Annotated in this window: 60 protein-coding genes (2 of these 60 running past the window's edge); 41 read left to right on the forward strand and 19 right to left on the reverse strand. The window is 50.7% G+C overall.

Translation table 11 applies throughout. From position 1 onward, the window contains the following. The 13 genes from C2U68_RS21150 to C2U68_RS07760 all read left to right on the forward strand — a co-directional run. A protein-coding gene (locus tag C2U68_RS21150; RefSeq protein ID WP_186289535.1) for a transposase crosses the window boundary here: on the forward strand, positions 1 to 74 show its 3' end. The gene continues 223 nt to the left of window position 1, outside the view; only the last 74 of its 297 coding nucleotides appear in the window; the start codon falls outside the window, past its left edge; it ends in the stop codon at positions 72 to 74. A 145-nt stretch (positions 75 to 219) separates the two neighbouring features. Then, positions 220 to 441, forward strand: a complete 222-nt coding sequence (locus C2U68_RS21155; protein WP_186289536.1) for an IS3 family transposase — start codon at positions 220 to 222, stop codon at positions 439 to 441. Positions 442 to 626: 185 nt separating this feature from the next. Continuing rightward, positions 627 to 1022, forward strand: a complete 396-nt coding sequence (locus C2U68_RS07710) for a hypothetical protein (RefSeq protein ID WP_140911902.1) — start codon at positions 627 to 629, stop codon at positions 1020 to 1022. A 12-nt stretch (positions 1023 to 1034) separates the two neighbouring features. Then, a complete protein-coding gene (locus C2U68_RS07715) occupies positions 1035 to 1562 on the forward strand; it encodes a hypothetical protein (RefSeq protein WP_140911903.1) in 528 nt (175 codons plus the stop codon). 36 nt (positions 1563 to 1598) lie between these two features. Further along, positions 1599 to 2735: an ABC transporter permease gene (locus C2U68_RS07720; protein WP_140911904.1), complete on the forward strand. Its 1137-nt coding sequence runs from the start codon at positions 1599 to 1601 to the stop codon at positions 2733 to 2735. Position 2736: 1 nt separating this feature from the next. Continuing rightward, positions 2737 to 3438: an ABC transporter ATP-binding protein gene (locus C2U68_RS07725; RefSeq protein WP_140911905.1), complete on the forward strand. Its 702-nt coding sequence runs from the start codon at positions 2737 to 2739 to the stop codon at positions 3436 to 3438. Then, positions 3435 to 4523: an HlyD family secretion protein gene (locus C2U68_RS07730; RefSeq protein WP_140911906.1), complete on the forward strand. Its 1089-nt coding sequence runs from the start codon at positions 3435 to 3437 to the stop codon at positions 4521 to 4523. The genes C2U68_RS07725 and C2U68_RS07730 overlap by 4 nt, the downstream gene beginning before the upstream one ends. After that, positions 4520 to 6046 (forward strand): efflux transporter outer membrane subunit, encoded by a 1527-nt coding sequence (locus tag C2U68_RS07735; protein ID WP_140911907.1) that lies wholly within the window; start codon positions 4520 to 4522, stop codon positions 6044 to 6046. Before C2U68_RS07730 ends, C2U68_RS07735 begins: the two co-directional genes overlap by 4 nt. Then, entirely contained in the window at positions 6039 to 6977 is a 939-nt protein-coding gene (locus tag C2U68_RS07740) for a YfdX family protein (RefSeq protein ID WP_140911908.1), read from the forward strand. The genes C2U68_RS07735 and C2U68_RS07740 overlap by 8 nt, the downstream gene beginning before the upstream one ends. Positions 6978 to 7089: 112 nt before the next feature. Continuing rightward, positions 7090 to 7308, forward strand: coding sequence for a hypothetical protein (locus C2U68_RS07745; protein WP_140911909.1), 219 nt, complete (start codon positions 7090 to 7092; stop codon positions 7306 to 7308). Positions 7309 to 7536: 228 nt separating this feature from the next. After that, positions 7537 to 7758 (forward strand): hypothetical protein, encoded by a 222-nt coding sequence (locus C2U68_RS07750; protein WP_140911910.1) that lies wholly within the window; start codon positions 7537 to 7539, stop codon positions 7756 to 7758. A 218-nt stretch (positions 7759 to 7976) separates the two neighbouring features. Then, entirely contained in the window at positions 7977 to 8918 is a 942-nt protein-coding gene (locus C2U68_RS07755) for a PIG-L deacetylase family protein (protein WP_186289537.1), read from the forward strand. Positions 8919 to 8943: 25 nt separating this feature from the next. Continuing rightward, entirely contained in the window at positions 8944 to 10083 is a 1140-nt protein-coding gene (locus C2U68_RS07760) for an acyltransferase (RefSeq protein ID WP_186289538.1), read from the forward strand. 293 nt (positions 10084 to 10376) lie between these two features. On the opposite strand, the gene C2U68_RS07765 is transcribed toward C2U68_RS07760, so the two are convergent. Next, a complete protein-coding gene (locus C2U68_RS07765) occupies positions 10377 to 10676 on the reverse strand; it encodes a hypothetical protein (RefSeq protein WP_140911913.1) in 300 nt (99 codons plus the stop codon). A gap of 30 nt (positions 10677 to 10706) precedes the next feature. Beyond that, positions 10707 to 11363 carry an SOS response-associated peptidase gene (locus C2U68_RS07770; protein ID WP_140911914.1) on the reverse strand — a complete coding sequence of 219 codons (657 nt, stop codon included), beginning with the start codon at positions 11361 to 11363 and terminating at the stop codon, positions 10707 to 10709. A gap of 138 nt (positions 11364 to 11501) precedes the next feature. On the opposite strand from C2U68_RS07770, the gene C2U68_RS07775 reads away from it, so the two are divergent. Next, a complete protein-coding gene (locus tag C2U68_RS07775; protein ID WP_260839267.1) occupies positions 11502 to 11936 on the forward strand; it encodes a LexA family transcriptional regulator in 435 nt (144 codons plus the stop codon). Then, on the forward strand, positions 11933 to 13234 hold the full coding sequence (locus C2U68_RS07780) for a Y-family DNA polymerase (protein ID WP_140911915.1): 1302 nt from the start codon (positions 11933 to 11935) through the stop codon (positions 13232 to 13234). The genes C2U68_RS07775 and C2U68_RS07780 overlap by 4 nt, the downstream gene beginning before the upstream one ends. A gap of 120 nt (positions 13235 to 13354) precedes the next feature. Here the strand turns inward: C2U68_RS07780 and C2U68_RS07785 are convergent, their stop codons facing one another. After that, positions 13355 to 13879, reverse strand: coding sequence for a DUF6933 domain-containing protein (locus C2U68_RS07785; RefSeq protein WP_064023767.1), 525 nt, complete (start codon positions 13877 to 13879; stop codon positions 13355 to 13357). Continuing rightward, positions 13879 to 14505, reverse strand: a complete 627-nt coding sequence (locus C2U68_RS07790; RefSeq protein WP_064023766.1) for a plasmid pRiA4b ORF-3 family protein — start codon at positions 14503 to 14505, stop codon at positions 13879 to 13881. The genes C2U68_RS07785 and C2U68_RS07790 overlap by 1 nt, the downstream gene beginning before the upstream one ends. A gap of 136 nt (positions 14506 to 14641) precedes the next feature. Here C2U68_RS07790 and C2U68_RS07795 point away from each other — a divergent pair, with 136 nt between their 5' ends. Together C2U68_RS07795 and C2U68_RS07800 are read left to right on the forward strand one after the other, a co-directional pair. Next, on the forward strand, positions 14642 to 15151 hold the full coding sequence (locus C2U68_RS07795) for a DUF1993 family protein (protein ID WP_064023765.1): 510 nt from the start codon (positions 14642 to 14644) through the stop codon (positions 15149 to 15151). 381 nt (positions 15152 to 15532) lie between these two features. Next, positions 15533 to 16537 (forward strand): retropepsin-like aspartic protease, encoded by a 1005-nt coding sequence (locus C2U68_RS07800; protein WP_140911916.1) that lies wholly within the window; start codon positions 15533 to 15535, stop codon positions 16535 to 16537. A gap of 223 nt (positions 16538 to 16760) precedes the next feature. Here the strand turns inward: C2U68_RS07800 and C2U68_RS07805 are convergent, their stop codons facing one another. The 3 genes from C2U68_RS07805 to C2U68_RS07815 all read right to left on the reverse strand — a co-directional run bounded on the left by C2U68_RS07805 (position 16761) and on the right by C2U68_RS07815 (position 19387). Beyond that, positions 16761 to 17537 carry an RES family NAD+ phosphorylase gene (locus C2U68_RS07805; RefSeq protein WP_140911917.1) on the reverse strand — a complete coding sequence of 259 codons (777 nt, stop codon included), beginning with the start codon at positions 17535 to 17537 and terminating at the stop codon, positions 16761 to 16763. Positions 17538 to 17558: 21 nt separating this feature from the next. Beyond that, positions 17559 to 18365: a hypothetical protein gene (locus C2U68_RS07810; protein WP_186289539.1), complete on the reverse strand. Its 807-nt coding sequence runs from the start codon at positions 18363 to 18365 to the stop codon at positions 17559 to 17561. A gap of 398 nt (positions 18366 to 18763) precedes the next feature. Continuing rightward, positions 18764 to 19387 (reverse strand): hypothetical protein, encoded by a 624-nt coding sequence (locus C2U68_RS07815; RefSeq protein WP_140911919.1) that lies wholly within the window; start codon positions 19385 to 19387, stop codon positions 18764 to 18766. Between the two features lie 256 nt (positions 19388 to 19643). On the opposite strand from C2U68_RS07815, the gene traL reads away from it, so the two are divergent. The 16 genes from traL (at position 19644) to C2U68_RS07895 (ending at position 35025) form a co-directional block, all read left to right on the forward strand. Further along, on the forward strand, positions 19644 to 19925 hold the full coding sequence (gene traL / locus C2U68_RS07820) for a type IV conjugative transfer system protein TraL (protein WP_054759564.1): 282 nt from the start codon (positions 19644 to 19646) through the stop codon (positions 19923 to 19925). Next, positions 19922 to 20539, forward strand: a complete 618-nt coding sequence (locus C2U68_RS07825; RefSeq protein WP_054759565.1) for a TraE/TraK family type IV conjugative transfer system protein — start codon at positions 19922 to 19924, stop codon at positions 20537 to 20539. The genes traL and C2U68_RS07825 overlap by 4 nt, the downstream gene beginning before the upstream one ends. Further along, complete coding sequence (locus C2U68_RS07830) at positions 20526 to 21404, forward strand: type-F conjugative transfer system secretin TraK (protein ID WP_082881135.1); 879 nt, start codon at positions 20526 to 20528, stop codon at positions 21402 to 21404. Before C2U68_RS07825 ends, C2U68_RS07830 begins: the two co-directional genes overlap by 14 nt. A gap of 9 nt (positions 21405 to 21413) precedes the next feature. After that, positions 21414 to 22742 (forward strand): TraB/VirB10 family protein, encoded by a 1329-nt coding sequence (locus C2U68_RS07835; RefSeq protein WP_064023757.1) that lies wholly within the window; start codon positions 21414 to 21416, stop codon positions 22740 to 22742. An 18-nt stretch (positions 22743 to 22760) separates the two neighbouring features. Beyond that, positions 22761 to 23525, forward strand: coding sequence for a DsbC family protein (locus C2U68_RS07840; RefSeq protein WP_186289540.1), 765 nt, complete (start codon positions 22761 to 22763; stop codon positions 23523 to 23525). Positions 23526 to 23535: 10 nt separating this feature from the next. Next, on the forward strand, positions 23536 to 24090 hold the full coding sequence (locus tag C2U68_RS07845; RefSeq protein ID WP_140912016.1) for a TraV family lipoprotein: 555 nt from the start codon (positions 23536 to 23538) through the stop codon (positions 24088 to 24090). 113 nt (positions 24091 to 24203) lie between these two features. Continuing rightward, positions 24204 to 24515 (forward strand): TraA family conjugative transfer protein, encoded by a 312-nt coding sequence (traA, locus tag C2U68_RS07850; protein ID WP_232529480.1) that lies wholly within the window; start codon positions 24204 to 24206, stop codon positions 24513 to 24515. Positions 24516 to 24641: 126 nt separating this feature from the next. Next, positions 24642 to 24830: an RRXRR domain-containing protein gene (locus tag C2U68_RS21775; protein WP_140911921.1), complete on the forward strand. Its 189-nt coding sequence runs from the start codon at positions 24642 to 24644 to the stop codon at positions 24828 to 24830. Then, positions 24823 to 27222 (forward strand): type IV secretion system protein TraC, encoded by a 2400-nt coding sequence (gene traC, locus C2U68_RS07860; RefSeq protein ID WP_140911922.1) that lies wholly within the window; start codon positions 24823 to 24825, stop codon positions 27220 to 27222. The genes C2U68_RS21775 and traC overlap by 8 nt, the downstream gene beginning before the upstream one ends. Continuing rightward, positions 27212 to 27517 (forward strand): hypothetical protein, encoded by a 306-nt coding sequence (locus C2U68_RS07865; protein ID WP_140911923.1) that lies wholly within the window; start codon positions 27212 to 27214, stop codon positions 27515 to 27517. Before traC ends, C2U68_RS07865 begins: the two co-directional genes overlap by 11 nt. Beyond that, entirely contained in the window at positions 27510 to 28031 is a 522-nt protein-coding gene (locus tag C2U68_RS07870) for a S26 family signal peptidase (protein WP_260839260.1), read from the forward strand. The genes C2U68_RS07865 and C2U68_RS07870 overlap by 8 nt, the downstream gene beginning before the upstream one ends. Beyond that, positions 28015 to 29181 (forward strand): TrbC family F-type conjugative pilus assembly protein, encoded by a 1167-nt coding sequence (locus C2U68_RS07875; RefSeq protein WP_140911925.1) that lies wholly within the window; start codon positions 28015 to 28017, stop codon positions 29179 to 29181. The genes C2U68_RS07870 and C2U68_RS07875 overlap by 17 nt, the downstream gene beginning before the upstream one ends. Then, complete coding sequence (locus tag C2U68_RS07880) at positions 29174 to 30238, forward strand: TraU family protein (RefSeq protein ID WP_140911926.1); 1065 nt, start codon at positions 29174 to 29176, stop codon at positions 30236 to 30238. Before C2U68_RS07875 ends, C2U68_RS07880 begins: the two co-directional genes overlap by 8 nt. 1 nt (position 30239) lies before the next feature. Then, a complete protein-coding gene (traN, locus tag C2U68_RS07885; RefSeq protein WP_140911927.1) occupies positions 30240 to 33038 on the forward strand; it encodes a conjugal transfer mating pair stabilization protein TraN in 2799 nt (932 codons plus the stop codon). 11 nt (positions 33039 to 33049) lie between these two features. Then, positions 33050 to 34069 carry a hypothetical protein gene (locus C2U68_RS07890; protein ID WP_140911928.1) on the forward strand — a complete coding sequence of 340 codons (1020 nt, stop codon included), beginning with the start codon at positions 33050 to 33052 and terminating at the stop codon, positions 34067 to 34069. A gap of 5 nt (positions 34070 to 34074) precedes the next feature. Beyond that, complete coding sequence (locus C2U68_RS07895; RefSeq protein WP_140911929.1) at positions 34075 to 35025, forward strand: S49 family peptidase; 951 nt, start codon at positions 34075 to 34077, stop codon at positions 35023 to 35025. A gap of 133 nt (positions 35026 to 35158) precedes the next feature. Here C2U68_RS07895 and C2U68_RS07900 read toward each other — a convergent pair whose 3' ends face one another. Continuing rightward, positions 35159 to 35686: a hypothetical protein gene (locus tag C2U68_RS07900; RefSeq protein WP_140911930.1), complete on the reverse strand. Its 528-nt coding sequence runs from the start codon at positions 35684 to 35686 to the stop codon at positions 35159 to 35161. A 108-nt stretch (positions 35687 to 35794) separates the two neighbouring features. On the opposite strand from C2U68_RS07900, the gene traF reads away from it, so the two are divergent. From traF to C2U68_RS07915, 3 genes are read left to right on the forward strand one after another with little or no spacing between them, the layout of a single operon-like run. Continuing rightward, positions 35795 to 36742 (forward strand): conjugal transfer protein TraF, encoded by a 948-nt coding sequence (traF, locus tag C2U68_RS07905; protein WP_140911931.1) that lies wholly within the window; start codon positions 35795 to 35797, stop codon positions 36740 to 36742. Between the two features lie 33 nt (positions 36743 to 36775). Then, the gene (locus C2U68_RS07910) at positions 36776 to 38224 is read left to right on the forward strand and encodes a conjugal transfer protein TraH (protein WP_140911932.1); all 1449 of its coding nucleotides are present in this window, start codon (positions 36776 to 36778) and stop codon (positions 38222 to 38224) included. Next, positions 38221 to 41898 (forward strand): conjugal transfer protein TraG N-terminal domain-containing protein, encoded by a 3678-nt coding sequence (locus C2U68_RS07915; RefSeq protein WP_140911933.1) that lies wholly within the window; start codon positions 38221 to 38223, stop codon positions 41896 to 41898. Before C2U68_RS07910 ends, C2U68_RS07915 begins: the two co-directional genes overlap by 4 nt. Before the next feature lie 431 nt (positions 41899 to 42329). On the opposite strand, the gene C2U68_RS07920 is transcribed toward C2U68_RS07915, so the two are convergent. From C2U68_RS07920 to C2U68_RS07940, 5 genes are read right to left on the reverse strand one after another with little or no spacing between them, the layout of a single operon-like run. Then, on the reverse strand, positions 42330 to 42833 hold the full coding sequence (locus C2U68_RS07920; RefSeq protein WP_140911934.1) for a FlhC family transcriptional regulator: 504 nt from the start codon (positions 42831 to 42833) through the stop codon (positions 42330 to 42332). A 6-nt stretch (positions 42834 to 42839) separates the two neighbouring features. After that, complete coding sequence (locus C2U68_RS07925; protein WP_140911935.1) at positions 42840 to 43118, reverse strand: flagellar transcriptional regulator FlhD; 279 nt, start codon at positions 43116 to 43118, stop codon at positions 42840 to 42842. 2 nt (positions 43119 to 43120) lie between these two features. Beyond that, positions 43121 to 43672, reverse strand: coding sequence for a transglycosylase SLT domain-containing protein (locus C2U68_RS07930; protein WP_140911936.1), 552 nt, complete (start codon positions 43670 to 43672; stop codon positions 43121 to 43123). 58 nt (positions 43673 to 43730) lie between these two features. Then, positions 43731 to 43964 carry a hypothetical protein gene (locus tag C2U68_RS07935; RefSeq protein ID WP_140911937.1) on the reverse strand — a complete coding sequence of 78 codons (234 nt, stop codon included), beginning with the start codon at positions 43962 to 43964 and terminating at the stop codon, positions 43731 to 43733. 2 nt (positions 43965 to 43966) lie between these two features. Further along, positions 43967 to 44935 carry a ParM/StbA family protein gene (locus C2U68_RS07940; protein ID WP_140911938.1) on the reverse strand — a complete coding sequence of 323 codons (969 nt, stop codon included), beginning with the start codon at positions 44933 to 44935 and terminating at the stop codon, positions 43967 to 43969. A 147-nt stretch (positions 44936 to 45082) separates the two neighbouring features. Between C2U68_RS07940 and mobI the strand changes: the two genes are divergently transcribed. Further along, the gene (mobI, locus tag C2U68_RS07945; RefSeq protein WP_140911939.1) at positions 45083 to 46090 is read left to right on the forward strand and encodes a conjugative transfer protein MobI(A/C); all 1008 of its coding nucleotides are present in this window, start codon (positions 45083 to 45085) and stop codon (positions 46088 to 46090) included. Positions 46091 to 46163: 73 nt separating this feature from the next. Continuing rightward, positions 46164 to 47390: an IS256 family transposase gene (locus C2U68_RS07950; protein WP_140911940.1), complete on the forward strand. Its 1227-nt coding sequence runs from the start codon at positions 46164 to 46166 to the stop codon at positions 47388 to 47390. Between the two features lie 69 nt (positions 47391 to 47459). Here the strand turns inward: C2U68_RS07950 and C2U68_RS07955 are convergent, their stop codons facing one another. Then, positions 47460 to 47753: a hypothetical protein gene (locus tag C2U68_RS07955; RefSeq protein WP_186289541.1), complete on the reverse strand. Its 294-nt coding sequence runs from the start codon at positions 47751 to 47753 to the stop codon at positions 47460 to 47462. 114 nt (positions 47754 to 47867) lie between these two features. On the opposite strand from C2U68_RS07955, the gene C2U68_RS07960 reads away from it, so the two are divergent. Further along, a complete protein-coding gene (locus C2U68_RS07960) occupies positions 47868 to 48965 on the forward strand; it encodes an IS5 family transposase (RefSeq protein WP_140911941.1) in 1098 nt (365 codons plus the stop codon). Between the two features lie 165 nt (positions 48966 to 49130). Here C2U68_RS07960 and C2U68_RS07965 read toward each other — a convergent pair whose 3' ends face one another. The 5 genes from C2U68_RS07965 to C2U68_RS07985 form a co-directional block, all read right to left on the reverse strand. After that, the gene (locus C2U68_RS07965) at positions 49131 to 51428 is read right to left on the reverse strand and encodes a phage/plasmid primase, P4 family (protein WP_140911942.1); all 2298 of its coding nucleotides are present in this window, start codon (positions 51426 to 51428) and stop codon (positions 49131 to 49133) included. Beyond that, on the reverse strand, positions 51425 to 51760 hold the full coding sequence (locus C2U68_RS07970) for a hypothetical protein (RefSeq protein WP_140911943.1): 336 nt from the start codon (positions 51758 to 51760) through the stop codon (positions 51425 to 51427). Before C2U68_RS07970 ends, C2U68_RS07965 begins: the two co-directional genes overlap by 4 nt. 2 nt (positions 51761 to 51762) lie before the next feature. Further along, on the reverse strand, positions 51763 to 51978 hold the full coding sequence (locus C2U68_RS07975; RefSeq protein WP_140911944.1) for a hypothetical protein: 216 nt from the start codon (positions 51976 to 51978) through the stop codon (positions 51763 to 51765). A 117-nt stretch (positions 51979 to 52095) separates the two neighbouring features. Continuing rightward, positions 52096 to 52833 carry a hypothetical protein gene (locus tag C2U68_RS07980; RefSeq protein WP_140911945.1) on the reverse strand — a complete coding sequence of 246 codons (738 nt, stop codon included), beginning with the start codon at positions 52831 to 52833 and terminating at the stop codon, positions 52096 to 52098. Next, the gene (locus C2U68_RS07985; protein WP_140911946.1) at positions 52833 to 53945 is read right to left on the reverse strand and encodes a tyrosine-type recombinase/integrase; all 1113 of its coding nucleotides are present in this window, start codon (positions 53943 to 53945) and stop codon (positions 52833 to 52835) included. Before C2U68_RS07985 ends, C2U68_RS07980 begins: the two co-directional genes overlap by 1 nt. Before the next feature lie 456 nt (positions 53946 to 54401). Here C2U68_RS07985 and C2U68_RS07995 point away from each other — a divergent pair, with 456 nt between their 5' ends. Both C2U68_RS07995 and rhuM read left to right on the forward strand, forming a co-directional pair. Continuing rightward, positions 54402 to 56570 carry a class I SAM-dependent DNA methyltransferase gene (locus tag C2U68_RS07995; RefSeq protein WP_140911947.1) on the forward strand — a complete coding sequence of 723 codons (2169 nt, stop codon included), beginning with the start codon at positions 54402 to 54404 and terminating at the stop codon, positions 56568 to 56570. Between the two features lie 5 nt (positions 56571 to 56575). Then, a protein-coding gene (gene rhuM / locus C2U68_RS08000; RefSeq protein ID WP_140912017.1) for a RhuM family protein crosses the window boundary here: on the forward strand, positions 56576 to 56650 show its 5' portion. Its footprint extends 339 nt past the window's final position; only the first 75 of its 414 coding nucleotides appear in the window; it begins with the start codon at positions 56576 to 56578; its stop codon lies off the right edge, out of view.

Here is a 56650-nt window from a genome sequence, read left to right on the forward strand (position 1 = left end):
AAAATCGGCAACTGCGGGCGGATAACGAATTGCTAAAAAAGGTTTCGGCCTTCTTTGCCAAGGAACTGCGCTGAAGCACCAAGTGCTTCGCCAGTTAACGGAGGAGAAGGCCGTGACGGTACAGCAGGGTTGCCAATTGCTGGTGTCAGTCGTTCAGGGCTTTATGCGGCCCGGCAACGAGCTCGGCAGCCTCAAGGCCATTGCGACACGCGGGTTCGGTTGCGTCATCTGTTCGACGCGACGGGCCAATGCTATGGCAGCCGTCGCCTGCGCAAAGAGCTGGCGGCGGCAGGTATCGAGATCGGCCGGTACCGCGTGCGCCGCCTGATGAAGGAACTTCAGCTCAAGCCGATCTGGAAACCCAAGTTCGTCCATACCACCGACAGTAACCGTGTCTTCTTTGTCCATGCCAATCGGACGATAAAAGTTCAAACTTTATAGGGCCCTATCTGTAATCGACAATTGCTCAGTGCGAGTATCGACGTGAATTAGTATTTAACGTATAAAAATTGAGTGAATACCTTGAACGGAGTAATCATTTTCATGTCTACCGGATCGAATTGCGTGTAGCTTACTGAATCAAAGTTTCGTAACCCTTGCTAAATCTGGAATAAACGGAGGAAGTTATGAAAACGCCAGCCCTATCCACATTTATCCTACTGATCGGAATATTAAGCAGTAGCGCCGTTTTCGGCCGGGGACATGGCGGCGGTTTTGGTCACTACGGTGGTGGAGGCGGTCATTATGGCCATGGTGGCGGCATCTACTTCGGGTTGGGTTATCCCTACTATGGATATTATGGCTACGGTTACCCCTATTATTATCCACCGGCATATTATCCCCCCGCCGTGGTGACCGTCCCCAGCAGTCCGCCGGTATATATCCAGCAGCAACCGGCACCAAGCAATCAAGCCGATACCTCGGGCTATTGGCATTATTGCGGTAACCCGGAAGGTTATTACCCTTACGTGCAGGAATGTCCCGGTGGCTGGCAATTGGTCGAGCCCACGCCGCCGCGTTAAAGGAGAATTGATATGTCATATTTAGTCAGGTTAATGCCGGTTTCACTGTTGGCCTTGGCCGCCGGCTGCGCCAGCTTACCCAACGGTCCCAGCGTCATGGTTTTGCCGGGAAGTGGGCTATCGTTCGAACAATTTCGTGCCGACGACGCACTTTGCCAACAATACGCTTATGGCCAAATCGGCGGCACTTCACCCAATCAGGCCGCGGTCGCTAGTGGCGTCTCCACGGCCGCAGTCGGGACTGCGGTGGGCGCTGCGGCGGGAGCAACCATCGCTGGCGGTGGTGGCGCCGCAGTTGGCGCCGGGGCCGGCCTGGCCGCCGGCAGTATGGTAGGTGCGGACGCTGCCAGCAGTTCCCGATACGGCACGCAACAGCGTTTTGACGTCGCCTACATTCAATGCATGTACGCTAAAGGCCATCAAGTTCCGGTTTCCGGGCAGTTTTCCAACCCGGCGCCGCAACCGACCGTGATCAAACCCAATGCTGCCGCGATTCCACCTCCCCCCCCTGGTTCACCACCCCCGCCGCCACCTCGTTAAGCCCTGAGTGCTGAGGCGAGGAAGAGCTGGACCGATATGAAAGGCATACTGAAGATTGCATTTAAATTGTTGGTCAACGACAAGAGCAAATTTGCAGCCTTGTTGATCGGCATCACCTTCGCCGTGTTTCTGATGGTGCAGATGACCTCCATCTTCGCCGGAGTGTTGAAAAACGCCTCCGCCACGGTGATCAACATTGGGGCCAAAATCTGGGTGATGGATCCGGCGGTCACCACGGTGGCCAGCAGCATTCCGATGCCGGATTACGTGCTAGATGCGGTGCGCAGCATCGACGGCGTCAAATTTGCGGTGCCGTTGTTTTCCGGCGGTGCCACGGTCAAACTGCGTAGCGGCGCTTACCAGGCCGTTACGGTTCTGGGCCTGGACGATACCAGTTTGTTCGGAAGACCGGAATTGTTGGAAGGGCAGATCGAAGATGTGTTTGCGGAAAACGGCTTTATCGTCGTCAAGGACGTGGAATTTCAGAAGCTGGAGAATCCGGTGATCGGCACTGAGTTCGAACTGAACCAGCATCGCGGCGTCATCGTCGGCATCGCCAAGGTGGCATCCAACGGCTTGTTCGGAACGCCGACCCTTTACACCACCTACAACCGCGCCATTCAATATATTCCTTCCGCCCGCTTCACCATGTCCTATGTGCTGGTCGAGCCCAAGACCGTCCAGGGCGTCGAGGTGATCAAACAGTCCGTTACGCAAATGGGCTATCGGGCTGTAACCAGCGACGAGTTTCGCGACAGTATTTCGACCTATTACAAATACAAAACCGGCCTGGGCACCAATATCCTGTTCATGACGGTGATTAGCTTCGTGGTGGGGCTGTCGATTTCCGGCCAAACCTTTTATACCTTCATCCTGGAAAATCTCGACAAATTCGGCGCTTTGAAAGCCATCGGCGCCAAAAGCCATGAACTGATTGCGATGATCGTGTTTCAGGCCGGATTCACCGCCTTGACCGGTTATGGCCTCGGGGTGGGGTTATGCGCGCTGATGATTGCGCTGGCCAAGCTGCGGCTACCCAACTACGCCAGCCTAATCACCTACAGCAACCTGGGCGTCGCCTTTGTCATGGTGCTGATCATCGCCGTGATTTCCAGTTATATTGGCGTGCGCAAGGTGTTGAAGATCGAACCCTTCGACGTGTTCCGGGGTTGAGATGTCGAGGATCGCGATTAGCGCCCGACAATTGGTGAAAACCTTCGGCGAGGGCGATGCCAAAACGTATGCAGTCCGGGGCGTCGATTTTGATACCTGTTTTGGCGAGATTTTTTTTCTGGTTGGCCCGTCGGGAAGCGGCAAAACCACTTTGTTGAGCATGATTTCCGGCATTCTGAAACCCGATAGCGGTAGCGTCTCGATCGACAACACCGAGATCTGGAATCTGGAAAAAGACCACTTGGCGGACTTTCGCCTGAATCGCATCGGTTTCGTATTTCAGGATTATCACCTGTTTCCACGCCTGACCACCGTGGAAAACGTTGCCATTCCGTTGATTCTGAAACGGTGGGATTGGGATCAAGCCATCGCCGAAGCAATGGCTTATCTGGAGGTCGTCGGCCTCAAATCGCGCGCCGATCTACCGCCGTTCAAACTCAGTGGTGGCGAGCAACAACGGGTCGCTATCGCTCGCGCCATGGTCAGCCAGCCGGATCTTCTGATCTTCGACGAACCGACCGCATCGCTGGATGGCGATTCCGGCCGAAAAATCATGGCTTTTATCAAGAGTCAGATCGTCAGCGACCAACGCTGTATTTTAGTGGTGACGCACGACAACCGGATTTTCGAGTACGCGGATCGCATCATGCAAATGGAAGACGGCCGGGTTACTGCCATTGATGCCAATGGGGCTCTCAGATGAACAATAAAATAATCTTTATCCTCTCTGCCATCGGCGTTTCGGTAGGCCTGGCCAGCGCTTATTGGTATGGCAGCGAGAAGAAAACGCCGCCGCCGGTGTTCAATCCGGCGCCAAATCCTTATGCCAAGGGCATTTACGCCAACGGTATCGTCGAAAGTTTTCAACTCAACGGCGAAAACGTCAGCCTCTATCCCGAGGTTAACGGCGTCGTTAGCCAGATTCTGGTCAGCGAAGGGCAATCCGTGAACAAAGGCGATCCCTTGCTGATCTTGAACGATGCCGTGCAAAAAGCCACCACCGAACAACTCAAGGCGCAGGCCGACGCCGCCCTCGTGGTGCTGGAAGAACTCAAGGCCCAACCGCGCAAGGAAGTTCTGGCCGTGACCAAGGCGCAAATGCAGGCCGCCGAGGCTGGTTTGAACAGCGCCAGGGTGCAAATGGAAAAACAGCAAAAGTCTTTCGATTTGAACCCGCAATCGGTCAGCCGCGATGTACTTGATAACGCCATCAACGCCGCCAAGGTGGCGCAAGCCAACTTCGACGTGGCGCGCAACCAGTACGAACTGACCAAGGCCGGCGCCTGGATGTACGACATTGAAAATCAGGACCAGCAACACCAAACCCTGTATCAATCCTATCTGGCCGCCAATGCCTTGCTGGCCAAATACACCATCAAAGCTCCCACCGACGGCGTGGTGCTATCGATCAAGGCAGCGGTCGGCAGTTACGTCTCGCCGCAAGGGATTTACGGGGCTTACACCCAGGACTCGAATAATCCGGTATTGATCATGGGTGCGACGCAAAATCAGCTGGCGGTCCGTTGCTATATCGACGAAATTTTGATTCCCAAATTGCCCAGCCCGGAACGCATGACCGCGAAAATGTTCATTCGCGGCACCAATACCAGCATTCCGCTGGAGTTCGTCCGGATTCAGCCCTACGTTTCGCCGAAAGTCCAGTTGTCGGACCAGCGCAGTGAACGGGTCGATGTGAGGGTGTTGCCGGTGATCTTCCGCTTCGACAAAAGCCCTGACATGGCGGTTTACCCGGGGCAACTGGTCGATGTCTATGTGGGGGAAAAATGAAGGCTCGCTACGGCTTGCCCCTGTTGTTGCTAATTGGCGGTTGCATGTTGGGGCCGGATTTCGAACGGCCGCAGCCGCCTGACGTTGCCGGTTATCTGGCCGGTGAGAATCCGGCGAGCACGATTGCCGCCGGCGGCGTGGCGCAACGATTTGAGCTGGGTAGCGGGTTAGCCGGCGATTGGTGGCAATTGTTCAAGTCTGCGAAACTCGACGGCATTGTCGAAGCGGCGATTGCCAATAATCTCAGTTTGCAGGCCGCGGAAGCCAATTTACGCCAAAGTCAGGCAACGTTGCAGGCCGGACACGGCATCTTCTATCCGCAACTGGACGCCAGCTTTTCTCCCAGTCGGCAAAAGTTTTCGTCGGCACGATTTGGCGGCTCACAGCCGGGAACTATCTTCAACCTGTTCACCATTTCCTCGACGGTCAGTTATACGCTGGACGTATTTGGCGGCGAGCGCCGCAGTGTGGAAAGTCTGGAGGCGCAGAAGGAGTTACAACGCTATACCGCGCTGGCGACCTATCTGAGCCTGACCGGCAATATCGTCAACACGGTGATTGCCAGCGCTGCTTATCAGGCCGAAATCGAAGCCACCCAACAACTCATCGAGTTGTTGCACAAGCAAATCGCCGTCGCCGAAGCCCAAGTCAGCGCTGGCATCAGCCCCTATCTGAATCTGTTGAGTCTACGTACCCAATTGGCCAGCGTTGAAGCGAGTTTGGCGCCGCTAAAGCAAAAGCGCAGTCAAACTGAGCATTTGCAAGCCAGTCTTTCCGGTGTGCCGCCAGGCAATTGGAACGCACCGGATATCAAACTGGAAGACTTGACGTTGCCTGCCGACATTCCACTTAGTTTGCCTTCGGAACTGGTACGGCAACGTCCGGACATTTTGTCCGCCGAAGCGCAACTACACAGCGACAGTGCCAAAATCGGCGTTGCGACGGCGTCGTTGTTTCCGACCATCAGTCTCAGCGGTTCCTATGGCTACAATAATCATTCGCTGGCGGAATTATTTATCAGCAACGGCAACATGTGGGCGATGGCCGCCAACTTTGCACAACCCTTGTTCCACGGCGGCACGCTGTGGTTCAACCGCAAGGCCGCCATCGAGGCCTATCAGGGGGCGCTGGCCAACTACAAGCAGACCATCATTACTGCCTTCGCGCAAGTGGCAGATGTCTTGAATGCCTTGCAACACGACGCTGAAACACAGGTCGCGCAAGCTGAAGCGGTCAGCAACGCCGAAGCCTTGATGCGCCTGATCGACGCCAATTACCAGGCCGGTTTGGTCAATTATCTGCAAGTGCTTACCGTGAATAGCCAATACCAACAAGCCAGGATTGCCTATCTGCAAAGTTTGGGGCAACGCCTGCAGGATACCGTGGCGTTGTTTTTGGCTCTGGGCGGCGGTTGGCAGCATGGTGCAATTCATATTCAGGATATGGAAACGGATCAGGCAATACTTGAGGATCGTGCGATGAACACTCAAACCGCCAAACCTTTGGAGAACGGTCATGAATAAAATTTTCAACAAAATCCCGGTTGTAATGTTGGTGCTGACAGTCTGCATGAGTACCGTTAACGCTGACGCCAGCATCAAGCCTGGAGCAACAGCGTCACCGGTCGATAGATTGTCGACCGCTATCAAGCATAAAACCATCCAGGAAAAAACGCCGCCGATCGCGCCTGAAGCCTTAGAAATAAAGACTTACATAGAAAAGGCCATCATTGCTTTGAATAATCAAACCCCGGAAAACGCCAGTTCTATTTTGCGGGCGGTCAGCAGCAAACTCGAAGCGATCAAAACCAAAAATCCAGACCTGGCTTTGTTGCCGGTTCGTGTTGACGTCAAGGTGCTGGATTTCGATGGTTCCAGCGCGGAAATCAAACAGACCATCAATAGAGTGGAAAACTTGCTTAAACAAAACCGGCTGCAAGATGCCAGACGATTCATGGCGGTTATGGCGAGCGAAATTCGCGTTGATACCCTCAGCATTCCACTGGATAGCTTTGCCGCCGAGGTTAAACAGGTTTTACCGTTGATCGAATCCGGAAAAATCGATCAGGCCGCGGCTGATCTCAATCAGGCGCTGGATACTTTGGTAGTTTCGACCGAGGTGATTCCGTTGCCACTGCTGCGGGCCGAGGAGTTATTGACCGTTGCCGCCCAACTGGAACACAGGGATGATTTAACAAAAGAAATGAACCGGGAACAGATAGAACAATTCACCGATGCCGCGAAAAACCAATTGGAACTGGCTCAGCTGTTGGGTTACGGCGACAAGGATAACTACAAAGCGCTTTATAAAGAAATTGATTCGATTCGTAAGGTATTATTTTCAGAGAAATCAGCGGCGGCCTGGCAAACAATGAAGGATACCTTCGCGGATTTGAAGTATGAATTAAAAGATCTATACCAGACCGAGGTGCATTCCGGGCTGACCAGGAAATAAAGACCGATCGAATCCAAATCATTCCAATCAAAGAATTTAAAAAATCATTCATAGATTGAATGTCGCATTGGTTTATTAGATGCCACAAAATCAACTCTAGGGAGTTCCGATCATGAAATCACCGATCGCCATGTTTTTTTCGGCTTTTATTTTATCGGGCTGCGTCGTGGCGCCACCTCCTGTCGTGCAAGTGGCGCCAGTTCCCGCTGGAGTGACTTACATCGGGCCGAACTATCCATTACCGGGGCCGGGTTATGCCTGGCAATACCATCCGCAGAATGGTTGGGGCTGGTTCCATCCCCGTTTTGGGTGGCATCGTGGCTGGAGATGATTGTTTGCATTCTTTCATTCAAATGGGGATCAGAAGTTATGCATATCAATGATTTACGCATTTCCACGCGTCGTAGTGGACAAAGTCGTCGTGTTGCGGACTGGAGGATAACCACTTGTCCGTTTGGATCGCTTGAATGGCAGGAAAATATCAAAAGGGAACCTCTAAAAATTCAAATTTCCGACTTTTCCGCAGATGTAAGTCATTGGAATTACTTGAAATGATTCTTTGAAAAATCAATTTTTAGATGTCCCCAAAATGCATTATCTGGCTTGGTCAGCATCGGATCGCCGGCAGACGGATAGGCGAGATCACGATAGGCGCGAATTTGACCGGCGTCAGCAACAGACGATCGAACATACTTACGCTCAAAGCAAACATCCAAAACTGGTGCTGACTCGAGAAGAAAAAATGCTGATCGAAGACCTGTTTCTTTGCGACTTCGAATAACCGATTTATTATCCAGTTGGTTTGCAGTAAGGACAAAATATCTATGAAAACCGGTTTATTCCTGTTGAGTTGCAAGCGTATCGATAAGACGGAGTCACCCAGGCTTTTTCAGTCTAGGATTTCTTAACTTTCACTAAAAATCGGCTATGCAATTTAGTTTTGTTATTTGGTTTTGCATGTTGCTCTCAATGTCCCGGGCATGGGCACAGGAGCAGCCATTGGAAGTCGGCCGGGGCGAGCGCTTGTTAGTGCTCGCCCCGCATCCAGACGACGAGGCGTTGAGCTCGGCCGGATTGATTCAGCGGGTATTTGCCAATGGCGGTTCGATTCGAGTCGCGGTTGTTACCTCAGGCGATGCTTACGTCGATGCGGTGAAAATGGACACCGGCAAAAAGAAGTTGTCGCCGGGGGATTATCTGGCGTTTGGCGAAAAGCGCTTGGAGGAGTCGCGTCGGGCGGCGCAAATTTTGGGCAAAGGTTTCCTTCACCTGGATCTACTGGGTTTTTCTGACGGTGCCCTTTACGACTCATTGGTTTCGCACTGGCGACGCACTAGCCCTTTTCGCTCGAATTTTACTGGCTTTGATCACGTACCCTATCGCGACAGTACAGACTGGGGTTATGCCCAAGATGGTAAGGACTTGCTGAATGAACTGGTCGCAATATTGAAAGAAACTCAACCGACGATCATCAGTTTTCCGGATGTAATGGAAGACGACTCCGATCATGCCGGCTTGGGGATGTTTGCTTTATTGGCCGTACATGAATGGTTGGAACAATCACCCACCGTGCGAATCCATCCCAAATTGTTGGCTTATTTGGTGCATTGGCCGCATTGGCCCAAAGGTTCGGACTGGGGAATCGCTCAAGACTGGACTAACGAGCCGATGCATCTGCCGGAAAACTTGCCGCTGCGGGGACACAAAAGGGTTTGTCTCGGCTTAACCAAACGGGAAATTGGCGTCAAGCACGATGCCATTGCGCAATACGCCACTCAACAGCGCATCATGGCGGATTTTCTGTCGTCGTTCGTGCGCAGCAGTGAGTGCTTTACTCAGCTGGCGCCTAATAACACCAATCGGATAGAGGCCGTGGTTGAACATTGGCAGCATGCCCGCAAAGTGTTTAACAACCACCCGTTGGACCGGCGCAAAATTTAGATTTTGGATCTCAGAGCTGATTGCCGTGACTCACAAACATCATGTCGCTTATTTAGACAGCATGCGCGGATTGGCCGCAATGGCCGTCATCAGTGAACATTACGTGATTGCGTATGGTCTGCCGTGCCAGGCACAACGTTGTCAGCAAATTTTAGACACGCCTCCCTTCAACTTTTGGTGGGATGGTGGCGCAGCGGTATCGATGTTTTTTGTGTTGAGCGGCATGGTGTTGTCTTTGAAATACTTTCGTTCAGGCCTTCACCCCGATTTGACGCATTTCAATTTGCTGAATTACATCTTGGCGCGCCTTTCTCGACTTTGGCCGCCTTACTTGGCGGTGTTGGCGCTTAGCGGGTTGCTCTATCTCAAAGCGAGCGATATTCCGTTTGATTCGATAATACTGCCCGCGAACGCATGGTTAACCGAGATGTGGAGGGCCAATCCATTGACCCCACAACAAATGATTAGCGAAGCGATGTTGTTAAAAATGCCGGATAACATCATCTTGTTGCCTCAGGCTTGGACTTTGACTATTGAGTTAGTGTTATCCTTGCTGCTGCCATTGGGCTTGCTTTTAGCCGAGCGGGGTATTGTATGGTTACTGTTTTTCTCTGGATTAGCAGTAACCTTGCTGGGCGTATCGCCCTTTCTGTGGCATTTTCTGATTGGTCTAATGATTGCTAAACACTATACCGCGCTTACAGGCTATTTGGGCATGAAACGCTGGCGACGCTGGTTGGTTTTACTGATAGCGATCGTTTTTTATACATCAGGTGGGCTATTCCAACATTTGGACATCAGGGAAAGCATTGTCTGGGCAAGCTCAGGGTTTGGGGCTGCGTTGATCCTTTTATTTGCGTCAAGCTCCGAAAACACGCAAGCAGTTCTAACACATCCCATCCTTAGGCAGATTGGCAGGGTGTCATACAGCGCCTATTTGATTCACATGCTGATCTTGCTATGTGTTACTCCGCGAATCTTGCATTGGTTGGAGCCAATACTGGTTGGCCATTTGGCATTATGGTTGGGCGGTTATCTGATGTCTGTGATAGTGATTCTGGGGCTTTCGGTGATTGGATACTATTTCTTGGAAATTCCCAGCATTTCATTGGGGCGCCGTATAACCAACTTCAAGGATTGGTTGAAGACCAATACGGTTTTTTGATACCAATCCTTTCGGTAGTCATTTTCGGATTGGATTTTGCCTCCCTTTTAATAAAGCCAATTAACAGTTCTCGATTGACCGGTTTATGTCATCTTATGATCGTCCGGGAGCTAACTGAGTATGACTGCCGTTGGATGCGGTCGTCAAAGACTGCTTTGTAGACTCCCGTTTCAAAAATCTGGATTTGGCCGACTGGCGGCTCTGGAGAAACACGACAGGCAAAAATGGGTCGGTTTTGCTCGTTCGTTTCTGTCAGAGCAAGTTCGGCCAATTTGAGCCCTTAGGTAGGATGGCTAAAGAACGTTCCTCACCTGCGGAAGGAAGTTGTAGAGGTCGGACTTGCGGTGTCTTTCAGCATCGAAAATATCGATGGCAGTATTCATCGGAACGATGTTTTTTAATACCAGATTAGATAAAACAGAACGCAAGGCTAAAAGTTTCACCAATCGCTCATCCTCAGGATGCGCTTTAGCTAAATTTTCGTTTTTGGTCTCCAAGGAAGGATCGAGACAAAAGTATTTTGGTTTGTCTTCAGGCCAAAGCTTTTCATCACCCTCTGCAAAGGCCACACTGGAAAAGATCCACAGTGCCAACTGTGATTGACGCCAAGATTGCGCGTTAGCCTAAATCGGGGCAATACAACGCCCATCATCATGCCGTGGATTATTGACCCAATCGCCAATCGGTGTCGCAACCATGTTGGAGTAGGCGGGGTCATTGAGCAACCGATAGGCATCAGCCGCATCCGCAGCTTTGTTGAGCCAGTCGTGATAATGCTCAGGCGCAATGATTATCGGCATCCGCTCATGAATCGGTTGCATCAATGCGTTGGCAGCGGTGGTGATGATGGTGCAGGAATACAGGGTTTCGGTTTCGGCCTGCCACTGTTCCCAAAGTCCGGCAAAGGCGAAGGGCTGGCGATCATCGCGGTGGATGTGGAAAGCTTGTTTGCCGTTACGGCGTTCCCATTCGTAAAACCCGTCTGCGGGTATCAAGCAGCGTCGATGTTTAAACGCACTGCGAAACGAGGGCTTTTCCCGTAGGGTTTCCAGGCGGGCATTGATCAAGTGCGAACTGTTTTTACTGTCTTTCGCCCAGGACGGCACCAATCCCCAGAACAGATTCACCGCCTTGCGTGAGCCATCATCGAGTTCGACGATGTTCAAAATCTTCCGGCTCGGCGCGATGTTGTAGCTGGGCTGGAATCGAATCGGCCTCAACACCTGGAAATGCTCGGCCAGCGTTGCCCCGTCAGTGGTCAGGCTGTAGCGACCGCACATGGCTGGCACCCTAATAAAGAACAAATGTAGAACAAATGCATTTTCGACGGTAGACTATGCAGCCCTAGAAGTTGCCATGGAGCGATGATGTCGAATCTGCCGTTACAGTTCAAGTTGAAGCATCGTGCGTTTGCTGGATTGAATCTGGACCACCCTGCCATCTTGACGCCCAAGTGGCCACTGTCTGCATGCCGCTTGCCATTATTCGCCAGCAAAGTCTCGGCGGGCTTTCCGTCGCCGGCAGCGGATTATGTCGACAAAACCCTTGATCTGAACGAACTGCTGGTGCAAAAACCGGCAGCCACTTTTTTTGTCCGTGCTCAAGGCGATTCAATGTTGGGGGCCGGCATCCATCCCAACGACATTCTGGTGGTGGATCGCTCGATAGAGCCGGTTTCAGGCAAAATCGTGATCTGCGCGTTGAATGGCGAGCTGACGGTTAAACGCTTGGTATTGGAAGACGAGCAATGGAAACTCCGTGCTGAAAATCCGGCCTATCCCGATTTCCCACTCCACGACGAGCTGGAACTGGTGGTTTGGGGTGTGGTCACCAACGTCATTCATGCCGTGTGACGGAGATCGTTACCCAGTCAGCCAAGCTGATCGGCCTGGTCGATTGCAACAATTTTTACGTCAGCTGTGAACGGGTGTTTCGGCCAGACCTGATCGGTAAGCCGGTGGCCGTACTCAGCAACAATGACGGCTGCATTGTCGCCCGCAGCAATGAAGTCAAAGCGCTGGGCATCAAAATGGGCGTGCCGCTGTTTCAGGTGCGGCAGTTGGTGGATCAACATCAGATCCAGCTATTCTCGTCCAATTACACGCTGTATGCCGATATGTCGGCACGGGTGATGTCGATTCTGGAAACCTTCGCGCCGACAGTGGAAGTCTATTCCATCGACGAAGCCTTTCTCGATTTCACCGATCTGTATCCTTGTCGCCGAGACCCGATCGCTTATGCCAATCAGATTAAACAAGCCGTGCAGCGTCAGGTCGGGATTCCAGTCTGCGTCGGCCTGGGTCCGACTAAGACCTTGGCCAAACTCGCCAACTTTGCCGCCAAAAAATGGCCGCAAACCCGCGGGATACTGAATCTGTCCGATCCGCTCAGACGGGAAAAACTGATGAAGATCGTGCCGGTCGATGAAGTGTGGGGCATTGGTCGCCGGCTATCCAAGCAGCTTGATCAGCTGGGCATAAGCACGGTTTGGGATTTAGCCCGACAATCGCCGCAGAAAATGCAGCAGCAATTCAGCATCGTCATGGCACGAACTATCATGGAGCTGAATGGCATTGCCTGTCTGGACCTGGAAGAAATTGCCTCCGACAAGCAGCAAATCGTTTGCTCGCGCAGTTTCAGCCGCAAACTGACCACGCTGCAAGAACTCAGTCCGGCGATGGCCGAATTTGCTTGCCGTGCCACCGAAAAACTCCGCCAGCAACACTCGGTGACTGGCTGCGTCACCGTCTTTATCCGCACAAATCCTTTCTCCGAACACGAACCGCAATACCAGCGTGCCGCCAGTCAAAAACTCCAATTCCCCAGCCAGGACAGCCGCATCATTACCGGTATCGTCCAACAACTGCTCAAGGAAATTTATCGCCCCGGCTATAGCTATCAAAAATGCGGGGTACAGCTCAGCCAGATTCAACCGCAAACCGCGCCGGAACAATTTGATTTATTCGGCAACAACCAAACCCAGGAAAGCCCTCAGCTGATGCAAGCCGTAGATCAAATCAATCGCCGGTTTCCCAAAGGCATTGCTATTGCCAGTACCAAAATCGACCAGACCTGGAAGCCTAAGGCGGAGAGGATTTCACAGCGCTATACGACGAATTGGCGGGATTTAGCTACGGTGAATTGCCGCTAGCAAATCAATTTAACCTGAATGGGTGATACTGTATTGCCAACTCCCCGCTATAAGGTGTTTGATCGAACTGTATACCCGCGCGACGTTCAAAGCGGCTAAGAGGTCGCGGCTCGGACTGATTCACCACTGATGTTGCGGACGCTCTAGGCCGAACAAATCATGAACTTCGTTGATGGCGCTGGAGGAAATCATGCCCATAACGACGCGATTCATTTTTTTGATAATTTCCGGCAAACGGGGGCTGTGAATGCCTTCATCTTCCAGGTGGCACAGGTAGAAAAAAGCCAGCTCGTTTAACGAGCCCAGCACTCGTCTGCTGTTGGTGTTGGCAAACCTGACTTCGGCAAAGTCGGTCATCAGATTTTGAATAAAGGTCTGCTCGAAACCTTCCGCGGCCAATACGCAATGCAGATAGGATTTAAACAGTTGGATCAGTTGGGTAGCGTCAAGCTGGGGTACATCGGCAATCAAGAAATTGAAAAGCGTTTGGTCGTTGGCTACCAACAGACAGGGGCGACCGTCGATCTCGATTAGATTGAGGTGCCACGAGCAGAAATTAGAGGTTTCGACACTCGCATCGACCAGGTCGGTTTTTTTCAGCTTGAGTGCAGTTTGCAGCTTTTTGGTACAGCGTAAAACCAGCATTATTTGCCGCCCCAACGGTTAAACAAGATACGCATGATCGCTGCGTTGGCCAATCGCCGGTCAAATCTCTCAGGGTCGAAATCGCCGTCTGCCCATTCGAGCAAATGGGCGGCTTCTTCAGAATTCGGTTCCTCCTGCAGGACTTCCAGAAAATCGGCATAACCCTCCGGGCCGCCGACATCTTCCGGAGGACCAGAGCGTGCGCCATCCAATACCCAGGCGCCGCCTTTGGGATCGTTGTCTAAGTCGTTGCGAATCTCCTCGACGGTCACCAGGTGTTCCCAGTTATCACCCAAATCGTAGCGATAGAGCATAGTGTCACCGGTAGCCAGCAAGCGATTCAAATAGGCTTTGCGCTCGTCCAGCATATCGAGCTCATCGCCTGGGTCCGGCAGGGCATAAATCTTGTCTCGAATTTTAAACTGATGCAGGTGATAGTCGCTCCAGCCAAAGGCGGCCTGAATAAAGTGGTGTAACTTCGCCAAACTGATACGGCCATCGACTTCCAACCTTCGCCAGATCGGTGGGCGAATTTCATTAGGCCTAAGCTCGATATGCAGCGTGTACAAGCATGGTTGACTGGTACTGTTGGTGTGTTTCTTACGAACGGGCTTTTGCTCGACCATGTCGAATCTCGATATATTAATGCGCTGTAGTTTAACCCTACGGCAACCGAATTCGAATCGACAATATTGATCGCGCGTTTTGATAAAGCGGCTTACACTACCCACACGACTGATTCACCCGTGCAGGAGTTATCAGATGTCTTTATCCATGTTTGCCATTTCGGTTCCGCCCCTCGTCCGCAGTCTGACGCAATTACGATCCATTCTGGAAAAAGCGACTGATTTCGCAGAGACCAAAAGGTTTGATCCGTCGGTATTGGTCAACGCACGCCTATATCCCGACATGTACCCGTTGAAGCGTCAGGTGCAAATTGCTAGTGACGTTTCCAAGGGTGCTGTTTCCCGTTTAGCCGGACAGGAGCCTCCGAAGTTCGACGATGTTGAAAACTCGTTTGCCGAGTTGATCGAGCGAGTTGATAAAACATTGGCGCATATCAACTCGTTTACCGCTGAACAAATCGATGGATCGGAAGCCACGACGATTTTGCTGCCCTTGCATGACCGTACATTGACCTTTACCGGCTTAACCTACGTGACACACTTCGTGCTACCCAATGTATATTTTCACGTGACTACTACTTACGCCATTCTGCGGCACAATGGGTTGGAAATCGGCAAGAAGGATTACCTGGGTGAGTTCGGTTGATTGTGAATTAATTAGAAAGCTGACATCCATTTTGTTTGGCTGACGGTGACATTTCGACCCCATTTCTGCCGGTTGATATTCTACATTGCGGCCAGTCTGGGAAATCCAGATTTTGGAAACTGGCGGACTGCAAAGCAGCCGCTGGCGACCTCAACCAACCGGCCAAAAGGCGACAGACGCAACAAAAGCGCCAACGACAAATGTCCATCCCAAAGCAGGCGTAGGGCGTGGTGAGTTTACGAACCGCACTTATCTTGAACGATACATTACCTCATCCACAGACTTTAAACACTCTCATAATTAATTAAAACCATATAAAATGGGTTTAATTCTTGACTAGCAACCACCTCACCCGTTAGTACAACCAAAATCATAAAAGACATGAGAAGGATTAAAATAATTCTACTAGTTTTAATTTTATTTAATACTGGATGTTCATCACTAAAAAAATTAACTCCAGAGATGGAAACATCTTATTTTGAAACATTTGCTAGAGGTGAAATTAGGTTAGACTGTAACTTAAGCTGTGCCGGTTTGTGGGGGAGAAATCGGAGTACAGAAAAAAGTTTATATGATTCTGCAAAGTGGAAAGAATTAGCACTATTAGTAACCAAAGTGGGACATAACTCAGATCAAGCCTATTTTTATCTAGGCCGTTCAGCAGAAGGCCTCGGAATGCCAGATATTGCCCTCATCTATTACAAATTAGCCGCAGAATCAAGAACCCCGTGTAACGGCATAATTAATAACTGTGATGGTTTATCATTTCCCCAAGATATTCGGGTGCGCGTAAGCTCAATTTTATCGGCAAAAAAAAATCAAGAAACAACCCCAATAATTCCTGCTGGAGCTGAAACAGTTGTTAGCGATAAAGAACCAATTTCAGATAAAAAAACAGATGAATACAATGAAGTTGCTATAGCTAAATCAGGTGGTGTTTATACAATTCCTGTGTTAATAAACGAAGTCCTAACTATGAGCTTCATTATTGATAGCGGAGCTGCCGATGTATCAATGTCCCCTGATGTTGTATTGACACTTATAAAAACAAAAACTGTTTCTAAAAATGATTGGCTTCCAGGTCAAAAATATAAATTAGCTGATGGTTCTGTCACACAAAGCAATAGGTTTGTAATTCGCACTTTGAAAATCGGAACTCGAACTTTGAAAAATATTCCTTGTAGCATTTCAAGTTCAATTGATGCTCCATTGCTTCTAGGGCAAAGCGCGTTGGAAGAATTGGGTAACTTCAGTTTCGATTATGACTCTGGACTTGTTCGGTTTAAAGAAAAATCGGAAAATGAGACAAGGTGCAAAACCAATTTAGACTGTGGAAAAGGTTTAAAATGTCGAAGTAAAAAAAATGGCGGCACAGAATGTCGATAGAAAATTAGAATGCCTAATTGTTAGGAATAATCTTGTGTTTTATGGGGCAAGCTCAGATTCGATAAAGTTGTGTTAAGAACCATAACATTACATAGCTATCAGACGGAACCGAAATGCCAACAATGAATGTCTTGCCCGAAGCAGACGTAACACTTTTAATACTCGTAAACGATGCTGCGTGAGTTGTTTATCGGTATATAAGGACTTGATGACCCTTCCAGATTTAACCTAAATTAATTGATCGTACTTCTTCAAATTCAAAATTTAAATCCTTAACCTCAAATACATAGCGTTTCAATAGCTCAGTATCCTGTGCATTAAATAGCGCAATATTACAACCCTTGCCAAGTCTACTTTTATATGCTATTCCATCATAACCACAGCTTTTAAATACTTCAGCGATTACTTGTGTCGGTGCGTACTGAGCTTTGTCTTCGTTTGGGTTTACTGGAATAGAAAACGCTTTATCTATATCCGTCCACACTGCTTTTTCACGTTCAGCTTCGTCTGGCTCATACCAGCCTGTATCTATATTGTAAAAAATCTGGTCTTCAGAAGCGTGATTCATCGAGCAATCAACAATATTTAATGATCGGATTATCTTAAACTTACCGACTGAGATTTTTGTTCCTATATTTGGGCGACATTCACTCATAGCTGTTTCCCGATCAGTTGCGAGGTACAAATATGGAATACCCTTAGGATTAACTCTTCCTTCCGTCGCTAAGTTTGAGCGAGGATACATGCGTACTGGTAGATATGGTTCCGACTCTATGCTGATTGGATTGTCATCATCGTCGTAAATAACTCTTGCTTCATTTTCAGCTCCAATTTGAGCACGCCATAAGATTTTACCTTCTAAAAGCTTTGCAATCCTATATTTGCTTGTATCAATAATCTCATCAATAAAGCTCATGGTTTCATCATCGTAAACAAATCTAGTTTTAGAGTATATTTTTTCTCTAAATTGCCTAAAGCTTTGCCAAGACTTAAATGACATTTATTGCGCCTAGTTTGATAATTAAAAAATATTACTATGATGTTTCAGGCGATACAAACCAATTATCCCAAATCCAAACAACCATATTGAGCTAGGCAATGGCACTGTCACCAGAAGATTACCAGGACTTACTGCCCACACATAGAGTTCTGAAATGTTTTTATATGTGTCACGCTGACCACCATCAACTGTATTTAGATACCAAGAAACATCAGACCAAGTTGTCTCCGTAGACCAATATGCTTTCGCTTGCACATTTACAAACGGATCAATATCTCTCTGCTGACCCGCACTCAGAATTCCATTGCCAAAAATGCCACCTGTACCAAAAACAGCACCTGCACTCAAATGCAATTCGTCGTAATATAAATGTCCCAAATAACTGTCGGTTTGATAATAATCGTTTCTAAATTGGTATGTGCCGTCACTTGAGATAGTAATAGGTAAAATCCACTGACTCGAACCAGCATAGTTGACAGTATTCAGATAATTCACAAAAGCTTGAGCACCAAACCAACTTACATAGCCACCGGGCGCAAAATCACCAAAAGAAACGGTATGGCTACCACTCAAAGGCGGCGAGTCAAACTGATTTGGCAAGGAGTTGACAACAGGACTTTTTGCGATTATTTCATTAACAACAAAGTCGTAGCCTCGGTTAGTCTGCATTGTATTCAATAGGTTCGCATCACTTGTCCATGTAATATTTGTATCGACGTCATAAACGACATTTATTCCACTGGAAGTTCCGGCTATTAATGCTGCCTGAGCTGGTAAAATATTAAAACTTAGTATTAAGCTGGTTACCATAAATATTTTGATCCACATTTCCTTCTCCATTTAAAAAAATTAATCCGTTTCGCACAAAATTATGGACGCAGACTGCGTAAGGCTATGCGAGCCAAAGCAGGTGCATTGACATAATCAGGCTTCGTTGCACACAAATTGTTTTCAAACTCCAGAATTATCGGTTTTAAAGCTGGATTTTATTATCTTTGAAGCCAGCTTACTTCAGCAAATCCAGAATCGGCTTATATCAACTTGCGGACATTGGCAAAGCCAGAGCGACTGTCGCCTTAGGGTCGCCTTGTGACTGCCAGCTATTCAGATTGATCGGTCGAAAGCCGTCATTGAATTCCATTACCCGGAGGTTCCCTTTAGCGAAATTCCTAGCCTAGAATGCAAAAAGCCATTTTTTCCAAAGATATCGGAATTAACACTCCGAATCATTTTGGCGTGATTGAGATCGATATTTTCTCGAATTGGACCGGTAGCTTTTTACCCACTTCCTTACCAAGTTCAATAACAAGAAGTGGAATGTTGGGAAATCGATTCCGAAATCGGTTGATTGAGTATTCCGTGCAAGTCGAACAACAATTGATCTCCGTTACTAAGGTGACAGAAGCGAGGTCGTCAGGGCGCTTTACGTGTTGCGAATGCCAAATAGCTCGTTCGCGCTGACTTTCGAGAACCGATTTATAGAAAGTGTTTATAGGGAGATTACCGCTAAATGCATTCTGGCGGATGCCGGGAGTTGCAAAGAGATAATTGAGCAGCTTCGGTTCGGTATGGAACTGCGCCATTCCATCGCAGCCAAAAAACTCTGTTTTCGGCATGAAAGCATACAAATTCGGTATCAAGTTCAATCCGAGCCTGATCGATTCTGGCATTGCGCTGTCATTAGAATATGCTGTAAGCACATATATGGTATTGTCTTTGAAACGTATTAGCGCTAGGCAGATGTTATGTCCCTCGGCGTCATAATTGACTTTATAGCTCAACGCGCGATTTAACTCGGCGCGTTTCAAAGCAATTGCCATCTCGGCATCTTTTCGACCCCATTCCGCCATTGCCAATTTTCCCCGTCCAAATTTCCGCTACTCTAGCATTATTGTCTCTGGTGCCGTTGACTTTGGCAAAATAAAGATGGTATGACCTTACAGGTGGAGGGAGTGCTTAAAATCATGGGCGACCTCTTCAAACAAAAAACCTGTTTATCACAAGCCTGATCCTCAAACCCGCTGGCAAAGTGCATTTTAAAAGCATTTAGCCAGCGGGTTTTAATTTGCGTTTTGTGCACAATAGCCACCAACACAGGAGGCTAGCATGGAACCTACCAAGATCCCCCGCTTTATCGATGATCCACCTATTCTGTTGATTTGGACCGCCCACGACTTGGTCATTGTGGTGGCCATGATGTTGCTTGGCATCTTCATCGATCATCTGTTGTATTGCTTGATCGCATCGTACTTCGTGATCAAGTTCATCCGCCGATTCACCGATAACCGGCCGAACGGCTTTTTGGTACACGCAGCTTATTGGGTCGGTTTACTCCCAACCAACGCGATATCGGTCCCTAACCCCTATATCAGGAAGTACTACCAATGAAGCTGAGTGTATTTTTACAGTCGTGGGGTTTTGTCCAAGCGGAAAACCGCCTGCACAGAATTTTATTGATCGGTTTGCTCGCAACCAACGTCATCACAGCGTTCGCCGCGTTACGAACGGAACGGACAGTGATCATGATCCCACCCAATCTGACTGAGAAGGTCGAGATTTCCCGGCAGGAGGCGTCTGCCCAAACCAAGGAAGCGTGGGGTCTATTTCTAGCGCAATTACTTGGCAATGTAACCCCCAACACACTGGATTTCGTAGGCAACGCGATATCCCCATTACTGTCATCGGAGATCCATCGCGAAATCATCAATGCAATGAACGATCAGATCAGTGCGTTGAAGATTGACAAAATATCGACTTCTTTTACGCCGAATCAAGTGTATTTCGAACAAGAAACCAACAAAGTGTTCGTGACTGGCCAGCTCATAACCAAAGGTCCAAACGATAAACCCGAATCATCCTTTCGCACCTACGAGTTTCAAATCGCGATTGTTAACTACAACCCGGTGGTGAGCGACCTCAACGTCTATCAAGGGGAACCGAAAACCAAAGAGTTTTTAGAAATGCAAAAGCAAATGGAGGCGTCCACACATGCAAATCCGTAAATGCGCGTTAATGATTGGCCTGTTTGGGGTAGCTTGCTGTGCCGTCGCCGAACCTCAGTCGTTAGACTTGTTAGCGGTTCCAGCCGATGTATTGAAAACCGTTCAATCCGCGGAAACGGCGCCCGCCGGCGGCATCGCCCCGCAAACCATCAAAGTCTCGGCCGGGATCAATGAGATTATCACGGTGGCGCAAAACCATCTGAATCGAATTGTGACGCCGTTTCCCAGTCCTCGCGTCAGAACGGTCAGTCGCGCCGAAACGCAAGTGGAGGGCAATGTGGTCTATGTCGCCAGCAATAGCGAAGATCCGGTCACTCTATACATAACGCCGGGCGAGAACGAATCGCTTGCCATATCGCTGACGCTGGCGCCGAAACTGATTCCGCCCCGTGAGATTCGGCTTGAACTCGCCGGCGTCGAATATTCTCGCCTGACTCAGACGCAACCGGCAGCCAAAAAAAGCGGTAACGTCGACGATACGGTTCAACAAGAGCATGTCGCGCAACTGAAAGCCACCCTGAGAGAACTGGCGTTAATGCAAAGTCCCAATGGATTCAGTGGCCGCCCGGTATCGGCGAACGAAACCGTTTATTGCGACCAGCAGGGCATTCAAACTACCGTCGGCCAAGCCTTTGATGGACGCAATACGACGATCTTAATTGCAAAAACGGTCAATACCACCCCTCAGCGCATCGAACTCGACGAGCGTTCTTGTATTGGTCAGGGAACCGGGCTTAGCGACATTGTGGCGGTGGCGGCCTGGCCGGATGTGTGGCTGGAACCCGGACAATCGACCGAGTTGTTTGTGATAGTGAAGCAACGAGGCCTAGCCGAAGAACAGATCAGACCGTCGGTCTTGCGATAAGGGCGGATTATGAAGAACACGCTACTTGAAAAATGGGACGCGCTCAATCCTTCTTATCAACGAGTAATTGTCGTCACTACGATTGTTGCGACGCTGATGGTGGCAATCAGTTTGATGTTGGGCGACGCCCCGCCGCCGGTACAAAATGCCTCGAAAAAGGACGTTGCTCGGCATATTTTCACCGATGCAGATCCCAGGTCTTTAGGAATCGACGGTCTTGGGGCACAAATTCGCAAACTCCAGGAGGATCAACATGCAATACGCTCGCTGCTAGACGGCGTAGTCGCCCAAAATAATCAATATCAAGCGTCAGATCAGCAACGGATCAAACAATTGGCCGATCAAACTGGTCAAACCGCTCAAACACAAATCGAAGCGCTGAAAGCGGAAATCGATCGCTTGAAAACCGAAAACAAAGCGGAACCTTCGGGGGCTCAGACAGTGTTGCCTCCCGATGCCGGCGCAAAGTCTCACCAAGCCAAGGAGCGAGTCACCAACGCCGACAATTTGTTTAATCCGCGGGCCTATCAAGACCCGGCGGCGATGCCTGTTGATCCGATTGCATCGAACCCGGCGCGGGACTCGGAGCGAAATGCTCTGCAAATCCGAGTGATCAAGCAAGCTGCCAGCACCGATCCTGAAACCAAGAAAAAGGTCGAAGTCGCGGAGACCAAAAAAGCCGAACAAGAAAGCGTCCTCATCCCGGCAGGCAGTATTTTATCGGGCAACCTGTTGAACGGTATGGACGCTCCAACCGGGAGTAGTGCACAGAAAAACCCATTTCCGGTGTTAGTGCGCTTAAAAGCCGACGCCATCCTGCCGAATCGGTATACGGCTGACGTCAAAGAATGTTTTGTGGTCAGCTCCGGATTCGGCGACTTGAGTTCGGAACGCGCCTACATTCGGGCGGAATCCATTTCCTGTGTACGCCAGGATGGCGGTGTTATCGAAGTTCCCTTGGATGCGTATGCGGTGGGCGAAGACGGCAAGGTTGGTATTCGCGGACGCTTCGTCAGCAAACAAGGCGCTTTACTGCGCAATGCACTGTTGGCCGGCTTTCTGCGCGGATTCTCGGATATGTTTGGTCGAACGCAAACCCAGGTGCTGGCGTTGGCCGGACCCGCTGGCGTGGCCACAACCCCGTTTCAACGCTCCTTTAGCCAGGATTCGATAGAGGGAGGGGCCTTACGGGGAACCGGGTACGCCATGGAGCGCTTGGCAAATTATTACATCGATTATGCGGAGAACCTGTTCCCGGTGATCGAGATCGATGTGACCCGCAAGATCAATTTAGTCGTGCAACGCGGCACCAAGTTGCGGTTGCTTGAAAAAAGTTAATCAATGAATGGAGACCCCATGAAATTACTCCCTGCAATTTTCCTCTTAGTGGTGTCCAGTCTGGCTGTCGCCGGTCAGCCACCCGTGGCAAGTCCTGAAGTCTCGACACCGACCGAGGCCGCATTGTTTGCGAAAGGGGCCATTAACGCGATGAAGGCCTTGCCGATTGATGGCTTCAATATGGTAGAGGCGGGCGGCGAGACCTACTTCATATCCCGCAACGGCCGATTTGCCTTCAAGGGCCAATTAATGGATACCTGGTCGAAAACACCGATTACCCGGATCGAACAAGTCGATTCCGTGATGAATCGGATTCCGCTAGCCGATATGAAACTCAACATCGACGAACTCGGCCCGGTGCTGGTGGGCAAGGGCAAAACCCCGGTTGTGGTATTCGTCGATCCGCAATGCCGCTACTGCAAAAAGTTGCAACAGCAGCTGCCGGCACTCGCCGATCGTTACACCTTCAAGATTATCCCGATCGCGGTATTGGGACAGGAGTCGACGATTCTGGTCAACAAAATCGAATGCTTGCTCCAAACCAAGGACAAGGAAAAGGCGACTACCGCACTGCTCAATCAGGAGTACGCCGGGTTGCCGGAACAGCTTCCAGGCAACTGCGACAAGGAGCCCATGCAGAAAGCGGTGATTACTTCGGCCATCTTGGGATTGGCCGCGGTGCCGTTTGTAATTGCCCAGGACGGTCGTACCCACAAAGGCGCCCCGGACGATTTAGCCGGTTGGCTGAATAGCACTCAAAGCGTCTCAACTGCAAAACAATAAGGTGAAACGCATGTTCAGATCAGTTTTGTTGATCGTGTTGGTACCGCTACTCGGTGCTTGTACGCTGATTCCGGATTCGTATGGTTGTAAAGGGATGCCGAATGATCCGATTTGTATGTCCACCGAACGCGCCTATCAAGTTACCGATAATGCGTTGCCTGCCGGTGAGGGAACTGCACCCAGCGAAGCGACCAAGCCGCAACCCGTGACCCTGACCGGCAGTGGCCGGGAACAATCGCCAGTGCCGCATATCGAGGATCCCACCCCGATACGCACGCCATCCGAAGTCATGAGAATCTGGATCGCGCCCTGGGAGGACAAAGACGGCGACTTGAATGTGTCCGGTTATGTGTTTACCGAGATAGAGCCTAGACGTTGGATGATCGGCAAGAAATCTGTAACGCAAAATCCGCAATTGCGTGCCCTGCAAGTGGAACAACGTGAACCGCCTAAAAAGGACAAATTCGATCTCGATGGACTGGTGGACGGTAAAAAAATGGGGGGAGGGGGCGGCAAAATGCCGGAAGGATTCGAGTCGCTGTTAAAAGCAAAATCGCCGTTTTAGCAATCGGATAAACCACCAGAAGGTGAGTTAGGCGTTAGATCGCCAACCGGGCGTTGCCGCGCCCGAGATTTGGGTTTAACGCCTATTTACTCACTTTTCTGAAAGGTATAACCATGAAAAAAATGCAAAATCGGGTGATGGTCAAAATGTTGGTCGCCCTTGTCGCCGTGGCGGGAATGTTTCTGTTTTCCTCCGAATCGTTTGCCGGTACCGGTAGTACCGAATTCAACGCCGTGTACACCTTGTTGACCAACTGGATGCAAGGATCGTTGGGCAAATTGATTGCGGCGGCGTTTATCGTCGTCGGGCTGATTGCCGGCGTATTGCGCAATTCCCTGATGGGTTTTGCGGTCGGTGTCGCCGCCGGTCTGGGTTTGTTTACCGCCCCTGGCATCATCAACGCCGTCGTTACCGCGACATGGTAATCCTATCGATTCCGTAATCGATAGACCGTGATCTGGGTTTGGAATTGCAATCCTTTAAGTGATTGTGATCACACCTTGGATAACGAGGTCCGGCGGGAAACCGCCATCTGACTTTCAGGATGGGTCATGAAAGTGAGTCCTCGGAATAACCAGAATGGCCGGTTAAAGGTCCCGGTTTTTAGCAGCGATGGTACCGAGCTGGTGCCTTGTAATGCGGCAAGAGCCAGAAGGCTTGTCAAAAGCAAGCAAGCGAAGGTCCGTACCGTTAACCCTTACTCGATAGAGTTAAACAGAAGCGTAAACCCCGATGCCTAAACAAAGTTACCACAGAATCGACAATTTATTCGCCGTGTTGGCGTTCGATCCCGATACCAATCTGTTTTTGGGAGAAGACGCCAGCTTGGGATTCGGTTTTTTGTGCGAGCCGCTCTTCGGAAACGATCCGTCGATCGCCGATCGCATCAACGTCTTGTTGAATCAGGAATGGCCGATCGACACCTTGCTCCAGGTGGGTTTGTGGGCGTCGCCCGATATCGACACGGTGATGGCCACCTTGAAGACGCGCCGAATGGAGCAACAAAATCCGTTGTATCAAGCCTTGGTGGCTTCCAATGTGGACTATCTGCGTGGGGCGACTCAGCATCCGATCGATAAAGCCTTGCCGACACGGGTTAGGCGGTTTCATGTGCTGGTGACTGCAAAGATACCGTTGTCGGGGGCAAAACCCACTCAGAAAGAATTGAGACATGCGTCGGAATTGCTCTTGGCCGCTTTTCAAGCGTTAGCGACGAGTGGATTAAGGCCAAAGACATTGACGGCCGACGTGTATGTACGTCTGTTGAACACGATGTTGAATTGGCACCCCGAAGCCAGCTGGCACGATCTGGTGGTGCCCGAGTGCGATCCGCGTAAATTGATCCGCGAACAATTATTCGATTTCGATAACGAACTGGCGGTCGATCAGACCGGCGTGACTCTTAGCAACAAACGGGTGAAAACCTTATCGGTCAAACGGCTGCCGGATCAAGTGTATTTTGGCTCGGCCCTGAGCTATTTGGGGGATCTACTGAGCGGAGCCCGTGGTATTCGCGACAATGTGTTGATCTCCGTCACACTGCATTACCCGGATTCGGAAGCCACACGGATGAAATTGGAGACCAAGCGTCAATTCACCGCCAATCAGGCGGTGGGACCGCTATTAAATATCGTTCCGCAGTTAGCGATCCGAAAACACAATTTCGACTTACTCTTCGATGCGCTGAACGATGGCGATCGCCCCATCCGCACTTATTTCGGCATGGTGTTGTTCTGCGATCCTCATGAAGAATCCCAAGCCGTGTCCAATGCGCGCACCTATTACCGGGAGCTGGGTTTTCAGCTGCTCGAAGACCGGTATTTTAGTTTGCCATATTTTCTGAATTGCCTGCCCTTGGGCGCGGAACTCAGCCAAGTGCAAGTGAGTAACCGCTATATCACGATGGCAACCCGTCACACCATTCCGCTGTTGCCGATGTTTGCCGATTGGTCGGGGACTGGTTCGCCGGTACTCAACTTTATTTCGCGCTCAGGACAACTGGTCAATGTCTCGTTATTTGATTCCGGATCGAATTTCAATTGCTGCATCGCCGCGCAATCGGGGTCCGGTAAATCGTTTCTGACCAATGAAATTATCGTCAATTATCTCACCGAAGGGGCGCAGATCTGGGTAATTGACGTCGGCCGCTCCTATCAGAATCTGGCCGACACGCTGGACGGCGAATTCATGGAATTTACGGCGGACAAACAGATTTGCCTGAATCCCTTCGAGTTGGTGCAAAACTGGGAAGACGAAGCCGATGTGGTGGCCGGATTGGTTACCGCGATGGCGGCGCCCACCGAAAAACTCAGCGACTTTCAGACCGCCGGATTAAAGCGGATCTTAAAAGGGCTATGGGATGAAATGGCGCAAAAGATGACCGTCGACGATATCGCTCAGCGGTTGCGGGCTGAATCCGACCAAAGACTGAAGGATGTCGGCGAACAGCTTTTTCCCTTCACGTCGACCGGCGAATATGGCCGGTTCTTCAATGGCGTCAACAATGTTCGGTTTCAGAATAGTTTTACCGTGTTGGAATTGGAGGAATTGAAGGGGCGCAAACACTTACAACAAGTCGTGTTGCTGCAATTGATCTATCAGATCCAACAGGAAATGTATCTCGGAGAGCGCGATCGGCGCAAGATCGTGATCATCGACGAATCCTGGGATTTATTGAGTATGGGGGACGCAGCGACCTTCATTGAACATGGTTATCGACGGTTCCGAAAATACGGAGGTGCCGCGGTGACGATTACCCAGTCGGTCAACGATTTGTATCGCTCGCCTACCGGCCGAGCCATCGTCGAGAACTCGGCCAATATGTATCTGTTAGGTCAAAAACCGGAAGCGATCGACACCATTAAAAACGAGAATCGTCTGCCGCTCTCCGATGGCGGAATCCAATTGCTCAAATCGGTTCACACTATCCCCGGCGTCTACTCGGAAATTTTCTTTATCACCGAATACGGTCAAGGCATCGCCCGTCTGGTGGTCGATCCCTACAAACGCTTGCTGTATTCCACCAAGGCCGAACACGTCAACGCGATCAAAAATCTGAAACGGCAAGGCTATTCGACCGATGCCGCCATCCGCCATTTATTGCTACAACAGGAAACACGCCATGTCGCTTAAATCATTGATTGCCGTTGTTTTGGCCGCCATTGCCGTCAGTGTGTCGTCCAGCTATTGGCTGGTAAGGCATTCGCTATCGACCGAGTTGGAAAAACTGAACTTATTGACGCCGGTGTTCGTGATAGACCGGACCGGGTGGACCCGAAATCTGTCGAAAGACGCCAGTCAAGATGCCATCAAGCAGGCCATGAATGAATGGCAGGCCAAAATCTCGCATTTGGTGGATTCCGGTTTCGTGGTGGTCGATGCGAACATGGTGGTCGGTGCGCCGGAGGATGTCTATGTCGGTGAGTAACCCCCTCGATCAAAAAGTATTTTGGTTTAAAAAAGCCCTCCCGACGCTGATCGCGATTGTGATTGGCGGTGCTTATCTCGAAAATCGGTTTCGCATTGGTATCGACGATCAGAAAGATCGGTGTTTGCCCGGCAATCACCGCTGGTTCGTGGTCGACACCTACGCCAAAGACATTCGCCGAGACGATCTGGTGGCGTTTGCCGCGGATCAACGCATGGCCATGGCGCCCTGGTTTTCGTTTACCCACATCGTGATCAAGACCGCGACCGGTGTGGGTGGCGACACCGTAACGGTCGATACTCAAACCGCGCGAGTGAACGGTAGCGTGGTCTCCGAAGGGTTGGCGTTGGCGTGTAAATTAAAGCAACCGGCCGCCGCGTTTATTCGGACCGAGATTGTCACAGACGGCGAATTGTGGGTGACAGGCACAACCGAGAATAGCTTCGACTCCCGCTATTGGGGCGTGGTGCATCCCGATCAGATTATAGGCAAAGTCTATGCGTTGCCATTTTAAGCCCATAGCGGTGGCGGCGGTATTGATCGGTGGGTCGGTACCAATGGCCGGCGCCGATACCGATTGGCTCGAGCGTTCGAAGGCGTTGATGCAGCACGCTCAACAAGGACCGCGTCCGGCCTGGTTGGATGCCAATCCGCACGCGGCGAATGCCAAGGCGCTGGCCTTGGAAACCTTAAAGCATGCGCCTTCACCGCAACCCTTCGCCAAGCCTAAGCGTGATCAACGCCGGCATTATGTCCTGTACGCTTCGACGTCCTTGGGTCGGACCGGCCTGCTCAATCTATTCGAAGCGGCCGCCGGCCGAGACGATGTGTTAGTGGTTTTCAGGGGTATTCGCGACGGTCAGCGGGTGCAGGAATTTATTCGCGAAATTCATGGTTTGGCGCAAACGCTGGATGCTCAGAGGGTTCCGTCTATCGAACTGGATCCGACCCGTTTTCAGAATGCCCACATTCAGGTGGTGCCGAGTTTGACGGTGGAGGAGGGCGACCGTGTTGTGGCCAAGGTGGAAGGGGTTACCGATACCGCCTGGTTGGAGGCACAGTTAAAATCGCGTCCGGCGCCGGATGATCGAGTCGTGGATCTGGGCGTACACGGCGATACTCAGGCTATCGCCGAGCTGGACTTGATCAAGGTGATGAAGACGCGAATGGCCGGCATCGATTGGACCGCCAAGAAACGTGAAGCACAGGCCCATTTCTGGCAAAAAGCCGAACTATTATCGCTCGCAGCGGCACAGCAAGATCGCGAGCGGTTGATTGATATCACCGTGACAGCGCCAAGAGACGTTGTCACCCCGGCAGGACAGATCATCGTCCGACAAGGGCAGCGCATCAATCCGCTGAGTCAACTGCCGTTTACCCAGCGTCTGGTGGTCTTCGATGCCACGCAACCCGATCAAGTCGCGGCGGCTGAGCGCGAGGGGAAGGCGATGACAGGTCGTCCGGTGACGTATTTGATTACCAGTCTGGAACGGGACAAAGGATGGCAGGCGTTTAATGCGCTCGAAGAGCGGTTGGGACAATCGGTGTTCTTACTCACCGCCGACGTGCGGCAACGTTTTAATCTCGAAGCGGTTCCCAGCGTCGTCGAACAAGACGGCATGCACATCAAAGTTAGAGAAATCGCGGTGGCAGGCCATGACTAAACCAGCGACGTGGTTGCAACTTGTATTGCTGTGTGCGTGTTTGTGTTCGGGCCAGTCAAGTGCTGCGGACGCCCTATGTCCGGACGCGGAACTCTGGTCGGGGAAATTGATTACCGATATTTGCTGGGGATGTTTGTTTCCGATTCGGCTGGCCGGCGGTGTGCTGGATTTTCGCGCACCGCAAACAAAAGGTAGCGGCGATTCGTCCGTGGGCGACGATTTGGTTCCGTCGTCCGCCGCCAGTAATGTCTACTGCGTTTGCGACGGCAAAGAGCTTATCCCGGAAGTGGGTATGACCATGGGCTATTGGGGTCCGGCCAGGGTCGTGGAGTTGGTGCCGAATCCTTGGTGCGCGCCGACGCTTGGCGGCACAAAAATCAATCAGTCGAATGTGCGATTGTGGGGCGGTTCGTCGCCTGTTGTGTACGACACTGATGAAATAGTCTTCCTGAATTATCACTATTACGCATTCCCGATATACGTCATGCTCGATCTATTCTGGGAAGATCGGTGCTTTGCCGACGGATACAAAGATTTCGATTTGCTGTATGTCTCGGAACTGGATCCGACCTGGAACAACGATGAATTGGCATTCTTCACCAATCCGGAGGTCGTATTATTTGCGAATCCGGTGGCATTGGCGGCGTGTTCGTTCGATGCTGTTGCGGCGTCCGCCGGCCGGCCGATTGACGAAATGTTCTGGTGCGCCGGGGCCTGGGGTGGCATCTATCCGTTGTCCGGTCACGCCCATCCCGGTGAAGGCATTGCGCCGCGTCAAAGCAGTTTATTGATGACAAGAGCTACGGCCGCACTGCATCGGCGCGGCCTAGCCCATAGAACCGTTGGCGATGATCACGTCTGCGGCGGGACGATTTCCCCGTTTATTCCGAAATCCCAATACGCTACCACCATGTTTTACCCAGTGGCCGATACCCAGAGCAAACATGCGATTGGCGAAAGTGATTTGCTATGGGGAGCAGGCCATTCTTATCCCGGTTCCGGCGAATACCACGTCTACATATTGTGGCGATGGACTGACTGCTGTCTAGGATTTTAAGATGGCTATCGAATTTTCCGAGCGCACATCTACCCGAGCCATTTGCCATTTCTTGATGGTGTTGTTGATTTGGGTGCCGACCCATGCGGTGGTCGCTGACACTATGAGCGAATCAGCCAAAATTGGACAACAAACCGGTGAAAGCGCCGTCAGCGGGTTTGTAATGCCAACACTCAGCGCCGATCAAAAAAGCTTGGTCCTTTTTCCCAATACCGGTAAGGACGTATCGGTCCCGATCAGCGAATTGTATCCGGATTCAGAAACGGGTAACGCCACGACCTTCACCCAGTTGTACGGCAAAAACGCAGCGACCATCAAAGCCGGCAACGACATGCAAACGAGTATGGAAAGCCAAACTAGCCATACCGGCGAAGCGTACCGGACTCTAATCAAGTCGGCGAATCGGGCGCATCCCAATCTATTCGATGATCCCATCTGGGGATCGACGGATTATGTCATGCAGAACCATGATCTGTTCTCGCAATATTTCACCGACTGTAATAAGGAGGTCAAGGCGACACTCACCCCCGGTAAAGGCACGCAACCGGATTACAAAACCTGTCGGCGTAACCCTCCCATTACCAATACCTGCGTCGCCAGTCACGATGTACTGCTAGAGCCGGTCATTCTACCGGCCCAAGGCGAAACCAAAATTGCATCCTGTGGGGACGGATGCGTGGATCTTTGGGTGGGCATCGTGGGTGACAACTACTGGTGCGACGGCGGCTGCGCCCATCCCACTGTGTCCAGCCAATACATCGTGAAGCATCCGGAAGCGATCATTTCCGCGACCATCCTGTATGCCCAATGGGATGACTATATGCGGGTTCATATCAATGACCAGCTGGTCTGGACGGGTTACAACGGCTGGGCACCGTCGCCCAAGTGCGAAATGTCGACCAGTTGGCAGGCCTATCCCAACATCAATGTGACAGAACCTTTTGTCAACGCCCGGAAGAATTCCATCCTGAAGTTCAATGCGGAGGCGTTGGTCTCAGGATGCGGCGAAGCCTTTGCGCAAATCCGACTGAAATACGATCCGCTGAAAATTATTATTCGGGACGAATGGACCATGAACGACAAGTCCTGCCAGAACCTAATTAAGGCGGCGGACGACGGAATTTGCAAAAACGTGAAAACCACATGTGATATCAACGCCGGGATCAAGATCGGCGACAAATATTGCATGGCCATCACCACTTCGGTGGGGCAAATGTGGGTGTGCGAACCGAATTTCAAAGACGCACCTTTCAAAAATATTCCGGAAACCTGCACCAAAGCGACCATGACCGCGACGTGCAATTCCAACGATATTCCGTGTTGGACAAAGCCGGACGGAACTAAACAGTGCGTCAGCGATATTGAAGCTCAGGTGCCGGAGACCTGCGCAACCCTGGAAGCGCGCGGCTGTGCCTTCGTCCGATCCGAGTGCGTCGACGGGACGATTGGCGCTAGCGGAAAGTGCTGGCTGTATCAGGATACCTATGATTGCGGAAAGGAATTCGGCGTGATAAAGGCGACGGCGTCCGTGAAACCGGACTGCGGCGAAACGGTACGCTGTATGGGCGAAGATTGTGTTGATATTACCCGTACACAAAGCCAGGATTTTACCAATGCCTTGGCCGCGTTGAATTCGGCACAACAAGCGGCGATGGATAAAACCTGTAGCGATCCGAAAGATGTGACCACCTGCAAGGTCTTCGAGGGCAAGGGAGGGTCATGCAAAGTAGTCAATCTGACCAGTGAAATCGATTGCTGTAAATCGCCGACCTCCATCGGCATCGGCGAGTACATCGATCTGATGTACAAGGTCAGTAAAACCCACAACATTGTCATGCGCTTGGATAAAACCAACCCGATTCGCGGGGCATGGCAAACCTTAAGCGACCCTTTGATCGATGCCGGTGAGGCGGTTTATACCCCCATTAAAACGGCCTGGGACAACGTATTGGCCGAACTCGATTCCGTTGTCGACAACATTGGCTCCGAGTGCACGGCCAGCTTTACCAAAACCGCGTATTTGGATGTGGTCAGTTCATTGCGGAATATGGCTATGGAAAAAATGGTTTCCTGGACTGCTGATATTTTTGGTCCACAAGCAGCGAATGCGCTATTTAGTGTGGCAGGTAGTCAAGGGGCTTCCTCCGCAGTAGATGCGGCCGGTAATTTACAAGGTACCGGTGCTGAACTCCAGTTGGGTGGAGGGGCGGCTTATATCGGGACGATGCTCAACGTCATCATGATTGCCTACGCCATTTATCAAATCCTGAACATGGTCGTGCAAATGATCTACAAGTGCGAGCAGAAAGAATACGAATTGATGGCCAAAAACGCCGTGAAAGCCTGTAGTTTTGTCGGACAGTACTGCGGCTCCAAGATACTGGGGATGTGCGTTCAACAGAACTACGCCTATTGTTGTTTCAACTCGCCGTTGGCCAGAATACTGCAGGAACAAATCCGGCCGCAATTAGGCAAGAACTTCGGACCGCCTAAGTCGCCCCAGTGCGAAGGCATTGCAATCAGCGAACTGCAAAAAGTCGATTGGAGCAAGGTCAACCTGAGCGAATGGATCGGTATTCTCACCAGTACCGGGCGCTTACCGACGGCGCAAACCCCGGAAAAACTCAATTTGGACGTCTTGACCGGCGCCAGTTCCGATTTGAATTATAAGGGCGACCGTCGCAATACGGCGGACCGCAATGTTCTGCGGTTGCAAGGCATCGACATGAACCAGACCCGGCAAGACGCGGAGGAACAAGGCTGGTCCATGGGTCCAGGTCTCGCTCCATCTAAACCTTAAGGATAACTGCCATGACATCAACCACCGCTCGCTCGCTCGTCGTCGTCATCGTGTTATCCCAGACTGCATGCGCACCTGCCTCCCGACCCATTGCGATTTCGGAGGCACACCGCAAAGTGCTGCCGGCCGAGGAAGCGTATCAAATTTCGTTTTTAATTCGCGACGTACTCGGTAGTCGGAGCAAGAGGCAAGACGTGCAGGACTTAATGTATCAGCAATTCCAGGCCAAGCAGTTTAACGCCCGTAAAGAGGCAATCGCTGAGACACCAGCCGGTGCGACCAATCAGATAAGGAATATGGCCGAAGACGCCAGTTTCGTCGGGGCGGTGGCCACTGGCGCACCGTTGTCCCCGGCCGGAATGGACGTCAGCACTGGCATCGGCATGGCGGGATTGGTGCTAAGCCTGTTAACACCCTCTGCAAAGCCGGCCGACTTGTACAAAGTGTATGGCCGCTTGTATATGGACGAGAGCTATGCCAATTCACTCAGCATCCCGGTCACTGCCCGCTTGGATATGATTCGCCGCTTCGAAACCGCTGTGTGGCAAGCCGGATTGACTGCGACGTGCCAGGATAACTGCGGCGATGACAAAAACGTACGCTGGCGAGTGTATGGCCTGACGGGTGGCGCCGAACCGTTGTGGGCAGTGTTGCGTCTCGCGGATATGGAGCCGGCGCCCCGCGATCCCGCGCGCGACGAAATCTTAGGTTATCCGGTAATTTTGCAAAGTGCCACGGACAAAGACGATAGCGTGGCCACCGCCCACAGCCTGGTAATCCGCCGGGCGCCACCCGTACCGGCCACCTTCGATCCCGCGAATCAGTTTCAGGATGCGGGACAAGCCGCGTGGGATAACCCCAAAGCTCGTCAACTCTTGCGCGGCATGACGGCCGACGGCCATTGGTTATTTGCTTGGTATCTCAGTGAAGGACAACACCTCGCAGCCTGGAAAGGGCGATTATTCGCGATATCGCAGCCGAGCTATTGGGCGGATATCCGAAATTCCATTGACTATGAAATTCTGGAGTGAAAACAATGACCGAAAACTCGACTACCGTAAACGCCTTGCTGGAAATCGTCAAAAGCAACGCGGATGTCATGCGCAAAACCCACCGCATCAATACCGCGTTTAGAACTCTATCGCTATTGGCGTTCGTGAGTTTTTTAGGACTGTCCGTCTACTCCAATTGGTCGTATCTGACTAACCGGAATCAACCCCATGTCGCGATGGTGCGTATTAGCGGCGAAATCGCCCCGGACGGCCAAACCAATGCCGATAGCGTGATTGCCAGCTTGCGCACCGCCTTCGAGCAGAATCAGGCGAAAGCTGTGATGCTGGAAATTAATAGTCCCGGCGGGACGCCGGTACAAGCCGGCATGATCTTCGATGAAGTGCTACGCCTGAAAACAAAATTTCCGGATAAGAAAGTAGTGTCCGTGATCAGCGACCTTGGCGCCTCCGGCGGATACTACGTAGCGGTGGCCGGCGATGAAATTTATGCCAATCGGGCCAGTATGGTGGGATCGATCGGCGTGCGAATGGACTCGTTCGGATTTACCGGCATCATGCAAAAACTGGGCGTTGAGCGCCGATTGTATACGGCTGGAAAATTCAAGGGCGTCGGCGATATGTTCTCCGACCCGGAACCCGAAGCCGTCGAACAGCTGCAAACCATGTTGTCTCACGTACACCACCAATTCATCGAGGTGGTGAAAACGCACCGCGGCAATCGGTTGAAAGACGATCCGAATCTCTTTACGGGAATGGTCTGGAGCGGAGAAGACGCGTTAGAACTTGGCTTGGTCGACGGTATGGGCGATCGCCGCAGCGTGGCGGAACAAATCCTGAAGTTCCAGAAAATCGTCGATTACACTCAGCCGGCTGATGTGTTCAGTAAATTGAGCCAGATTCAGGCCGCCGCGAGTTCGGCGATATCCACCGTGATGGGTCTGGTGTCAATGCTTGCCGTTGTGCCGATGACCTAGGGGATGATAGTGAGATTGCTCAAATATTACACAGTTTTCTAACTGGTTGAATTGTGGGGGCGTTTGCCGATGATTGACTGATTTGTCACAAGCTTGTCCACAGATTTTGTGGATAAGTCGGTGATTGCCGCGCTTAATTGATGTCGGATCGGCCTTTTGGGCTCACCACGTCGAATGCCGTCGGAGCGCGTAACTCTAAGCGGCTGAGGCCGTTCCGGAGCAATTCGTTACGCCATTCGAGGAGTTTTTCGGCCAGCTTGAACAGGCGCATTTCATCCAATTCGGTTTGTCCGGGTGAGCTTTGGGGATGAGCAGGAATCGCGCCTAATTCGGCGTCGACGTCTCTTACTGCCAGAGCATGGGCGAGTTTCAACCAGAATTGATCCTCATTTAACGACTCGCTGAAGATTTTGTAAATGAGTTTTGATTCTAAGGAGTCGGACACCATTCGGTGAGGGAGTCCGGGGATATCGACGACCAAATCGGCACATTGGAACCGTTCGGCGTAGCTCAAGAGTTTTTCGATCAGCGCGCGATAAGGCTCGGTGGACTTTAGGTTCTTTCGTTCTGCACTGAGCACGCATCTGTCAGCCAAGAACAAAAACTCCAGTAATAACCTGTATTCATCTTTCGAAATAGAAATTTCCATGTCATCGATCATCAAGGTACTCGTTGAAAAGGGATTGAAACGGCCAGGGGGCCTGAGTAGGTGAATTTCAGAGGCATTTAGCCAGCGGGTTTGAATTTTTAAAAACGAGATAATGAAACCATGAATCCATGTCTGCTCCTATTGCTGTGCCTGCTGCTCCCGTTGATGGCTCGATCCGATGAGGGAGAGCCGTCTTTTTTTCTGGACAAACAGCGGGGATGGTTTTGGCGTGAAACAACTCCTGACACTAGTATAGAGCAAACTCCCAGTCCGCCTCAGACAGAGGAAAAGATTTCATCAAATCCTAATCCTCCCTCTGAACCCCCTCGGCCGCCTGAATACCTCTCTGCTGAATGGTTTAGAAAAAATCTCGAACACTACAAGGACGCCGCCATCGATAACCCCACTGAAAAGAACGTGGCGGCTTACTACTACTTGCAACGGGTAATGATGGATAAAGCCCAGAAGTTTGCCACTGTGGCGCAACGAGTAGTTATGAGCGATCCGCGGCTGGACGAGAATAACCGGCGGCCGCTGGCCACGTTTGCATCCAATGCCGCCAATCAAATGGCGACACAGGCGAATGAACAGGCCATGTCGACGATATCCAAACAAGCTGGCCTTTTGTTTTTTTTTCGTTCGGATTGCCATTTTTGCGAAGCGCAAGCGCCCTTGTTAACGGTGTTGGAGCAGCGTTTCGGTTTCAAAATTTATCCGGTGTCTTTGGATGGCAAGCCGATGCCGTCGGGATTCTATAAGCAATTCAGATCGGATACTGGACAGGCAAAGGCGTTAGGCGTGATGTCTACTCCTGCTTTGTTCTTAATGAAGCCCCCAAACGAAATCTTGCCGATTGCCCAAGGCGTTGTGTCGCTGGACGATTTGACCTCTAGGGTATTGCTGTCGGCCAAGAATGCCGGGTGGATATCGGACCGGCTGTTTAGCACGGCGCGCGGGGTGACAGATTCAACTTTTTTGATTCCGGAGGCGGGGACATTGACCGAGCCGGTAATGAACGATCCTGGCCGATTGGTTGAGGCATTGCGCGCGCAACCCGTGCTGCCTTAACCGTTTCTATTCAATAGCCTACTAGGAGCTGTTATGGGGCACTTGCGTATTACTCGAATCATCGTTCTGGCGTGGATGCTAGTGCTGCCGGCCAGTGGGTTCGCTGACTTGCAACAGGAAATGGACGCGATGTTCGGCACGATGACCAACGTCACGACGCCAACCGCACACCTAGGCCAGAGGCGAGGGGTCATTACAGGTGGATCCGTAGTCTCCCGTAATAAGATTGTGGAAACTAACTTGGTTTCCTTTCAACCCCCTTCGTTTAGCGCCGGATGCGGGGGTATCGATTTATTCGGTGGCAGCTTTTCTTTCATTAATAAGGACCAGTTCATTACCTTGATGCGCTCTGTCGCTGCCAACGCAACGGGATACGCCTTTCAATTGGCTATCGACGCGATGTGTAATCAGTGCGGAGTTCTTATGTCCGGCCTGCAAAAACGGATCCAGGACCTTAATCAAATGTTCTCGAATTCCTGTCAATTGGCTCAAGGCATTGTGAACGATGCCACCAGCTTGTTACCGGCATCGGTCACCGAGAATATGAAAAAATCGAAAATCTCCTTTTCCAAGGGGGTTACCGATGTCTTCGGGGCGCTGACCAACACTTCGACACAAGGCGACCCGACTAAACAAGTCTCCAACAACGCGCCTACCGAAATGAAGAAGATTATTCAGGGAAACCTGGTGTGGCGAGCTTTAAACGAGAAAAACGCGAAAAACTGGTTCCAATTTGGCGGTTTGGATTTACTCGAAGCGATGATGAGCATCAGCGGCACGGTCATTGTTAATGAGCCCTCGGCGGCCAGCGATGGACAGGGAGATACCAATCCTGTCGTTGTGTTAAACGGCATTATCGGGATGAAAGAGCTGTTAAACGGTTCGGGTAGCGGCAGTTATAGCAAAGTCAAAATCTACGATTGCGATACGACCGAAATCGACGGTTGTTTGAATCCGGTCATTAAAGACGTGACCTTAGTCGGGCTGCGTAAACGAGTGTCCGACTTGTTGATTGGTAATAGCGTCAAACCGGGTTTGGTTTACAAATTCGGCACCAATACCGGCGACTTAACTCCGGATGAAATGGCATTTATGGAGTTGGTACCAGGGGCCGTCGCCGCGATGATCCGGAACATGGCCAGACAGGATTACGGTATGGCCAGATTGTTTGCGGAAGATGCGGCGCCAGCAATCGCGCTGGAGTTAGCACAAGCGATGGTCCAGAACTTATACGATGCCGCCCGCTATGCTTCCTCACTTGAAGATAGCGCGTACGCCGCGAAATTGGCCGATACCTTAAGCGTGGCTAGGCAACAAATCGAAGACGATTCCACTGAATTGGCGATGCGATACGGCAATATCAAAGCCGTGGTCGATTTTTATTCGAACATCATGAAAGCCACTCCAACCCGTAACTACGCAGCATTCGATCAAACCGGCGCTAGCGCCGCCAATTATCCCACTCAGGAGGAAACCAAGTGATTTACGAAATATTTTCGATTGGAGACTCCCAGTTCCTCGCAGCGATACTGAATGCGATCGCCATGATTTCTTTAACCGACGATTACAAAGGAGCTGCTGCAGTCGGCGCATCACTGGGAGTGACGATGGTGATGCTGCGAGGTTTGACCCAATTCAATGCGAGTGGCATTCGCTATCAGGATGTCTTTGCCTCTATGCTGATTTATACCGCGCTCTTTGCGCCGGGTGTAGTCGTCAAGGTTGAAGACGCCTATTCTGGTAACGTGGTTGTGGTCAACAATGTGCCGTTTGGGCCGGCGGTAGCGGGTTCCATCCTGTCCAATATGGGTTACCGCTTGACGCGTTTGTTCGAGCAAGGATTTTCGGTACCGAGTATGACTGAACACGGGTTCGCGGATCCGCTCAATACCTTAATTGCTGTCCGAAAAAGCCTGTTATCACGGATAACTCTGGGAAAAGCCAATTCACCGAGTGCCAAGGTCGATCTGGAAGCTTCGTTCGTCAATTACGTAAAAGAATGTACGTTAACCGGGGTCGATTTAAATCAGACCACGTTAGACGCGATCATGCGTACGGCGAGCGTGATGACGGCGATACGTTTCAATTCCAAAATCTACACCACAGAAGTCTACTTGGGCGCCGGTCCGACTGTCTTGACCTGTACCGATGCCTATGCGGCGCTGGATGATTACATTACCAAGTATGGCATTACCGGTTTAGAAGACTTACTGCAGCAAACTTTGAATCTCGCAAGGTCGGAGGACGTGTCCACGCGGATCAGCGATGCGTTAACAGCCTTGTCCAATAGCACTATCAGTGCGAACGATTACATGCTGGCGAGCCTGATCGTGCCAATGTTCGAAAAAGGTATCGTCGGGCGCTACGAAGATGGCTTGAAGTGGAACAAAGCGGCCATGGTCCATCAATCCATCCAGCAACGCAACATGCAATGGGCCGCAGAACAGACGCTGTTTACCCGGATCGTCCGGCCGATGATGACCTGGATAGAGGGTCTCAGTTACGCCATTACCCCGCTCATGGTCTTCGCCGTCATGCTGGGGTCTGCCGGGATTTCGATGGTTGGCCAGTACTTCAAAATGCTGTTATGGATCCAACTGTGGATGCCGATCATGGCGGTCATCAATTTGTACATCACCATGTCGGCTCTCGGAAAAATGGACGCCCTGGATGCGCAAGGCTTCAATATTCCCTCGATCGAAGGGATTTACCAAATGGATATGGTGTTGCAAGATTGGGTGGCAATCGGCGGCATGCTGGCGTCTTCAACGCCGGCGATCGCCTTGATGCTGGTCTACGGCGGCTCGGTCACCGCCACGCATTTCATGGGCCGCATGCAGAGTGGAGATTATATCGACGAGCGTGCAGGATCGCCTGCCGTGTTGGCGACGGCCCCGGTGTTTGCCAATCAGTCGGCCTATCAACACTCTCCGCTGAAAGGCACCCACCGAACCGGCGCGGAAAATGTGCTGCCGACCTTCAATGTGTCTCGAGAGGCTTCCGAAGCCGTCTCGTCGTCATCGAACTATATGCGCCAGGCCGGTGCTCAATTTATGAGTTCACTGGCGAATTCGGCGGGCAACAGTTTTGCCTCGAATCGCGACGCCTCGACAGGACAATCATTTTCTCGCCGGCTCAACAGTAGTTCGTCGGAAACCGATAAGCTGATGCGCAGCGAAGGGTCAGGGTACGCACAGCGGTATAGCGATACCGATATGACCTCGGATCAATTTGCCTCGGTGTTGTCAGGCGCCATGGCGCTGGGTGGCAGTGGACTGGAACGAAAAGGTGGCGATGAAGCCGAAGGTAATTCTAAAGGTGGCTCCAAAAAAGACATGCTACAAGCCAATATCAGCGATAGGTTGCAAAGCCAATTCGGCTTAAACAGCCAACGTTCGAACGAAATCGCCAACGATATGGCCACGCGCTTGACCGAAGATGCGGGATTTCAAACGGACTTGGCCCGTAGCGTGGCATCCGATGCGCAGTCCGGTACCCGCGAAGTTGTGTCGCTGGGTCTTAACAACCAAACACTACAAAGTTTGCAATCGTCTGCCAATGATGTGTTGTCCGCTTCGGAAGCCTATAGCGCCACGGCGTCGATGCAAAGCCGCCTCGGCACGAACGCCCAATTCGGCGCATTGGAATCCGGACAGGCGATCAGTACAAAACCCGGTTTAATGAGCCGCCTGAATAATGAGTTAACGCGGTTTGGGTTAAGCGGCGATGCACAGACACTCGCCAGTGACTGGAGATCCTCTGGTTTAATTACCGATAAAAACCAGGCCTACGCGGCGGCCGGCATGTCGTTGTTGACAGGACATTCGCCGGCGAGATTCAGATCTATGAATCCAAGCGAATCGCAACAGGCAAAAACGGCCGGGTTCGAATTGCTGCGCGACTCGTTCGCAGCGAAAACCGGCGAGATAGCCGACCCGAACAAGAACGCGGGTCTTCGAGCCGATGCGCCCAAGCACGGCCAGGCACGTGCGGAATTTGATCGCGCCAGCGTGGTTGACCCACGCGCGGCGGCCGGCAATTTGCCGCATCAGGTGAATGCACGGATGAGCGAAATTGGCCGAGCGGTCGGCGCCGGCGAGGCGAAAGTCAGCGAGTTTCACGATACCGAGAAAAACGAGCTAACCGCCGGAACCCGATCTGAATTTGCAGAAATGGCGGGGACCAAGGCTGACTACTTTGCCAAAGAGATAAACCATCTGGCCAGAGGCGAAAAATCGGCTGGAGAAATGAATTACGATGGTGTAGCTGGGGCGCTGTATAGTACGAGACTGCAATTAGAATCATTGGGAAATGAGGCCTACGGTATTGCAGGTCCATTCTACGATGCAATGTCAAAACATCTTGCGGAGGGTGATGGTTATGCGGATGCGGCACAAAAAGCCTTTAGTGAAGCAGGTGAAGGCGGAAAAAAAGCCGTTGAAGCTTGGAGGAACACAAAGGGCAACGAAGTGGCTAATCAATTAACACCGGCCCAGCTCGAATACTACAAAGCGGCGCTCACGGAAACAGGCATGGGAATAAGGCCAGCTGATTTTGGTTTTGGAGATGGCGCTGGAACCGCAATAGCGCGTGAAAAATTAGTGACCGAACACGGCGAGGGTATCGGCGGCGATATCGCCGAATTGTTGAATCGGGCTGCAACGCAAAATCGACCTGATTTAGTAAGATCGATCGGCAACTATAATAACGCCATAAAAAAAAACAGTGAAGCCGGATCAGTAGATTCACCTACTGATTATCATCCGAAAGCTGATTACGCCGTGCCCAGTCACTTGAAACCAATTTTCGATCGAGTGGAACGTCAATACGGTCTTCCATCGGGTCTATTGGCCCGTATGGGCGAAGTGGAATCGACGTTCGATCCACACGTCGAATCGGAAAAAGGAGCGAAAGGCATTATGCAGTTAATGCCTGAAACTGCAGATAGGTTTGGTGTTACAAACCGCGAAGATCCGGAGCAAGCGATTGACGGGGCGGGGCAGTATATGCGGTTTTTGATTGATCGCTACCACGGTAATTTACAATTAGCAGTGGCGGCTTATAACGCAGGCGAAGGAAATGTTGACAAATATCAAGGCATTCCGCCGTTTAAAGAAACGCAGACGTATGTTAGAAAAGTAATTGGATTATCTTAATGGTAATACGTTGTAATTCATCAAATTCAACCATGATAGGCAACCATCAAGAACAAGAAAACGAAAAAAAGAAGGACGCGGAAAAGCAATCCTAATAAAGTCATATGCTTTTTTGCTTTCCGGAAAACCTGAACGGTCCCACCACATAACCTGCAACTTGAGTGCACAGCGACGCCGTACTCAAAATACACGTACGGCACAATTCTGCGGCGGCAATGCGGGCAAGCAATGCGGCCATCATCGATATGGTTGGGGCGGATCGGCAGATAGCGAATTTTTTGACTGTTGAGTTTTAGCATTAGCAGGTTGGTGAAAAACTCTTTTTTGGCTTTGAATGACTCTATATTTAGTGGTGATGAAGCTATTTTCCCACTAAATGCTGGTTCGATTGAGCAAAATTAGTGTCTGAAATATGGTTTTTCACCAACCTGTTAGTGCGAAGCGTTACAGTAAGGGCATCGTTTTGCTAAGCGGCTGTCATCACAAGCCAAATATTGTTTTTCGCATTTAGGGCAGGTTTCAAAATAATTTGTCTCACATCGAAAGTCCCTTGTCAATGTCCACGCCTCATTGATCGTTTGAGGATGTATATCGAGTTCCATATATTTTGGTACCAACATTTTAAAAATATCCCAGGATTCGATCACAAGCCGTACGTCCACAGAATTTTGTTGTTTTCCATGCAATTGTGCGTATATATTCATAAATAAGGTTGCGTAGAGTTGATTCTTGCGATTGGACAGGACATAGGCAGATGACGATAGCAACCCAGAGCTTGGTGATTTCAAATGCAATTCTTTGTAAAGTCTTCGCAGCAACAGTTTTGATAATTGTGTATGAATAAACACGATAGACGTCCGAAAACCCGCTCTAATCATTGTGAGAGCTAATTCATGTCTATTGAAAACCGTAATCGCCTTGTCGTTGTGGCTCATAAATAACTATCCATTTCTATTTAGAATTTCTATAAGTGTTTTTGGGTCCGGTTCTTTTGAGTCTAATATTTTTCTAAATTCATCACATTTAATTCGAGGAGAGAACAAAAAAAATCCTGATTTAGATAAAGTAATTACTTCGTCAATACTGATGCTGCTTATTAGCTGTGCTGTTTCCTTGTCTAATCCAAGTAAAATTTTCAATTTGCTGGATTGATCATCAAGCATGGACTCTCGAATGAACAATAAAAGCTTTAGATTGAACGCTTCGATTGCCTCCGTCATTGTTAGTCTCCGAAATACTTTCTAAGCCTATTGGCAATTAGCGATATTCTTTTTCCATAGGCGTATGCGCGTGCCAGTCGATCGGGCTCGTTGCCATAACCTGCATGATAACGACCTAATCCGAGAGTTTTATCATGCGGTTCTGAGCGAATGGCTTCGGCAAGTATGTCGGCGCCGATCCGAAGGTTAACTTCTGGATCGAATAGGCTTTTTATATCGCTGACACGATAGCCGTTCCATTTAATATTTATCTGCATCAATCCGACATCAATCGATGTAATTCCTTTTTCGAGTTCACGTGCTAAGGCATTTAAAGCATCCCCACGGTTTCGCGGAAAAATAGCCGTTCCAGCAGCGTTGATGGCCAATGGCCATGGTGTTATGGTGTAATTCGCACTGTATTTCGATGACTCCATTAATGATACGGCATACAATTCAAAGGGGTCTAGCCCTTTTTCTGCGGCAATTTTTCCCCAATTCGAGTTTATCAGTGCATTCGAGTAAGCATTAGCTGACAAAGAAACTAGGTACAAGATAAGTAACAATTTCCGCATATGTTTGGCTTACTTATTAAGAAATCACAAAAATATAAAAATGCAATAGCAAAAGTTTTCAATCTTCGGAAGCTAAGCTCGATTTGAGTTTTGATAAGGTTGACTCAGACGCTAAATCACTAGCTGATATATAAGCAACGGCGGACGAGTTTTGTAATCCGAGTTGTGAGATGACAACAGCCATGGTTGCTAGCGTCCGCACTCGTTCCGCCCGATCTCGGGAGTTTATTCTTTCGATATCGGCGTAAAGCTCTGGGTTGGCATTCGGATTGATTGTCACCAATACTTTCACCGTCACCCCCTCCCGAAATAGAAAAAGCCTAACGCGTTGGCAAGTGTTGGCTGCGATGGCGTAAAGATGGGGTTCAAGGGGAAAAATTCTTTAGTTGCGTTCTGGTAAAGGGATGCGCCACCACCGCCCAGTAAGACGATATCAACAGAACCCTTCTCTCGGCGGAGAGATTGTTTCATGGCTTCTAATGCGATCATCGAGATCGATTGTGCAGCCGCGGCCAAATAATCCTGGAGAATAATCTCTTGGCCCAGCAATAGCACATTACTGCTTCCGGATCTCAAAGCATCCTCAATTTTTTCAGGGGTCAATTTGCCTCCATGGTCGTCGCAAATCAATTCACTTGTCTTGTCTAGCAACACTGACATAGCTTCTAAGCTGGTTCCGGACGACGCAGAAACAATTTCACCTTCGTTCAATAGCACCCAATCCACCGAAAAATAACCTGGGTCGATCACTAATACCCGGCCATCGCTTAAACGTCTGTCTTGCGTCGTAAATAGTTGTTCGACGAAGGCGCCGGTTGGCTGCGGAACGACGTGAACCTGTTCTACAGCGACTTGCCGTTTCGGGGTAATTTGGTGAACACCTTTGAGCTGATTGGCCAATGCTTGCCGCGCTGACCTGTCTTGCCATTGTGATACTGGGAGACCTGTAACCAAGACGTCGATAACAGAACGTTCGGATGATAGTAAGGCGGCATAAAACAGCGCTTTATAAGAGGAGGTGTTTGTATAGTCCTGATGTAGAGCACGGTTCCAATTGCTCAGTTTGCTGACACTTATGCCAGCGCCCCACGCGACGCCGTCGAGCGTGACACGTAAAGTATCGCTCGCCCGATCGATTGCTTGGGGCAAGTGTTCAACGGGTGCAGCCCCGGCGGGAAATAATTTTGTGGTTGGTGGTGCAAGTTGATCACCGAATGCGAGCTTAACGTTCGAATAACCAATATCTAAACCGAGTACAAACATGAATATAGTCCTGATTACGTAATGGAAAGGTCTGGCGACTGATGATAGACGCGCGTCGATCTTACCAAGATCGATCAAAGGAACCCGCTGGCTAAATGCATCTGAAATGCACTTTGCCAACGGGTTTAGATTTTCAAATACGCTAGCATGGCAGTTTTCAACTCAGGCAAGGAAGGTGAGGCCATGGTCGAGACGGGATCCTGTAACTTGACCGGGACGGTTGCATACCATCATTATAAAACTCCGCCCGAAGTATGCGCGTGGATATTCAAGCAGCTTGACCAGTTGCGTGAACAGGCCAGTTTAATCATCGAACAATATACGGACAACTATTCTGGTTTGGTTAGAACAATTGTGGGCGTCGATCGTTATCCATTGGGTATTAAGCTAGAGCCAATGACAAACGATAGATTCGCTGTTACATGGGGTATCGGTAAGTGGGAACAAAACAAATTCGTTCAAACGAGAAAATTCAATCTACAAAGTAATCGATTTCGTATTTATTATATAGATGATTATTTGGTCGAAGCACCCATAGAGTTAAAGAGCTTGGCGAATGAGACGGAAAATAAAATCGAGCGCATCAGAAAGCTGCAGCATTATTTGCTAAAAATTATTGCTCATATTGTTAGATATGAGTCAACCTCTTCTTATGGTAATGATGATATAACCCAGTCGATCTTAAAAGAGAGGGGGCAAGGTTCTGAAAATATATGCATGCCATTGAATCAAAGTGACAGGCAATCATGTAATGAAGTTAATAAATGGATTATCAATCAGAGAGCAATTCTTCATAAAGAGGCAGAATATTACGTGACTTATTATTGGAGCAACAATCGAAAGAGCGTCGCCTTAGAATATCCGTCAATTTCGCTTGGACTTAGGATAAAAAACAATCGCAGCAACTCGATTAGCATAGAGTGGTTTGAGGCCAAATTTGTTGGAAAAAGGGTATTTGAAAAAAAACGTTTCAAAAAGCCGAGAAACATTAATACTTATACAATTTTAGAAAAAATAATTATGTCTGAGCCGGAATGGTTTGCACAACTTGTTCGGGACACAGAAGAAGAACTGGTTCGAATCAGGAAAATGATTTGTATTCTATCCGGCATAAAAGAAACATTATTGAATTACCAAAATATTGACTGCTCGTAAGCGATAGAGGGTGTAAGAATTTTTGTGTAAACGGCCATTAGGCAGGAAACTGCCAGTCCTTAAAGGAGAAAAAATGACCGTAGCAAAAACCATCCCGACTGAACTGCTCGATAGCTTGCTATCAGGCTATCAAAAACCTGAAGACCTGATAGGCGAAAACGGCCTGCTGAAGCAATTAACCAAAGCTTTGGTTGAGCGCGCATTGGAAGCCGAACTGACCGAACATCTGGGTCACGCCAAGCATGAGCCCGTCACTAATCCCAGCGGCAATGCACGTAATGGCAAGAGTCGGAAAAACCTCAAAGGCGACTTCGGTGAATTGCCGATCGAGATTCCGCGAGACCGGCATGGCAGCTTCGAGCCGCAAATCGTCGCCAAACATCAAACGCGCTGGACAGGCTTCGACGACAAGATCATCTCGCTCTATGCCCGTGGCCTGACGGTGCGGGAAATCCAGAGTCATCTGGAAGAGCTATATGGTGCCGAGGTATCGGCTTCCTTGATTTCATCGGTGACCGATGCGGTAGCGGATGAAGTCAAGGCCTGGCAATCCCGCCCGCTGGAACCGATTTATCCCATCGTCTATCTCGACTGCATCCACGTCAAAGTCCGTGATACCGGCGCCGTGAGGGTCAAAGCTGTCTATCTGGCGATTGGCATTAACCTGAATGGCGAGAAGGAAGTCCTGGGGCTATGGATCGCCCAAACCGAAGGTGCCAAGTTCTGGTTGCAGGTGGTCACGGAACTCAAGAATCGCGGCGTGCAGGATATTTTCATCGCCTGCGTCGACGGACTGAAAGGGTTTCCCGAAGCTATCGAAACTGTTTATCCGCAAGCCGCCGTCCAGCTTTGCATCGTTCATCTGGTACGCAACAGCCTGAACTACGTCGGTTGGAAAATGCGCAAACAGATTGCTGCTGACCTCAAGCGCATTTATCAATCGGCCACCGTTTCAGAAGCCGAGCAACAACTGGCCGAGTTCGAAGCGCAATGGAATGGCGATTATCCTTCGATTGCCCAGATATGGCGGCGCAACTGGAGTCGCGTCATTCCATTCTTCGAATATCCGCCGGAGATACGCCGCATCATCTACACCACCAATGCCATCGAGTCAGTGAACATGAGTCTACGGAAAATCACCAAGAATCGTGGTTCGTTTCCCAGCGATGAGGCATTATCGAAACTGTTCTATCTGGCTCTGATGAATATCAGTAAAAAATGGACTATGCCCTTGCATGACTGGAAAGCGGCTTTAAATCGGTTTAGCATTCAGTTTGAAGACCGGATGCTGCCCCGTTAATTAACCCCGTTTACACAAAATTCAGGACACCCTCTCTCCAAACTTTCCACACACATTTTACCTCTTTCATCAGACGAAGCTTGTCGGCAAAATCGGTTCAATCCCATCAAACTCTGCTTCTGGATGATGTTTCGTTATCGATTGCTTGATGCTTTCTATCCTGGTTTTAGGAACATCCACCAATATTAGAAACTGGCCTTGTTCAATAGCCATCTCGAATTGTTTTAATTTTGAATTACCTGTACTCATTCCAGACAAACCACCGGCCAACGACCCGATGGTGGCACCAGCCATAATGAGCCCTAGAATTGCACCGCCCGCAATGACAAAACCGGCAAAACGCAAACCGATCAGTCCTGCCACTAAGCCGGTCGTACCACCTAACAGGCTGGTGAAAAACTCCCAAAGCCAAGCAATTCAAGACCGATAACGGCTGGTACCGGTTAAAATAGGCTACCTAAATTTGGAGATGCCCCAATGCGCGGACACGATGCCATCCAACACAGCTGGTTCAGCTATGTCAGCCTGGAAGACCGCATACCCAAACAGCATCCGTTGCGTCGCTTACGGCTATTGGTCGATGGCGTCTTAGCCTCGATGGACTCGGTTTTCGCCGAACGTTACTCGCATACCGGTCGCCCGTCGATTGCCCCTGAGAAACTCTTGCGGGCCTTGCTGTTGCAAGTGCTCTATACCGTTCGCAGTGAGCGACAGTTGATGGAACAACTGGACTACAACCTGCTGTTTCGCTGGTTTGTGGGGCTGGGTATTGATGACGCCGTTTGGGAGCGCAGCGTCTTTAGCGCCAACCGCGAGCGCCTATTGTCCGAATCCCTCAGCCGCGAATTTTTCACCCGAGTGCTGGCCATAGCCGAATGGCAAAACCTGGTGTCCGACGAACACTTCAGTGTCGATGGCAGCCTGATCGAAGCCTGGGCCTCGCACAAAAGCTTCGTAAAAAAAGACGGTAGCGGTCCGGATAAGCCCGCCGGCCGCAATCCCGAGGTCGACTTCAGCGGCGAAAAGCGCAGCAACGCCACCCACCAAAGCACGACAGACCCGGAAGCGCGGCTCTACAAGAAAGGTGAATACACCGAAGCCAAACTGCGCTACATCACGCATGCCTTGTCCGAGAACCGCAATGGCCTGATTGTCGATGTCGAAACCACCCAAGCCACCGGCACCGCCGAAATCGAAGCCGCCCAAAAAATGATCAAACGCCGCGTGCCCAAAGGCGGCAGCGTCGGTGCCGACAAAGGCTACGACCAACCGGCGTTCGTCAACCAACTCAATGCGCAAGACATCAAAGCCCATGTGGCCCGTAAAAAGACCGGCAGTGCCGTCGATGGCCGCACCGCTCGCGGCAAAGGCTATGCCCAAAGCCTCAAGCGCCGCAAAATCGTCGAAGAAGCCTTCGGCTGGATCAAGACTGTCGGTGGCCTGCGCAAAACCCGCCACATTGGTTTAGCCAAAGTGGCAGGCCAAGCCTTATTTTGCTTTGCCGCGTACAACCTGACACGGCTGCTGAACTTACTGGTATTCACGCCGAAACCGGCGTGGGCTACGCCCACCTAGGGCGAAGTGCGCCTGAAGGCCGTTCAAGGACGGCGTCAGGTGGATAAAAAGTCCTTGAAACGCCGGTAAATCCGTAGAAACTTGGCTTCATGGTCAATTTCAACGCAAAAAAAATCACGGCAACCCTGGGTAAGGGGAAATATTCGTGAGTTTTTCACCAGCCTGCTAATGCACTGCAGGCAAAAAAAACTTGCTGGTATCGGGTTTAATTCCGATCCATATAGTTCTGCCGTTGGAGCGCCGCCGGTCAAAACCCCGTTCAGATAGTCTTCGACCAAAGGTTTTAGCATTGCTTGCATTCAAACCATTCGACGCGCACCAGGATTTGTAACTTTCAAACAGCTCGTTTCCTGCTGTTTCCGTAGGCGATCCGCATGAGCATCGTTCTTCAATCCATTGGCCGATAATATCCTGCTCGTCTCGATAGTCGGCGGTTGCCATGCGTATTGTTTCCGGTGTGTCCTTAAGGCCTTGTGCGTCCCATTTCAAACAGCCTTCAACCATCCACGCGAGAATGTGAGGCGCCTCGGCTCTAAGTTTTTCAGATAACTCCGGGTCGCGCTCGGATTCCTTAAACGTGCGCAGGAAAGGAATCAATCGGATACGCCGCCATAAGCCGTAATCCGTTCCGCGAATGACTGGCTTATGGTTTCCCAGCATCATCAATTTAAATTGCGGAGTAAATTGAATCGGCGCCGAATAAAGTTTTCGAGCGGTCATGGTGTCGCCGCCAACCAAACTTTTAACCAACGACTCCGCTAAGCGGGCTCCGTCCTCGGTTTCAGCACTGAGCGCCAGCCGAGCGCCAATCAGATCGGCAATTTCAGGTGTTGCGGAGCCGGCTTGCCTTTTTGTTTCGGTCAAAGACTCCGGAGCAATGGCGCGAGCATAGTCGCCCAAAATATAGCGAATGGTATCGGCGAAAACGCTTTTACCATTGGCGCCCAGCCCGAAACAGAACACAAAAAATTGTTCCTTGGTCGAACCGGTTAGCAGATAGCCACACCAGCGCTGCAGCCAATCAATCAACTCCGCATCATTTCCGAAAATTTGATTTAGAAATGTTATCCAGCGGTTCGCCTTATCTGAAACACCCATCTCCGGCACGTTTAGTGCTTTCGTTATCGCGTCCTTTTGCATCGTCGGCCTAACCATGCCTGTTTTCAGGTCGATTAACTGCCTGCCGTTATCCATCCCGGCAAGAAATGGATTGGCGTCTATCTGCGCCGTCGATATGCGCAAATGCTCAACGTCCTTCAATAAGGATACACACGCAACTATCGTCCGGGCTTTTTGCGATTCCCGTGCCCACTTTGCAAACACATCGCATCCGTGCAAGTGTTTGCGGCCTTCGCTGTAAATCTGTCCTGACAATCGAGCGGCCACTGATCGAACGCCGGCTTCATCGATATCCCAGGTCCATGCGCCATCGAGCCAATGCAACCATGCCTTTGCATCATGCACATAAAGAAGTCGATCCCCATAAGCATCGGCCAAGCGCCAAGCGTTGCCCACCTCGGTCAAAGGGTGCGTGTTCTCGGTACCGTCTCGAACGTCTAGGCCGATTTGATAATTTTGCAAACCTGTATGAGGATTAAACAGGTTGGACAAATCAACCGGCTTTCGCGCTTTCGGATTTTCCCAGCCGTTGCGCTGCGCTTTGGCGAATATAGCCTGAAACCCGGTCCGCTCGGCGCTGAACGTTTCCCACCGCCACAGGTCGCTGCCTGGATCGTGTTTGTCCGACCGCGCCGACCATTCCGACCACAGCCGAAACCCGTCCTCGCCGAGTTGCGATAGCGCCTGGCCAACGGCGATCCATTCGTGATAATCGTCGGCCGGAATGAACCGTAACGCCGACTCGATTTCAGATAGGTCCGCAACAGCATCCGCGTCGTGCATCCTGGTCGGCGCCGCAGCGGGAAATATCGGCGCGATATTGCACAAGTCTACCGGCGTGCCGTCTATAACGTGCGTTTCATACGGCGCACCGAGAACGCGCCCGATGTAGAACGTCTGGCTGAGGGTGAACGACTCACGTGCCAGAACGCCACCCAGCGCACCGTTGAGCCGTCCGACGAACTCTCGCCGCTCGTGCGGTGCGTAATCGCGGCTCAACGGCGCCATAACGCGCCAACGTGGCGCATTCGGCGTGTGGCTTGGGCTGGTGTAGATTACCGATCGAATGCCGGCCAGCTGTAGCAACGCCGCGGCCGTTTCTGGTGAGAGTTCGCCTGCATCGTAATCCGCCTCAATGCCGGCCACCGACAATACGTTACCGTCATGCCGCAACGATCCGCGCGGCGTACGTTGTTCGCCAAACGTCGCGAGTTTTATAAGCTGGCAGTCGGTTTTGCTGGGGTATGTCGGCGGATTTTGGCAGCGATCGACCAAATCCAGCCAGGTGATATTTTCGGCTTTTGCTTCTGTGGCGCGCACAGTGGGGAACGTCGTTACTATCATCGTTTTCCCTCAAACTGCCGAACCGAAACAATAAAGCCGTTCAAGCGTTCGCCGAATTGTATTTTCAGCTCGGATAAATTCGCCGGCTCGAAGTAGTATTGGGCATAGCTTGCGATCCGACCGGTTTTAGAGTCGCCGGCCGGCGCGGTAATTTCCTCGGTTTCAATCGGCCACTTATGCCGATTGCGTAGCGATTCGATGAATACCGCTAGCCGATAACTTCCAGTTTCGGATTGAAATGCGTTGTGAACGATGCACCTGCCGTCTAGCAGGGATAAAGGAGCGCGTGCTGTCAGTGTGTTGACCTTGGGAAATGTTGGCGGCGTTTTCATTTTCAGCCGCCTTGGTTTTGCCGGTCGACGCAAGCAAAAAACTCGGTCTCGTCAATCAAAACCCGACGGCCAACCCGCTTAAACGCGCTCGCAAAGCCGTTAGTTTTTTCGTTGAAGATTAAATGCCTCAATCCGCCCTGAGGCGGCCATGAATGGTGTTTATTCCATTCGGGGACCGGAATTAAACGGCTTGCGGTTTGTGCTGCTTTAGCGGTCATAAATTGCCCCTTGAATTCAGATTTAGTGAATCGCCGCTTGGTCTTGCCGTTTGCGGCTTGGGGTAATTGTTCTGTTTGAACAGGTGTCGAAACGATGGCGGGGCTTAAAATCCGTTATCAGGCCTTATTGGCGCGTTGGGTGTAATTTTTCCATCTTTTTGTAAATGCACTCCTAGATAAGCTGTTGACACCCGGCATACTCAAACAACTCTCGCCTCTGTCCTGGCCGGTTGTTACTTCATAACCTTTCGGCGGATTGGTAACCATTCGCCCCCATACTTGAATCTCGTTTGGCATTTTCGACAGCTCGATAAATAATTCCCTTGTCGTGTCGTCAATCACATGAAACCAATCATCCTTCTTGAGAGGTGAAGACAAAAGACGTGATATTTCAATATCGTTCTCTAGGCTAACCCCGCCAGCCGCTTCGGCTTTGGGCCCAGCTTGGGGGCGTAATTTCTGTGCAGCTTCGTATTCTGCCCATTCTTCAGCGTTCGTAATCCAACCTGTATCTACGCCCTGAGATTTACACCATGCAATAAATTCAATCGGGCGTATTTTGGCTGGCGGGTTTGCCTGTGCGTGCCACCGTACCAACAGTATATTTGCCCAAGATAGCAAATAGTCGGAATTTACAACTCTACCCGCCAGATTCATAACTTTTCCGGCGTCCTTATAAATTGGATTATCGAGCGTTAGGGGAACAATACCGTTTACCAAATAAGCCGCTTGCTCTGGCGTCCATGTTTCGAGTTTTAGGTAAAACGTCAATCGTGTTTCTGTCAAACTATGAGGAAACTTTTCCACCTTTTCGGGCGGCAGTGGCCCAGCATATCCAGCAAACACAAAATTCATCACACGCTCCCGAATAGTCGTGTATTCATGCGTTCGACCACGTTGGTAATGTGGCCGTCTGATAGATGGGCATAGCGCTTAACCATATCCAAGGTGCGATGACCGAGCACGGCGGCAATGTCGACCATTGAAGCGCCGCCCATCGCCAAATATGAGGCGGTGCAATGTCTTAAATCATGCCAGCGGAAATTATTGACCTCGGCCCGTTGCAAGGCATTTAGCCAAGCTTTCTTGAGCTCGATTGGTTTGTGTGGGTGCGTTGGTGATGGGAAAACCAGGACGGTATCCAAGCGCCTGACCTTGGCTAGTTTTTGCAACTCTGCCAGCGCAAGACTGGTTAAAGGTACGCGGCGACGGTCGCCGTTTTTGGTTGCATGCAGGATGATGCAGGGCTCGGATAAATTGACCACGCCCCACGCGGTTTCGGTGGGTGGGTTTTCAGGTTCACGCCAATACAGGTTCATGGTCTCCGATTGCCGCATACCCGTAGAGATAGCCAGCACAAAAGCCGGATAAAGCAAATCGTTAGGCGACTCTTTGCATGCCGCTGTGAGCCGGGATAGTTCGCCGTCGTCCAAAAAGCGGACAATACCGCGCGGTAATTCCGGCAACTCTACCCGGCCATCTCTAAGCGGTGATTGTTCGAGCCAATGCCATTCATTGACGCAGCGTTTCAGAATATCCTTGGCGACAACAAAATATTTGTTGATGGTGGCCGCGGATAATGGCTTCCCCTTGCGCCCCGATTTAGCCAAGCTATCGCGGGCTTGGGCAAAGGTGGCAGTGGTCAAGTCGGCCATCACGCAATGGCCTATTTGGGCTTTCCACCATTCCAGCATGGGGCGCCGGTTTCGTTGTTCGATACTGTTGAACCGAGTTGGCAGAATGTCGGCGCTGTAGCGGTCTATGGCATCGGCAAAAGTATGCTTTTTCGCTTCGTTGGTTTTGAAGTGTCGGCCTTCACGGATTGCCGATTCTGTAGCGGCTGCCCATTTCTTGGCATCGGTCAGCCGGCCAAAGGTGGCGGATTGCACCGGGTAACCTTTCAGCCGGACTTTAACCCGATAGGATTTTTCGCCGGTGTCAGTGGTGCGTGTTTCGATGGTCGCCATATAAACCCCTTGGGGGCAATGGCGCTATAATTTGCGGTAGCCATTGCTTAACCCTGCTTGTTAAGTAAATCGGTCAGGGCTTGGTTGTGTTGGTAGCACTTCCAGGCCCGTTTTGTTTGCGGGTTAAGTATACACCGTGGGACACTCACGGGGCACTAGCTGGCAAAAATTAGGCAAAAATGACAAAAAGACACGACAAAAACAGATTCACAACCTATTGAATAATATTGTTATTATTTGTCGTTACTTGTTGTGAGCTTTTGACAGACTCGCACTCGTAACGCGAAGGTCGTAGGTTCGATTCCTATTGCCGGCACCATTTGATTTGCCAATACCCGTTCAATAGCCTATTTTGCCGGCTTCGGCCTGCGTAAGCGCTTGCGGCGGAAAACGCAAGGATTGTCGAATCGGTTTCAAGGCCAACGGCATCCGCCAATCGATCACGGATTAACAAAAATGAACGGCGAAACCCATAGCCAACTGGCCAATTTTATTTGGAGCATTTGCAACCTGCTGCGCGGCCCTTACAAGCGCAACGAATACCGCAAAGTGATTCTGCCGCTGACTGTATTGCGGCGCTTCGATTGCCTGCTGGCGCCCAGCAAGGATGTCGTATTTGTCGAATCCCAAAAGCTACAAGGCAAGCCCGAGCGCGTCATCCAGGCTAGATTGCAATCGCTAACCGGCCACCGCTTCTACAACCTATCGCGGATGCAGTTCGATAAAGACGCCGATCATTCCCTGCTCAACGATCCAAACAATCTGGCGCCCAATCTAAATAGCTACATCAACGGTTTTTCGCCGAATGTGCGCGCCATCATGGAGAAGTTCAAATTCAGCGAGCAAATCGCCCACATGGCGGAAAAGAACATCCTGTTCGAAGTGGTCAAGGCCTTTGCCGCTATCGACCTGTCTCCGCAACGGGTCGATAACGTCCAGATGGGTTATGTCTTCGAAGAACTCATCCGTATCGGTGCCGAGCAATCGAACGAAGAAGCCGGAGAGCATTTCACCCCGCGTGAAGTCATCAAATTGATGGTTAACTTATTGTTGGACCCTGAACATGACTTGGCGCAAAGTCATGTGGTTAAAACCATTTACGACCCGGCGTGCGGCACCGGCGGCATGCTATCGGTAGCCGAGGAATACATCCGCAAGCTCAATGCAGATGCTAAGCCAAAACTCTTTGGCCAGGATTTTAACGACGAGGCTTGGGCGGTCTGTAAGTCGGACATGCTGATCAAAGGCGAAGACGCCGACAACGTCATTCTCGGCGACACCTTCACCCGCGACGGTTTTGACCGCGACAGCGACGGCAACAAATGGACGTTTGATTACATGCTGGCCAACCCGCCGTTTGGTGTGGAATGGAAACAGCAACAGAAAACCATCCAGCAAGAAGCCGATACCTTGGGCTTTGCCGGTCGCTTTGGAGCCGGTACGCCGCGCATCAACGATGGTGCATTCCTGTTTCTGCAACACATGATTGCCAAAATGCGCCCAGTCGCGGCGGGTGGCAGCCGCATCGGCATTGTGTTTAACGGTTCGCCTTTATTTACCGGTGATGCGGGGAGCGGCGAAAGCGAAATCCGTCGCTGGATTATCGAAAACGACTGGCTGGAAGCCATTGTCGCCTTGCCGGAACAACTGTTCTACAACACCGGCATTTCCACGTACATCTGGATCATCAGCAACCGCAAGGAGCTGCGGCGCAAAGGCAAAGTGCAATTGATCGACGCCCGCAATTTCTGGGTCCCAATGGAAAAATCCTTGGGCAACAAGCGCCGGCGAATCGGCGATCCTAGCGACAAAGCCAAAGACCCGGACCATATCGGCGAAATTACCCGCATTTATGCCAATTTCACCAATGGAGAAACGCGCCGTTTTGTCGTCGATGGCAAAGACAAACAGCTTGTAGTTAGCAAAGTGTTCGACAACGAAGACTTTGGTTATCACAAGATCACTGTCGAGCGTCCGCTCAGGCTCAATTTTCAAGCCAGCGCCGAGCGGATCGCCCGCCTGGAACAGCAAACCGCATTTATTAACCTCACCAGTAGCAGTAAAAAGAACGAAACCGTTCGCCAGCAGGAAATCGAAGCAGGCCGCGCCCGCCAACAACAAATCCGCGATCTACTGGCCGCCTTTGCCGCACAGCATGGCGACACACTATTTTTAGATCGCAAACAATTTTTGCTGACACTGCGCGACATCAACCGCGCCCATGACGTGCGCCTGTCTGCCCCGGAACTCAAAGCCGTGTTGGCTGCACTGAGCGAGCGTGACGACGCCGCACAGGGAAGTGCCAGTGTCGCGGGAGGCAGGATGCCGGGAGCGACGGCAAATATCTGCACCGACAAGCAAGGTAACCCGGAGCCGGATGCCGACTTGCGCGACACCGAAACCGTCCCGCTCAAGGAAAGCATCGACGAATACTTTAAGCGTGAAGTGTTACCGCATGTGCCCGATGCCTGGATTGACCACAGCAAAACCAAAATTGGTTATGAAATCCCGCTGAATCGGCATTTCTACCGCTATGAGCCACCGCGCGAGCTGGAAACCATCGAAGCCGAAATCAAGGCGCTGGAAGGTGAGATTGTTGATTTGCTAAGAGAGGTGACGGCGTGACGGACATGCAACCAATCCAAGGACAGGGTGAAGTTATTCTTTACCAAACCGACGATGGGCAAGCCAAAATCAACCTCAAG

This window comes from Methylomonas koyamae (assembly GCF_006483455.1).
GTDB classification, from domain to species: domain Bacteria; phylum Pseudomonadota; class Gammaproteobacteria; order Methylococcales; family Methylomonadaceae; genus Methylomonas; species Methylomonas koyamae_B.

Excerpts from the sequence above, each read along its gene's own strand:
- C2U68_RS07810 (WP_186289539.1), bottom strand. The coding sequence starts at position 18,365 with ATGTGGATCAAAATATTTATGGTAACCAGCTTAATACTAAGTTTTAAT.
- C2U68_RS07975 (WP_140911944.1), bottom strand. The coding sequence starts at position 51,978 with ATGACCGCTAAAGCAGCACAAACCGCAAGCCGTTTAATTCCGGTCCCC.
- C2U68_RS07940 (WP_140911938.1), bottom strand. The coding sequence starts at position 44,935 with ATGTTTGTACTCGGTTTAGATATTGGTTATTCGAACGTTAAGCTCGCA.
- traN (WP_140911927.1), top strand. The coding sequence starts at position 30,240 with ATGGCTATCGAATTTTCCGAGCGCACATCTACCCGAGCCATTTGCCAT.
- traA (WP_232529480.1), top strand. The coding sequence starts at position 24,204 with ATGAAAAAAATGCAAAATCGGGTGATGGTCAAAATGTTGGTCGCCCTT.
- C2U68_RS07950 (WP_140911940.1), top strand. The coding sequence starts at position 46,164 with ATGACCGTAGCAAAAACCATCCCGACTGAACTGCTCGATAGCTTGCTA.
- C2U68_RS07790 (WP_064023766.1), bottom strand. The coding sequence starts at position 14,505 with ATGGTCGAGCAAAAGCCCGTTCGTAAGAAACACACCAACAGTACCAGT.
- traF (WP_140911931.1), top strand. The coding sequence starts at position 35,795 with ATGAATCCATGTCTGCTCCTATTGCTGTGCCTGCTGCTCCCGTTGATG.
- C2U68_RS07985 (WP_140911946.1), bottom strand. The coding sequence starts at position 53,945 with ATGGCGACCATCGAAACACGCACCACTGACACCGGCGAAAAATCCTAT.
- C2U68_RS07980 (WP_140911945.1), bottom strand. The coding sequence starts at position 52,833 with ATGAATTTTGTGTTTGCTGGATATGCTGGGCCACTGCCGCCCGAAAAG.
- C2U68_RS07925 (WP_140911935.1), bottom strand. The coding sequence starts at position 43,118 with ATGACGGAGGCAATCGAAGCGTTCAATCTAAAGCTTTTATTGTTCATT.
- C2U68_RS07730 (WP_140911906.1), top strand. The coding sequence starts at position 3,435 with ATGAACAATAAAATAATCTTTATCCTCTCTGCCATCGGCGTTTCGGTA.
- C2U68_RS07900 (WP_140911930.1), bottom strand. The coding sequence starts at position 35,686 with ATGATCGATGACATGGAAATTTCTATTTCGAAAGATGAATACAGGTTA.
- C2U68_RS07910 (WP_140911932.1), top strand. The coding sequence starts at position 36,776 with ATGGGGCACTTGCGTATTACTCGAATCATCGTTCTGGCGTGGATGCTA.
- C2U68_RS07735 (WP_140911907.1), top strand. The coding sequence starts at position 4,520 with ATGAAGGCTCGCTACGGCTTGCCCCTGTTGTTGCTAATTGGCGGTTGC.
- C2U68_RS07875 (WP_140911925.1), top strand. The coding sequence starts at position 28,015 with ATGCGTTGCCATTTTAAGCCCATAGCGGTGGCGGCGGTATTGATCGGT.
- C2U68_RS07815 (WP_140911919.1), bottom strand. The coding sequence starts at position 19,387 with ATGGCGGAATGGGGTCGAAAAGATGCCGAGATGGCAATTGCTTTGAAA.
- C2U68_RS07845 (WP_140912016.1), top strand. The coding sequence starts at position 23,536 with ATGTTCAGATCAGTTTTGTTGATCGTGTTGGTACCGCTACTCGGTGCT.
- C2U68_RS07865 (WP_140911923.1), top strand. The coding sequence starts at position 27,212 with ATGTCGCTTAAATCATTGATTGCCGTTGTTTTGGCCGCCATTGCCGTC.
- C2U68_RS07825 (WP_054759565.1), top strand. The coding sequence starts at position 19,922 with ATGAAGCTGAGTGTATTTTTACAGTCGTGGGGTTTTGTCCAAGCGGAA.
- C2U68_RS07720 (WP_140911904.1), top strand. The coding sequence starts at position 1,599 with ATGAAAGGCATACTGAAGATTGCATTTAAATTGTTGGTCAACGACAAG.
- C2U68_RS07835 (WP_064023757.1), top strand. The coding sequence starts at position 21,414 with ATGAAGAACACGCTACTTGAAAAATGGGACGCGCTCAATCCTTCTTAT.
- C2U68_RS07840 (WP_186289540.1), top strand. The coding sequence starts at position 22,761 with ATGAAATTACTCCCTGCAATTTTCCTCTTAGTGGTGTCCAGTCTGGCT.
- C2U68_RS07890 (WP_140911928.1), top strand. The coding sequence starts at position 33,050 with ATGACATCAACCACCGCTCGCTCGCTCGTCGTCGTCATCGTGTTATCC.
- mobI (WP_140911939.1), top strand. The coding sequence starts at position 45,083 with ATGGCAGTTTTCAACTCAGGCAAGGAAGGTGAGGCCATGGTCGAGACG.
- C2U68_RS07895 (WP_140911929.1), top strand. The coding sequence starts at position 34,075 with ATGACCGAAAACTCGACTACCGTAAACGCCTTGCTGGAAATCGTCAAA.
- C2U68_RS07805 (WP_140911917.1), bottom strand. The coding sequence starts at position 17,537 with ATGTCATTTAAGTCTTGGCAAAGCTTTAGGCAATTTAGAGAAAAAATA.
- traC (WP_140911922.1), top strand. The coding sequence starts at position 24,823 with ATGCCTAAACAAAGTTACCACAGAATCGACAATTTATTCGCCGTGTTG.
- C2U68_RS07995 (WP_140911947.1), top strand. The coding sequence starts at position 54,402 with ATGAACGGCGAAACCCATAGCCAACTGGCCAATTTTATTTGGAGCATT.
- C2U68_RS07830 (WP_082881135.1), top strand. The coding sequence starts at position 20,526 with ATGCAAATCCGTAAATGCGCGTTAATGATTGGCCTGTTTGGGGTAGCT.
- C2U68_RS07725 (WP_140911905.1), top strand. The coding sequence starts at position 2,737 with ATGTCGAGGATCGCGATTAGCGCCCGACAATTGGTGAAAACCTTCGGC.
- C2U68_RS07770 (WP_140911914.1), bottom strand. The coding sequence starts at position 11,363 with ATGTGCGGTCGCTACAGCCTGACCACTGACGGGGCAACGCTGGCCGAG.
- C2U68_RS07970 (WP_140911943.1), bottom strand. The coding sequence starts at position 51,760 with ATGAAAACGCCGCCAACATTTCCCAAGGTCAACACACTGACAGCACGC.
- C2U68_RS07740 (WP_140911908.1), top strand. The coding sequence starts at position 6,039 with ATGAATAAAATTTTCAACAAAATCCCGGTTGTAATGTTGGTGCTGACA.
- traL (WP_054759564.1), top strand. The coding sequence starts at position 19,644 with ATGGAACCTACCAAGATCCCCCGCTTTATCGATGATCCACCTATTCTG.
- C2U68_RS07930 (WP_140911936.1), bottom strand. The coding sequence starts at position 43,672 with ATGCGGAAATTGTTACTTATCTTGTACCTAGTTTCTTTGTCAGCTAAT.
- C2U68_RS07965 (WP_140911942.1), bottom strand. The coding sequence starts at position 51,428 with ATGATAGTAACGACGTTCCCCACTGTGCGCGCCACAGAAGCAAAAGCC.
- C2U68_RS07800 (WP_140911916.1), top strand. The coding sequence starts at position 15,533 with ATGAGAAGGATTAAAATAATTCTACTAGTTTTAATTTTATTTAATACT.
- C2U68_RS07880 (WP_140911926.1), top strand. The coding sequence starts at position 29,174 with ATGACTAAACCAGCGACGTGGTTGCAACTTGTATTGCTGTGTGCGTGT.
- C2U68_RS21775 (WP_140911921.1), top strand. The coding sequence starts at position 24,642 with ATGAAAGTGAGTCCTCGGAATAACCAGAATGGCCGGTTAAAGGTCCCG.
- C2U68_RS07920 (WP_140911934.1), bottom strand. The coding sequence starts at position 42,833 with ATGAGCCACAACGACAAGGCGATTACGGTTTTCAATAGACATGAATTA.
- C2U68_RS07710 (WP_140911902.1), top strand. The coding sequence starts at position 627 with ATGAAAACGCCAGCCCTATCCACATTTATCCTACTGATCGGAATATTA.
- C2U68_RS07745 (WP_140911909.1), top strand. The coding sequence starts at position 7,090 with ATGAAATCACCGATCGCCATGTTTTTTTCGGCTTTTATTTTATCGGGC.
- C2U68_RS07715 (WP_140911903.1), top strand. The coding sequence starts at position 1,035 with ATGTCATATTTAGTCAGGTTAATGCCGGTTTCACTGTTGGCCTTGGCC.
- C2U68_RS07960 (WP_140911941.1), top strand. The coding sequence starts at position 47,868 with ATGCGCGGACACGATGCCATCCAACACAGCTGGTTCAGCTATGTCAGC.
- C2U68_RS07785 (WP_064023767.1), bottom strand. The coding sequence starts at position 13,879 with ATGCTGGTTTTACGCTGTACCAAAAAGCTGCAAACTGCACTCAAGCTG.
- C2U68_RS07795 (WP_064023765.1), top strand. The coding sequence starts at position 14,642 with ATGTCTTTATCCATGTTTGCCATTTCGGTTCCGCCCCTCGTCCGCAGT.